The 57,444-nt window shown below is 64.7% G+C and carries 51 protein-coding genes (1 of these 51 cut by a window edge); 25 read left to right on the forward strand and 26 right to left on the reverse strand.

Annotated features, from left to right (window positions below):
• Positions 1-13: 13 nt before the first annotated feature.
• Positions 14-937 carry a Bax inhibitor-1/YccA family protein gene (locus tag ACIPV6_RS08735; protein WP_400270489.1) on the forward strand — a complete coding sequence of 308 codons (924 nt, stop codon included), beginning with the start codon at positions 14-16 and terminating at the stop codon, positions 935-937.
• Between the two features lie 66 nt (positions 938-1,003).
• Here ACIPV6_RS08735 and ACIPV6_RS08740 read toward each other — a convergent pair whose 3' ends face one another.
• From ACIPV6_RS08740 to galT, 3 genes are read right to left on the reverse strand one after another with little or no spacing between them, the layout of a single operon-like run.
• The gene (locus tag ACIPV6_RS08740; RefSeq protein WP_400270490.1) at positions 1,004-2,242 is read right to left on the reverse strand and encodes an acetyl-CoA C-acetyltransferase; all 1,239 of its coding nucleotides are present in this window, start codon (positions 2,240-2,242) and stop codon (positions 1,004-1,006) included.
• A gap of 53 nt (positions 2,243-2,295) precedes the next feature.
• Positions 2,296-3,456 (reverse strand): galactokinase, encoded by a 1,161-nt coding sequence (gene galK, locus ACIPV6_RS08745; RefSeq protein ID WP_400270491.1) that lies wholly within the window; start codon positions 3,454-3,456, stop codon positions 2,296-2,298.
• Positions 3,453-4,595, reverse strand: a complete 1,143-nt coding sequence (gene galT / locus ACIPV6_RS08750) for a galactose-1-phosphate uridylyltransferase (protein ID WP_400270492.1) — start codon at positions 4,593-4,595, stop codon at positions 3,453-3,455. The genes galK and galT overlap by 4 nt, the downstream gene beginning before the upstream one ends.
• Before the next feature lie 99 nt (positions 4,596-4,694).
• On the opposite strand from galT, the gene ACIPV6_RS08755 reads away from it, so the two are divergent.
• The 4 genes from ACIPV6_RS08755 to ACIPV6_RS08770 are packed head-to-tail and all read left to right on the forward strand — an operon-like array spanning position 4,695 to position 8,856.
• Positions 4,695-5,645 (forward strand): aldose 1-epimerase family protein, encoded by a 951-nt coding sequence (locus tag ACIPV6_RS08755; protein ID WP_400270493.1) that lies wholly within the window; start codon positions 4,695-4,697, stop codon positions 5,643-5,645.
• A 58-nt stretch (positions 5,646-5,703) separates the two neighbouring features.
• Positions 5,704-6,984 (forward strand): AI-2E family transporter, encoded by a 1,281-nt coding sequence (locus ACIPV6_RS08760; RefSeq protein WP_400270494.1) that lies wholly within the window; start codon positions 5,704-5,706, stop codon positions 6,982-6,984.
• A 3-nt stretch (positions 6,985-6,987) separates the two neighbouring features.
• The gene (gene ilvA / locus ACIPV6_RS08765; protein WP_400270495.1) at positions 6,988-8,226 is read left to right on the forward strand and encodes a threonine ammonia-lyase; all 1,239 of its coding nucleotides are present in this window, start codon (positions 6,988-6,990) and stop codon (positions 8,224-8,226) included.
• 12 nt (positions 8,227-8,238) lie between these two features.
• A complete protein-coding gene (locus tag ACIPV6_RS08770; RefSeq protein WP_400270496.1) occupies positions 8,239-8,856 on the forward strand; it encodes a rhomboid family intramembrane serine protease in 618 nt (205 codons plus the stop codon).
• 134 nt (positions 8,857-8,990) lie between these two features.
• Here the strand turns inward: ACIPV6_RS08770 and greA are convergent, their stop codons facing one another.
• Together greA and ACIPV6_RS08780 are read right to left on the reverse strand one after the other, a co-directional pair.
• Entirely contained in the window at positions 8,991-9,485 is a 495-nt protein-coding gene (gene greA, locus ACIPV6_RS08775) for a transcription elongation factor GreA (RefSeq protein ID WP_400270497.1), read from the reverse strand.
• 153 nt (positions 9,486-9,638) lie between these two features.
• A complete protein-coding gene (locus ACIPV6_RS08780; RefSeq protein ID WP_397324732.1) occupies positions 9,639-10,097 on the reverse strand; it encodes a DUF4307 domain-containing protein in 459 nt (152 codons plus the stop codon).
• Positions 10,098-10,163: 66 nt separating this feature from the next.
• Here ACIPV6_RS08780 and mca point away from each other — a divergent pair, with 66 nt between their 5' ends.
• The 3 genes from mca to ACIPV6_RS08795 all read left to right on the forward strand — a co-directional run bounded on the left by mca (position 10,164) and on the right by ACIPV6_RS08795 (position 13,585).
• Positions 10,164-11,066 carry a mycothiol conjugate amidase Mca gene (mca, locus tag ACIPV6_RS08785; RefSeq protein ID WP_400270498.1) on the forward strand — a complete coding sequence of 301 codons (903 nt, stop codon included), beginning with the start codon at positions 10,164-10,166 and terminating at the stop codon, positions 11,064-11,066.
• 100 nt (positions 11,067-11,166) lie between these two features.
• Positions 11,167-11,448, forward strand: a complete 282-nt coding sequence (locus ACIPV6_RS08790; RefSeq protein ID WP_397324735.1) for a hypothetical protein — start codon at positions 11,167-11,169, stop codon at positions 11,446-11,448.
• Positions 11,426-13,585: a thioredoxin domain-containing protein gene (locus ACIPV6_RS08795; protein ID WP_400270499.1), complete on the forward strand. Its 2,160-nt coding sequence runs from the start codon at positions 11,426-11,428 to the stop codon at positions 13,583-13,585. Before ACIPV6_RS08790 ends, ACIPV6_RS08795 begins: the two co-directional genes overlap by 23 nt.
• 10 nt (positions 13,586-13,595) lie before the next feature.
• On the opposite strand, the gene ACIPV6_RS08800 is transcribed toward ACIPV6_RS08795, so the two are convergent.
• On the reverse strand, positions 13,596-14,237 hold the full coding sequence (locus ACIPV6_RS08800) for a hemolysin III family protein (protein WP_400270500.1): 642 nt from the start codon (positions 14,235-14,237) through the stop codon (positions 13,596-13,598).
• Between the two features lie 158 nt (positions 14,238-14,395).
• On the opposite strand from ACIPV6_RS08800, the gene ACIPV6_RS08805 reads away from it, so the two are divergent.
• Positions 14,396-15,157: an isoprenyl transferase gene (locus ACIPV6_RS08805; protein WP_397324740.1), complete on the forward strand. Its 762-nt coding sequence runs from the start codon at positions 14,396-14,398 to the stop codon at positions 15,155-15,157.
• A gap of 274 nt (positions 15,158-15,431) precedes the next feature.
• Entirely contained in the window at positions 15,432-16,826 is a 1,395-nt protein-coding gene (locus tag ACIPV6_RS08810) for a PhoH family protein (RefSeq protein ID WP_400270501.1), read from the forward strand.
• A 180-nt stretch (positions 16,827-17,006) separates the two neighbouring features.
• Here the strand turns inward: ACIPV6_RS08810 and ACIPV6_RS08815 are convergent, their stop codons facing one another.
• The gene (locus ACIPV6_RS08815) at positions 17,007-17,651 is read right to left on the reverse strand and encodes a GNAT family N-acetyltransferase (RefSeq protein WP_400270502.1); all 645 of its coding nucleotides are present in this window, start codon (positions 17,649-17,651) and stop codon (positions 17,007-17,009) included.
• 66 nt (positions 17,652-17,717) lie between these two features.
• Positions 17,718-18,524, reverse strand: a complete 807-nt coding sequence (locus tag ACIPV6_RS08820; RefSeq protein ID WP_400270503.1) for a hypothetical protein — start codon at positions 18,522-18,524, stop codon at positions 17,718-17,720.
• A 61-nt stretch (positions 18,525-18,585) separates the two neighbouring features.
• On the opposite strand from ACIPV6_RS08820, the gene ACIPV6_RS08825 reads away from it, so the two are divergent.
• A complete protein-coding gene (locus ACIPV6_RS08825; RefSeq protein ID WP_400270504.1) occupies positions 18,586-19,116 on the forward strand; it encodes a prepilin peptidase in 531 nt (176 codons plus the stop codon).
• Positions 19,117-19,133: 17 nt separating this feature from the next.
• Complete coding sequence (locus ACIPV6_RS08830; protein ID WP_400270505.1) at positions 19,134-19,607, forward strand: NUDIX hydrolase; 474 nt, start codon at positions 19,134-19,136, stop codon at positions 19,605-19,607.
• A gap of 5 nt (positions 19,608-19,612) precedes the next feature.
• Here ACIPV6_RS08830 and ACIPV6_RS08835 read toward each other — a convergent pair whose 3' ends face one another.
• The 5 genes from ACIPV6_RS08835 to ACIPV6_RS08855 all read right to left on the reverse strand — a co-directional run bounded on the left by ACIPV6_RS08835 (position 19,613) and on the right by ACIPV6_RS08855 (position 24,875).
• Positions 19,613-21,208: an MDR family MFS transporter gene (locus ACIPV6_RS08835; RefSeq protein WP_400270506.1), complete on the reverse strand. Its 1,596-nt coding sequence runs from the start codon at positions 21,206-21,208 to the stop codon at positions 19,613-19,615.
• Entirely contained in the window at positions 21,205-21,873 is a 669-nt protein-coding gene (locus ACIPV6_RS08840) for a TetR/AcrR family transcriptional regulator (protein WP_400270507.1), read from the reverse strand. Before ACIPV6_RS08840 ends, ACIPV6_RS08835 begins: the two co-directional genes overlap by 4 nt.
• Before the next feature lie 155 nt (positions 21,874-22,028).
• A complete protein-coding gene (locus ACIPV6_RS08845; RefSeq protein WP_400270508.1) occupies positions 22,029-23,456 on the reverse strand; it encodes a class II fumarate hydratase in 1,428 nt (475 codons plus the stop codon).
• An 87-nt stretch (positions 23,457-23,543) separates the two neighbouring features.
• Entirely contained in the window at positions 23,544-24,158 is a 615-nt protein-coding gene (locus ACIPV6_RS08850; RefSeq protein ID WP_400270509.1) for a carbonic anhydrase, read from the reverse strand.
• Positions 24,159-24,167: 9 nt separating this feature from the next.
• Positions 24,168-24,875 (reverse strand): DUF4245 domain-containing protein, encoded by a 708-nt coding sequence (locus tag ACIPV6_RS08855; RefSeq protein ID WP_400270510.1) that lies wholly within the window; start codon positions 24,873-24,875, stop codon positions 24,168-24,170.
• 199 nt (positions 24,876-25,074) lie between these two features.
• Between ACIPV6_RS08855 and glpX the strand changes: the two genes are divergently transcribed.
• Positions 25,075-26,097: a class II fructose-bisphosphatase gene (glpX, locus tag ACIPV6_RS08860; RefSeq protein ID WP_387433369.1), complete on the forward strand. Its 1,023-nt coding sequence runs from the start codon at positions 25,075-25,077 to the stop codon at positions 26,095-26,097.
• A gap of 52 nt (positions 26,098-26,149) precedes the next feature.
• On the opposite strand, the gene ACIPV6_RS08865 is transcribed toward glpX, so the two are convergent.
• Genes ACIPV6_RS08865 through ACIPV6_RS08885 form a run of 5 tightly spaced genes read right to left on the reverse strand, consistent with a single transcriptional unit; the run spans position 26,150 to position 31,801 of the window.
• On the reverse strand, positions 26,150-27,085 hold the full coding sequence (locus ACIPV6_RS08865; RefSeq protein WP_400270511.1) for a lipid II:glycine glycyltransferase FemX: 936 nt from the start codon (positions 27,083-27,085) through the stop codon (positions 26,150-26,152).
• Between the two features lie 2 nt (positions 27,086-27,087).
• A complete protein-coding gene (gene manA, locus ACIPV6_RS08870) occupies positions 27,088-28,353 on the reverse strand; it encodes a mannose-6-phosphate isomerase, class I (RefSeq protein WP_400270512.1) in 1,266 nt (421 codons plus the stop codon).
• A 48-nt stretch (positions 28,354-28,401) separates the two neighbouring features.
• Positions 28,402-30,042, reverse strand: a complete 1,641-nt coding sequence (locus ACIPV6_RS08875) for an LCP family protein (RefSeq protein ID WP_400270513.1) — start codon at positions 30,040-30,042, stop codon at positions 28,402-28,404.
• An 11-nt stretch (positions 30,043-30,053) separates the two neighbouring features.
• Positions 30,054-30,617 carry a 5-(carboxyamino)imidazole ribonucleotide mutase gene (purE, locus tag ACIPV6_RS08880; RefSeq protein ID WP_400270514.1) on the reverse strand — a complete coding sequence of 188 codons (564 nt, stop codon included), beginning with the start codon at positions 30,615-30,617 and terminating at the stop codon, positions 30,054-30,056.
• On the reverse strand, positions 30,614-31,801 hold the full coding sequence (locus tag ACIPV6_RS08885; RefSeq protein ID WP_400270515.1) for a 5-(carboxyamino)imidazole ribonucleotide synthase: 1,188 nt from the start codon (positions 31,799-31,801) through the stop codon (positions 30,614-30,616). Before ACIPV6_RS08885 ends, purE begins: the two co-directional genes overlap by 4 nt.
• A gap of 192 nt (positions 31,802-31,993) precedes the next feature.
• Between ACIPV6_RS08885 and ACIPV6_RS08890 the strand changes: the two genes are divergently transcribed.
• Positions 31,994-32,566 (forward strand): GtrA family protein, encoded by a 573-nt coding sequence (locus ACIPV6_RS08890; RefSeq protein WP_400270516.1) that lies wholly within the window; start codon positions 31,994-31,996, stop codon positions 32,564-32,566.
• Here the strand turns inward: ACIPV6_RS08890 and ACIPV6_RS08895 are convergent.
• Positions 32,553-33,248 carry a TIGR03089 family protein gene (locus ACIPV6_RS08895; RefSeq protein WP_400270517.1) on the reverse strand — a complete coding sequence of 232 codons (696 nt, stop codon included), beginning with the start codon at positions 33,246-33,248 and terminating at the stop codon, positions 32,553-32,555. The two genes, ACIPV6_RS08890 and ACIPV6_RS08895, sit on opposite strands and share 14 nt — an antisense overlap.
• Positions 33,249-33,614: 366 nt before the next feature.
• On the opposite strand from ACIPV6_RS08895, the gene ACIPV6_RS08900 reads away from it, so the two are divergent.
• From ACIPV6_RS08900 to ACIPV6_RS08910, 3 genes are read left to right on the forward strand one after another with little or no spacing between them, the layout of a single operon-like run.
• A complete protein-coding gene (locus ACIPV6_RS08900; RefSeq protein ID WP_397324774.1) occupies positions 33,615-34,160 on the forward strand; it encodes a WhiB family transcriptional regulator in 546 nt (181 codons plus the stop codon).
• 29 nt (positions 34,161-34,189) lie between these two features.
• Positions 34,190-37,513, forward strand: coding sequence for a glycosyltransferase (locus ACIPV6_RS08905; protein WP_400270518.1), 3,324 nt, complete (start codon positions 34,190-34,192; stop codon positions 37,511-37,513).
• Positions 37,506-39,188 carry a DUF5719 family protein gene (locus tag ACIPV6_RS08910; protein WP_400270519.1) on the forward strand — a complete coding sequence of 561 codons (1,683 nt, stop codon included), beginning with the start codon at positions 37,506-37,508 and terminating at the stop codon, positions 39,186-39,188. Before ACIPV6_RS08905 ends, ACIPV6_RS08910 begins: the two co-directional genes overlap by 8 nt.
• 22 nt (positions 39,189-39,210) lie before the next feature.
• On the opposite strand, the gene ACIPV6_RS08915 is transcribed toward ACIPV6_RS08910, so the two are convergent.
• Complete coding sequence (locus tag ACIPV6_RS08915; RefSeq protein WP_400270520.1) at positions 39,211-39,729, reverse strand: metallopeptidase family protein; 519 nt, start codon at positions 39,727-39,729, stop codon at positions 39,211-39,213.
• Between the two features lie 121 nt (positions 39,730-39,850).
• Here ACIPV6_RS08915 and ACIPV6_RS08920 point away from each other — a divergent pair, with 121 nt between their 5' ends.
• From ACIPV6_RS08920 to ACIPV6_RS08935, 4 genes are all read left to right on the forward strand, one after another.
• Entirely contained in the window at positions 39,851-40,258 is a 408-nt protein-coding gene (locus ACIPV6_RS08920; protein WP_400270521.1) for a DUF3499 domain-containing protein, read from the forward strand.
• Between the two features lie 113 nt (positions 40,259-40,371).
• Entirely contained in the window at positions 40,372-40,560 is a 189-nt protein-coding gene (locus tag ACIPV6_RS08925; RefSeq protein WP_397324783.1) for a Trm112 family protein, read from the forward strand.
• 45 nt (positions 40,561-40,605) lie between these two features.
• On the forward strand, positions 40,606-42,084 hold the full coding sequence (gene ahcY / locus ACIPV6_RS08930; RefSeq protein ID WP_400270522.1) for an adenosylhomocysteinase: 1,479 nt from the start codon (positions 40,606-40,608) through the stop codon (positions 42,082-42,084).
• Positions 42,085-42,197: 113 nt separating this feature from the next.
• Positions 42,198-43,418, forward strand: a complete 1,221-nt coding sequence (locus ACIPV6_RS08935; protein WP_400270523.1) for an Ig-like domain-containing protein — start codon at positions 42,198-42,200, stop codon at positions 43,416-43,418.
• 76 nt (positions 43,419-43,494) lie between these two features.
• Here the strand turns inward: ACIPV6_RS08935 and ACIPV6_RS08940 are convergent, their stop codons facing one another.
• Positions 43,495-44,298, reverse strand: coding sequence for an RDD family protein (locus ACIPV6_RS08940; RefSeq protein WP_400270524.1), 804 nt, complete (start codon positions 44,296-44,298; stop codon positions 43,495-43,497).
• A gap of 118 nt (positions 44,299-44,416) precedes the next feature.
• Here ACIPV6_RS08940 and ACIPV6_RS08945 point away from each other — a divergent pair, with 118 nt between their 5' ends.
• Both ACIPV6_RS08945 and ACIPV6_RS08950 read left to right on the forward strand, forming a co-directional pair.
• Complete coding sequence (locus tag ACIPV6_RS08945) at positions 44,417-45,412, forward strand: stage II sporulation protein M (protein WP_400270525.1); 996 nt, start codon at positions 44,417-44,419, stop codon at positions 45,410-45,412.
• A 139-nt stretch (positions 45,413-45,551) separates the two neighbouring features.
• The gene (locus tag ACIPV6_RS08950) at positions 45,552-46,718 is read left to right on the forward strand and encodes a TIGR01906 family membrane protein (protein WP_400270526.1); all 1,167 of its coding nucleotides are present in this window, start codon (positions 45,552-45,554) and stop codon (positions 46,716-46,718) included.
• Between the two features lie 25 nt (positions 46,719-46,743).
• Here the strand turns inward: ACIPV6_RS08950 and ACIPV6_RS08955 are convergent, their stop codons facing one another.
• Together ACIPV6_RS08955 and ACIPV6_RS08960 are read right to left on the reverse strand one after the other, a co-directional pair.
• Entirely contained in the window at positions 46,744-48,576 is a 1,833-nt protein-coding gene (locus tag ACIPV6_RS08955; RefSeq protein ID WP_400270527.1) for an AMP-dependent synthetase/ligase, read from the reverse strand.
• 81 nt (positions 48,577-48,657) lie between these two features.
• Entirely contained in the window at positions 48,658-50,457 is a 1,800-nt protein-coding gene (locus tag ACIPV6_RS08960; RefSeq protein ID WP_400270528.1) for a dolichyl-phosphate-mannose--protein mannosyltransferase, read from the reverse strand.
• Positions 50,458-50,569: 112 nt separating this feature from the next.
• Here ACIPV6_RS08960 and rsmI point away from each other — a divergent pair, with 112 nt between their 5' ends.
• Complete coding sequence (rsmI, locus tag ACIPV6_RS08965) at positions 50,570-51,460, forward strand: 16S rRNA (cytidine(1402)-2'-O)-methyltransferase (protein ID WP_400270575.1); 891 nt, start codon at positions 50,570-50,572, stop codon at positions 51,458-51,460.
• A 162-nt stretch (positions 51,461-51,622) separates the two neighbouring features.
• Positions 51,623-53,104, forward strand: a complete 1,482-nt coding sequence (locus ACIPV6_RS08970) for an NAD-dependent succinate-semialdehyde dehydrogenase (protein WP_400270529.1) — start codon at positions 51,623-51,625, stop codon at positions 53,102-53,104.
• 111 nt (positions 53,105-53,215) lie between these two features.
• Here ACIPV6_RS08970 and ACIPV6_RS08975 read toward each other — a convergent pair whose 3' ends face one another.
• The 3 genes from ACIPV6_RS08975 to ACIPV6_RS08985 form a co-directional block, all read right to left on the reverse strand.
• Complete coding sequence (locus ACIPV6_RS08975; protein ID WP_400270530.1) at positions 53,216-55,588, reverse strand: DUF3488 and DUF4129 domain-containing transglutaminase family protein; 2,373 nt, start codon at positions 55,586-55,588, stop codon at positions 53,216-53,218.
• A gap of 113 nt (positions 55,589-55,701) precedes the next feature.
• Entirely contained in the window at positions 55,702-57,174 is a 1,473-nt protein-coding gene (locus tag ACIPV6_RS08980) for a DUF58 domain-containing protein (protein WP_400270531.1), read from the reverse strand.
• 25 nt (positions 57,175-57,199) lie between these two features.
• Positions 57,200-57,444 carry the final stretch of an AAA family ATPase gene (locus tag ACIPV6_RS08985; RefSeq protein WP_400270532.1) on the reverse strand. The gene runs 841 nt beyond the window's last position, so 245 of the gene's 1,086 nt are visible here — the last part of the coding sequence; the start codon falls outside the window, past its right edge; its stop codon occupies positions 57,200-57,202.

Raw genomic sequence — 57,444 nt, forward strand, 5'->3', positions numbered from 1 at the left:
GAGGACACCCGCAATGGCACTTGGCGGAAACCCGATCTTCAACGGAAAGAATTTCCGTGGAGCCAAACAGGCACCGTCTGTACCGCAAAATCCGTATGGCAACCCCTACGGCCAGCAGTTTAACCAGGTACCCGGACGTGCCCCCAGCCAGGTCATGGATGGCCAGGCAGCATGGTCTGCCCAGCAGCAGAGCATGACCAACGAACAACTGCAGCAGATGTACAACCAGCCTGCCGCAGGTCCGGCCGATACCGGCCGCATGACGTACGACGACGTCATCATGAAGACCGTCATGTGCCTCGTCGTCCTGGTCCTTGGCGCCGGCGTCACCCTCTTTGTCGCCCCGACATTGGCCACCACGCTCATGATTGTGGGCGCGTTGGGCGGCTTCGTGCTCGCCCTCGTGAACACCTTCAAGAAGCAGCCGTCACCTGCGCTGATCCTTGCTTACGCCGGACTCGAGGGCCTGTTCCTTGGCGGCCTCACCCGGATTCTTGACGGAATGTTCCCCGGCGTCGGCCTCCAGGCAGTCATCGGTACCTTGGCAGTCTTCGGCGTCACGCTCCTGCTCTTCAAGAGCGGCAAGGTCCGTGCCACGCCCAAGATGATCCGCTTCTTCATGATCGCCACCATCGGTTACGCAGTGTTCGCGCTGATCAACCTGGTGATGATGTGGACCGGTGCCGTGCAGGAGCCCTTCGGCCTGCGCACCAGCGTCACCATCGCCGGCATTCCGCTGGGTGTTTTCATCGGCATCCTCGCGATCGGCCTCGCCGCCTTCTCCTTGATCATGGACTTCACCAGCATTGAGGAAGGCGTCCGTGCCGGCGCTCCGGAACGCTATTCCTGGGTTGCCGCGTTCGGCCTGACGGTCACCCTGGTTTGGCTCTACGTTGAAATCATCCGCCTCCTCGCCATATTGCGCGGCGACGACTAAGGACGACTCAGCGAGCTACACGGAAAATGCCCCCGAATATTTCGGGGGCATTTTCCGTTTAAACATTCAGCTCAGGCGTTCGAAGACCATGGCCATTCCTTGGCCGCCGCCCACGCACAGGGTGGCCAACCCCAGTGTCCCGTCGCGTTCTTTGAGCCCGTGGATCAGGGTGGTGGTCATCCGTGCTCCCGTCATGCCGAAGGGGTGGCCCAGAGCGATGGCACCGCCATGGACGTTCAGCTTGTCCGGGTTGATGCCCAACTCCCTGGCGCTCGCGATCACCTGGACGGCAAACGCCTCGTTAAGTTCCACCAGGTCCACGTCATCGATGGTGAGCCCGGCCAGGGCCAGTGCCCGCCGGGTCGATTCCACCGGACCCATTCCCATGAGTTCGGGCGAGAGTGCGCTGACACCGGTGGAGACCACCCGCGCCAAGGGCTCAAGGCCCAGGTGCCGTGCCCGGATGTCGCTCATGACCACCAGCGCCGCGGCGCCGTCGTTGAGCGGACAGGCGTTCCCTGCGGTGACGGTTCCCTCGGCTCGGAAGACAGGCTGGAGCGCGGAAACGCCTTCCAATGTGACGCCGGAACGGGGGGAGTCGTCGGCGCTGACCACCGAGCCGTCCTTACGCGTATACGGGGTGATTTCCCGCGCGTAGAAGCCCGAGGCAATGGCATCTTCTGCCCGGTTTTGGCTCAGCACGCCCCATTCGTCCTGCTCGGCCCGGGTGATCCCGTAGTTGGTGGCCACGTTTTCCGCGGTCTGTCCCATGGCGATGTAGATGTCCGGGAGCCGGCCGCCCAGCCGTGGATCGGTCCAGGGAATGTTGGACGCCGCACGCGCTGCCGTCCTTTGGGCAGCGGCTTCAAAGCGGGGGTTGTGGTTGGCGGCGTCCGTTTCGCCGGCACCCTTCCAGTTCTGGTACCGGGAGACACTTTCGACGCCGGCGGCCACCACTGCGTGCGCCTCGCCGGCCTTGATGGCGTGGAAGGCCATGCGCAAGGTTTGCAGGCTCGAGGCGCAGAACCGGTTGACGGTGGCTGCCGGCACGTTATCCAGTCCGGCCAGGACGGCAACCACCCTGGCCATGTTGGAGCCGGCCTCGCCGCTGGGTTCGGCACAGCCAAGCAGGATGTCGTCCAAGCCGTCACCGTTGAGCGCAGCGGCGTCAAAACCTGGGATTCTGGCCAAGGCGGCCTGCACCATGGCTGTAGCAAGATCGTCGGGGCGTTCGTCCTTGAGGGAGCCTTTGAAGGCCCGGCCGATTGGACTTCTGGCAGTGGAAACAATGACGGCCTCAGTCATGGCCCCAGCTTACGCCCGGTATTCTTACGCAAGCTGGGGACCAGCACAGCCTTTCACGCCAAGCGAAGCGCTCCCGGCGCCGGAGTCACGGTGAAGATGTCCGGTTCGGTGAAGCCGGCCTGGGCAAAAGCACGTTCGACGGCGTCACGCACCTGCCGCTCCTGGCCCACCGGAGTAAGGGCGATGGCTGAGCCGCCGAAGCCGCCGCCGGTCATCCGGGCTCCGATGGCGCCGTTGGTCCTGGAGGCCTCGACGGCCAGGTCCAGTTCCGGGCAGGAAATCTCGAAGTCATCCCGCATCGAAGCATGGCTGGCGTCGAGCAGGGCGCCGATGCTCGCTGGGCCTTGGCTGCCCAGCAGTTCCACTGTCTGCAGCACACGGTCGTTTTCCGTCACCACGTGGCGGACGCGGCGCAGCGTGGTTTCATCCAGGACACCGGAAGCCTCTTCAAGGTCTTCCACACCCACATCGCGCAGGGCTGTGACGCCCAGGACCTCTGCACCCAACTCGCAGGACGCCCGGCGCGAGGCGTACCCGCCGTCGGCGTGGGAGTGGGAAACCTTGGTGTCGATAACCAGCAGCACCAGCCCCGCGGATTCTGCATCGAAAGGGACCAAGTCCACACGCTGGTCCCGGCAGTCAAGGAACACTGCATGGCCCTTGGCGCCTCGGAGGGAGGCCGACTGGTCCATGATTCCCGTCGGGGCGCCAACAAAGATGTTCTCGGCGCGCTGCGTTTCCAGGACCAGTTCTTCGGCACCCAAACCAGCGTCCGTGAGCTCGTTCAGTGCCGTGATCACTGCACACTCAATGGCGTGCGAGGAGGACAGCCCGGCGCCCAGGGGCACGTCGGAATCCAGCAGGAGGTCGAAGCCAGGCACCGTGATTCCGCGTTCCTTCAGGGCCCAGGCCACGCCCAGGGGGTAGCGGGACCACCCTTGGCCTGAGCCGGGCTCCAGGCCCTCCAGTGAGGTTTCCAACAGCCCGTGCCCACCGAAGGTGGAGAGGAGGCGAACGGTGGAGTCGTCGCGGAGCTTGAGGGCAACTTTGGCGGTCTTGTCGATCGCGAACGGCAGCACGAAGCCTTCGTTGTAATCGGTGTGCTCTCCGATGAGGTTCACCCGTCCCGGTGCCTGCCACACGCCGTCGGGGGCTGTTCCGAACGTCTCCTGGAAGCGTTCGGCCAGGGCGCTGGTGTCTGTGGTGGTGGTCATGCGGGGGAGCCTTCCAGGGTCTTGAGGGAGGGGTTGCCGGCGACGCTGCGCAGGCGTTCGGCCACGGCCTCCGGAGTGGTGTCGTTGATGAACGCACCCATAGCCGCCTCCGAGCCGGCCAGGTATTTCAGCTTATCCGCGGCGCGCCGGGGTGAGGTGAGCTGAAGGTGCAATTGGCCGGCGGGCCGGAGTGAAGAATCCAGCGGAGCTTGATGCCAGGCCGAGATGTAGGGCATGGGCGTTGGATACAGCGCGTCCAGGCGCTGGAGCAGATCCAGGTACACGTGGGCCAGTTCGTCCCGCTCCTCCCCGGTCAGGGCTGCGAGATCGGGAACGTGCCGGTGTGGAACCAAATGGATCTCCAATGGCCAGCGGGCAGCGAAGGGAACGTAGGCGCTGAAATGGCGTGCTTCCAGCACCATGCGGCTCCCGTCTTCCCGTTCGGCCCTGAGCAACGACGCCCCGAGCGTTTCCTTCGCGGCGACGTCGTCGTAATACTTCCGGGCAACCGCGCCCAGGCTGGCCGCGCGCGGTGTTACGTAGGGGTAGGCGTAAATCTGGCCGTGCGGGTGGTGCAGCGTTACTCCAATGTCCGCGCCGCGGTTCTCGAAGGGGAACACCTGCTTGATGCCGGGCAGGGCGCTCAAAGCTTCGGTGCGTTGGGCCCACGCTTCGATGACCGTGCGGGCGCGGGTCTCACCCAGCTCCGCGAAGGAGCCGGTGTGCTGCGGAGTGAAGGCCACTACCTCGCAACGGCCGAACGCGGCTCCCTTGATCCCGTGTCCTCCGCTGGCAGGGGCCTGTGGGATATCGCCCAGCACAGGACCCAACGAGGGGAAGCGGTTCTCGAAGACCACCACGTCGTAGTCGGGAGCAGGTATCTCCGACGGGTTGGCTGCCGTGGTGGGGCAGATGGGGCACTGCTCAGCCGGTGGAAGGTGGGTGCGGCTCTGGCGGTGGGCAGCCACGGCAACCCACTCTCCGGACAAAGCGTCGTACCGCACCTCTCCGGGTTCCCCACGGGCCGGAAGGTCCCGGTGGTCCACCAAGGACCCGGGTGTCCGTTCGGGAGTCCCGGGGTCGTCGAAGTAGATCAGCTCGCGGCTGTCGGCAAGGCGGGAACTGGTGATGCGACTCATGAGCCCATCATTCCATAAGCAATCAAAAACGCATAGTTTCTAACAAAAATTAACATCGCTCTGATCGGGCCAAGCGCGGGCGTGCAGTACGGTATTCCCATGCCTGACTCTTCCCCTATCCCAGAAGCAGAAACCCGGTCCGACGCGCGCCGCTTTGCCACGGGCCGCCAATTCGAACTGCGCCGCAGTGATGCGCTCGCAGTCGTCACCGAACTGGCTGCCGGTCTCCGCCTCTACTCGCGCAGCGGTGTCCAGCTGACCGAAAGCTACGGGGACGCCGATATTCCGCCGGGTGCCACGGGAATCACCCTGGCGCCGTGGGCCAACCGCGTGGAAGACGGTGTGTGGCACATCGAGGGCAAGAAGCAGCAACTCGACGTCACCGAGGTGTCCCGCAACAACGCCAGCCACGGCCTGCTCAGGAACGCCGGGTACGCGCTGGTGGATGAATCCGAGTTCTCCGTGACCCTGGAGGCCACGGTCTTCCCGCAGCACGGCTACCCCTTCCTGGTCCGCCACCGGGTCCGCTATGAAATTGACGCCAAGCTGGACCTGCACGTTGAGCAAACCCTGCTGAACGATTCGGATGCCCAGGCCCCCTTCGTTCTCGGGGCCCATCCTTACCTGCGCCTCGGTGACGTCGCTCCGGAAGACCTGATGTTGAGCGTCAAGGCGGGAACCCGGCTGGTTGCCGACGAACGCTTGATTCCACGGAGCACCGCCCCCGTGGAAGGCGATTTCGACTTGTCCGGGGGTCGCTCCGTAGGCAGCCTGGACATAGACGTCGCCTTCACCGATTTGGCGTACGACGGCGGTACTGCCCGCCACACGCTGAGCGCACCGGATGGGCGCAGCGTGAGCCTGGTGCAGGACCGGAACTGCCAGTATGTCCACGTGTTCGTGACTGACACGTTCCCGGGCCGGAGCAAAGCCGTGGCGCTGGAACCCATGACGGGTCCGGCCAACGCCTTCAACAGCGGAGACGGCCTGCGTTGGCTGGCACCCGGTGAGTCCTTCACCATGACCTGGGGTATCAGCGCTTCGCTTTAGCCGGTCTGGTGGGTGGTGCCGGTTTCCCATACGGGCCGGGCTGCGGAATTATGGGTTCATGACGCCAACACCGGACGCCAAAACCCGTTCAGACCGCCAGATCGCCGAGGACATACCGTACGGTGTGCGCATAGCGGCCGCATGGTCCTGGCGGGCCGGCCTGATTCTTGTGATGATCGGCATCCTCGTCTGGCTGCTTGGCAAGGTCAGCTTCCTCATCATCCCGGTCATGGTTGCCGCCCTGCTTGCAGGCCTGCTCTACCCCGTGGTCGTTTGGCTGCGCAACCTCAAGGTTCCCAATGGACTGGCTGTAGCCATCACGGTGCTGGCCTTCATTGGAGTGATCGCCGGGGCCCTGGCGCTGGTGGGACGTCAACTCGTCCAGGGCTTTGGCGAGCTTTGGCAGGAAGCGCTGGCAGGTATCCAGCAGATCCAGACCTGGTTGGCCGACGGCCCTTTGCACCTGACTGCCGATCAAATCGACAAGTACATCGCCGACGCAGCAAACGCCCTGCAGAACAACAGCAGCAGCATCCTGAGCGGAGCGCTGTCCTTCGGCAGCACGGCAGGCCACTTTGCGGCCGGACTGGTGCTGGCACTCTTCATCCTTATCTTCTTCCTGCTGGAGGGGAGCCGGATCTGGGCCTTCCTGGTCCGGTTGCTCCCCAAGAAAGCCCGGCGGGCCACGGATGGGGCCGGCCGCCGCGGGTGGACCTCCATGGTCAACTATGTGCGGATCCAGATGTTCGTCGCTTTCGTGGATGCCGTGGGCATCGGTGTCGGAGCCGCAATCATCCAGGTCCCCTTGGCGTTGCCCCTGGCTGTACTGGTGTTCATCGGCTCGTTCATTCCCGTGGTGGGTGCTCTGGTGACCGGTGCCATCGCTGTCCTGCTGGCCCTGGTAGCCAACGGGCCGGTCAACGCGTTGATCATGTTGGCGATCGTGCTGTTGGTCCAGCAACTCGAGAGCCACATCCTGCAGCCACTCGTCATGGGCAAGGCAGTCGCGCTGCATCCGGTGGCCGTGATCCTCACCGTGGCCGCCGGTTCCTACCTCGCAGGCATCCCGGGAGCGCTCTTTGCCGTTCCAATCCTCGCCGTAGTAAACACGGCCGTTCGCTACATTGCCGGGCGGACGTGGGAACATGATGGGGGACTGGGCGCGGCAGGCGCCGCAACCGCCGAAGGTTCACCGGGGCCTGACGGCGACTCCAATTTCAAGGACGTCGCCCTTCCCGCCGGTCGTACCCGCGGCGGCGCCAGTTCCGACAGCAAGGCCAAGGCCTCAGGAGGCGTCCCCACGGAGCCGACTGACGCCGACACCAACAAAGGAGAATAGCCCGTGAATACCCTCGAAACCCTGCCCGTCACGCTGGACGATGTCCTCAAGGCGCAGGAGTTGCTCGAGGGCATTATTACCAAGACTCCAGTGGAGTCGTCACGGGCACTCGGCACCCTTGTTGGCGGCAACGTCTTCTTCAAATGCGAGAACCTGCAGCGCGCCGGCTCGTTCAAGGTCCGCGGTGCCTACGTCCGCATGGCCCGCCTCTCCGAGGACGAAAAGAAGCGTGGCGTCGTAGCGGCCTCCGCCGGTAACCACGCCCAAGGTGTAGCAGTCGCCGCGAAGAGCCTGGGCATCAACGCCCGTATCTACATGCCGCTCGGCGTGGCACTTCCCAAACTTGCCGCTACCCGCAGCCACGGCGCCGAGGTGGTCCTGCACGGCCACAATGTAGATGAAGCCCTGGCCGAGGCGCAGCGTTACGCCAACGAGACCGGTGCGGTCTTCGTCCACCCGTTCGACAACGTGGACGTGGTGGCAGGGCAGGGAACCATCGGGCTCGAAATCCTGGACCAGATCCCGCACGTGGATACCATCCTCATGGGCGTTGGTGGTGGCGGCCTGCTGGCCGGTGTGGCCGTGGCCATCAAGGCCAAGGCCAAGGAACTGGGACGCGACATCCGTGTCATCGGCGTGCAAGCGGAAAACGCTGCCGCCTACCCGCCGTCGTTGGCTGCTGACGCCCTGGTGCCCCTCAAGAAGGTCTCCACCATGGCAGACGGTATCGCCGTAGGCAGGCCGGGACAGCTCCCGTTCAGCATCATCCGCGAACTGGTGGATGACGTCGTAACAGTCAGCGAAGACTCCCTGGCACGGGCGCTGATCTTCCTGCTGGAGCGGGCCAAGATGGTGGTGGAACCGGCCGGCGCGGTGGGAGTGGCCGCACTGATGGACGGCAAGATCGAAAACCCGGGGAACACCGCCGTCGTGCTTTCCGGCGGCAACATCGATCCGATGCTCATGCTGAAGGTCATCCAGCGCGGTCTCTCCGCAGCCGGGCGGTTCATGACCGTCCGGATGATGCTGGACGACCGCCCCGGTTCCCTGGCCACAATCGCCCGCATCATCGCGGAAAACGACGCCAACGTCACCGGGCTGGACCACACACGCCTGGGCGGCTCCATCAGCATGGGCGACGTATCCATCACCATCAACCTGGAAACCAAGGGCCACGAACACGGGGAACAAGTGCTGGGCGCGCTCCGCGCCGAGGGCTTCCAGCCGATCGTGGTGCACTGACGGGAGGTTGGCATGGTGCTCGAAACGCCCGATGGTTCAAAGGCCGAGGCCCGCGATTCGCTCGCGGGAAGGGCCAAGGGCGGGCTGCTCTTCATGGGCTGCTTCGTGGTGTTGCTCTACGTCATTGAGTTCCTGAATACGCTCATGATGCACGGGCTCAACCGCACGTTCGGCTTGCGTTCGCGCTCCTTCGACGGCGTCCTGGATATCCTGACCTTCCCCCTGCTCCACGCCAACCTCAACCACTTGCTCTCCAATACGCTGCCGCTGTTGATCTTCGGCTTCCTGGTGTTCCTGGCCGGGCTGAGGGTGTTCATCACGGCACTGGCGTTCAGTTGGCTGGGATCCGGCCTGACCGTCTGGCTCATCGGCGGGGGAGGAGTCACCGTTGGCGCCTCCGGACTGGTGTTTGGATTCTTTGCCTTCCTGCTGGTCAGGGGATTCTTCAACCGCAGTTGGTGGCAGATCCTGTTGTCCGTGGTGCTCTTCATGGCCTACGGCAGCATCCTGTTCGGCGTGCTGCCCACCGTGATGGGGTACATCTCGTGGCAGGCGCATCTGGGCGGCGCGATCGGCGGCATCGTTGCGGCGATCCTCCTGCGCCCCAAACCCATGGCCACCACCCCGTAGGTCCAACTAGGGGACAGCTCCTGCTCTACCCAAGCCCCGTAGCGACATTTGCTGTCCCCCAGTTGGGTGAGCCGGGGACAAAAAACGCCGGCCTCCCGCGAAGGGAGGGCCGGCGTTCTTCGTTGGGTGAAGTGTTAGCCTGCGTATGGCTTGGCAGAAACGATCTCCACGGAGATTTCCTTGCCGTTGGGGGCGGTGTAGCTGAGCTTGTCGCCCTCCTTGTGGCCAATGATCGCGGCACCGAGCGGGGACTTCTCCGAGAAGACGTCGATGTCCGAGTCGCCGGCGATCTCGCGGGAACCAAGGAGGAACTTTTCCTCGTCTCCGGCGATCTTGGCAATGACCAGCATCCCGGGCTCAACAATTCCGTCGTCGGCGGGGGCTTCGCCAACCTGGGCATCGCGCAGGAGCACGGTGAGCTGGCGGATACGGGCCTCGATCTTGCCCTGCTCCTCCTTGGCTGCGTGGTAGCCGCCGTTTTCCTTGAGGTCGCCTTCCTGGCGCGCGGCTTCGATCTTCTGGACGATATCCGCCCGGCCGGCGCCGGAAAGGTGGTCCAGCTCAGCCTTCAAGCGGTCGAAAGCTTCCTGGGTAAGCCAAGCTGCTGTGGCGCTGTTGGTGGTAGACACGGATTTCTCCTCTTGATCTGACAAAACAAAAGACCCCGCCGAGGTGGCCACTCGTGAAACTCAGTAACCAACTAAACGGGGGTGAAGGTTCTATCCATTGTAGTAAATCCTTTGGATGAACCCAAACCGGTTGAGTGCTGCGTCACACGATTGTTATTTGCCGCTGTCCGTGATCCAGCAATTGTCAACCACGCCGGACACTGCCGCGGATTCGGTGATGAGGACCGTCCGCTGGGCGGTGGTCCGCCCGCCGTCGGCATCCTGTTGGGGGTCATTCGGCCCGATCTCCACCACTTTCCACCCCACTACGGCGAACTTGGAGTCCATGGCCTTAATGGCGCATTTCGCCGTGGCTGAGGGGGACTTAGTGACCTGGTAATCCACCTCGGCCTGGGTGTCATCCACGGTGCTGTAGCCGATGTCCTTGAAGGTGACGGGAGCCGTGGCGGAACCGGTGGCGACGTAGGCGGCGAAACCGATGCCCACCACGAGGGCTCCGATGATGATGTTCCTCTTGGACTTCCGGGTCAATCCGCGCTTTTGGCCACCGTAGCGATTGGCTAGGCTGTTGTCTGCCGGAAGTTTGGTGGCCGATGCGTCCTCTGAAGTCACCCATCCAGTTTAGTGCGGATCCCGGCAGTCCCTAATTTGCACCAGCCATGAAAGAGGAGCCGTCCCGTGACTGCGTCCACCGAGACAGAGCAGCTTCGCCTGCTTGCCGTCCATGCCCACCCGGATGACGAGTCCAGCAAGGGTGCAGCAACCATGGCAATGTATGCCGCGGCCGGAGTCGAGGTCATGGTGGCTACGTGCACTGACGGATCACGCGGAGACATCCAGAACCCTGCCATGGAGGATGCTCCGCACCCCAAGCGGGACATGGCGGGTGCACGCAGGTTGGAGATGGCGAACGCTGCGGCAGTCCTCGGCATCCAGCAGAGGTGGCTGGGATTCGTGGATTCGGGGCTTCCGGAGGGTGTTCCGCTGCCTGCGTTGCCCGCAGGTTGCTTCGCCCTGCAGCCCTTGGAGCGTGCCGCTGCGCCACTGGTACGTTTGGTGCGCGACTTCAAGCCGCACGTGATCATCAGCTACGACGAAAACGGCGGCTATCCGCACCCGGACCACATCATGGCCCACAAAGTGGCCGTGGCAGCGTTCGAGGCAGCCGGAGACCCGGAGCGGTATCCGGGCATCGGCGAACCGTGGGCGCCCAGCAAGCTTTACTACGACCGCGCCTTTAGTCCCGAACGTTTCCGTGCCCTGCATTTCGCGCTGGAAGAAGCCGGTTTGCAGTCACCGTACGCCGAGCGGCTTGCAGCCTGGCTCGAAGCGGACGCCGAGGGCCACACACCGCCTGTGCCGGCACACCAGACCACCACGCAGATTGATTGCGGTGACTTCTTCGAGGCGAGGGATGATGCCCTCAGGGCGCACCGGACCCAGATCGACCCGGTAGGTTTCTTCTTCGCCGTGTCCCCGGACCTGCAGCGCACGGCATGGCCTTGGGAGGACTACACGCTGGTCCAGTCCAAGGTCACGTCCGAGCTGCCGGAAAAGGACCTCTTCGCAGGGATAAGATAGGTAAGTACCGGGTTTCTATCGCTCGTAGAATTCTCCCCGGGACCAACCAGTTCCCAGCCCGCTGGACCGGCATGCATCAGCTCCCATAGAAGGTTTGAACGTGCACCACTTGATCCTCGCCCTGACCGTCAGCCCGTCGCCCGACCCCACCGGCACGCTGCGTCCGGGCCTGTCCGAGGATCAGGTGACGCCGGGTACGTGGGGCTTTGTCCTGACCGCCTTCATCGTGATCCTTACCACTTTCCTCATTGTGGACATGGTCCGGCGCATCCGACGCGTCCGGTACCGCGCACAAGTGGAGGAAGCGCGACTGGCCGCCGAGTCAGGATCGGCTGACGCTCCGACGGATGAGAACGGCGATGCCGCTCCCGGGCCCCGCTGACCCGCAGGAAAACACGTGGCCCGGGGCTTCCAATGCCCTGGGCTTGGAGCCGAGCGCCTATTTGCGCCAGCATGCCGCCAATCCGGTGTTCTGGCGACCTTTCGGCGATGAAGCCTTTGCCTTTGCGGTGGAACGCGACGTTCCGGTCTTCCTCTCGATCGGCTACGCGGCCTGCCATTGGTGCCACGTCATGGCCCATGAGTCCTTCGAGGACCAGGCCACAGCCGACTACTTGAACGCACACTTCGTGCCCGTCAAGGTGGACCGTGAGGAGCGCCCGGACGTCGATTCGGTGTACATGGCAGCCACCCAGGCCATCAGCGGCGAGGGTGGCTGGCCGATGTCCGTCTTCCTGACTCCGGACGGGCTCGCCTTCCATGCAGGTACGTACTTCCCGCCCACACCCTTGCCCGGCAGGCCATCCTTCCTCAACGTCCTTGAAGCGGTCCACGAAGCCTGGGTGGAGCGGCGCGAAGCCGTTGAGCAAAACGCCCGCGGTTTGGCCTCGAACATGGCCAACGCCCAGATGTCCGCGGCGGTACGGCTTGATGGTCCGCCCGAGGTCATTGATGCCGGGTTGCTGTCCGACGCAGTTGGCCTGTTGGCGCGGTCGGAGGACGTGGCCGCCGGTGGCTTTGGCGCCGCCCCCAAGTTCCCGCCGTCGGCCGTTGTGGAATTCCTGATCCGGCACGCGGCGGCACCCTCCGAAACCGCCGAAGCGGCGAGGGACATGGCAGGCCGGACCCTGGCCGGCATGGCTCGCTCCGCCGTGCGGGACCAGCTCGACGGCGGGTTCGCCCGGTATTCGGTGACGGCGGACTGGTCCGTTCCCCATTTCGAAAAGATGCTCTACGACAATGCCCAGCTCCTGCGTGCCTATACGCACTGGGTCCGGCTGGGCGGAAATGCGGTGTTCCCCGTTGAGGAAGCCGCCACCGTTGCCTCGGCCTGCGCCAACTGGATGGTGTCTGCCCTTGCCGTGGAAGGGGGCGCCCTGGCATCCTCCCTCGACGCCGATACCGTGGTGGACGGCGCCCATCACGAGGGCGCGGCCTACCTGTGGACGCCTGACTCGCTGCAGGAAGTCCTGGGTACCGGCGACGCCGAGGCCGTTGCACGGATCATGAACGTGGGCACGGAGGGCACCGTTTCAGCCCTTGGCTCGCCGCTGCATCCCGGGAAGCTGCTGACCGGCCCCGAAGCCAGGGTGTGGGAACGCGTGCGCCCGGCGCTTCTGGCCGCGAGGGACAAGCGCAACCAGCCCGCGCGGGACAACAAGGTGGTGGCCGGGTGGAACGGCCTGGCGGTAGCGGCCCTGGCGGAAGCCGGAGCTGTCCTGGAGCGGCCGGGACTGGTCGCGGCTGCCGAGGGCATCGCCGACTACCTGGAGCGTGTCCACTGGAATTCCGGCGAAAGCCTGCTGACGCGCGTCTCGCACGATGCCGCGCCGAGGGGGATCGGCGGACTCTTGGAGGACTACGCCTTCTGCGCCGAGGGCTTCTTTGCGCTCTACGCCGTGACGGGGCAGAAACGCTGGTACGGCCTGGGCGAAAGCCTTGTCCTGGCCGCGAGCGAACGGTTCGTGGCAAACGGCCAGCTCGCTGACTCGGCCGGTGAATCTGCCCAGGTCTTCAACGCCCAAGGGCAACATGCCGCGCTGGATCCTTTCGACAACGCCACTCCCAGTGGTGCTGCCGCGTTCGCTGGTGCGTTGCTGACCTACTCGGCCTACTCGGGATCCCACGATCACCGCCTCATGGCCGGCAACATCCTGGGCTTGCTTCCCCCGATCGCCAGCCGCGCGCCCCGGGTGGCTGGCTGGCTCCTGGCCACGGCGCAGGCCGCCCTTGCAGGGCCGCTGGAGGCCGCCGTCGCCGGTCCGGACACGCCGCTGCGGCGCGAACTCCACCGGGCGCTGCTGGCTTCGGCCAGCCCGGGCCTGGTGGTCGCCATTCAAACCGCGGACGACGGCGGGTCCCCGGCAGCCGCCGTCGAGGTTCCGTTGCTGCTTCACCGCTCAGGCCGCCCTGACGGCTCGCCGCAGGTGTACTTGTGCCGCGGGATGGTGTGCGAACGCCCTGTGGGGACACTGGCCGAGGTGGAAGCCAGGCTGGCCGCGATGGTTTCCGGAGACTGAGCCGCGGGTCCTAGCTCAGGACGGCGATCATGATGGCGACGAAGTGCGCCGCGAAAGCGAACACCGTGAAGGCGTGGAAGAGTTCATGGAAACCGAAGTGCGTAGCGCTGAAATTCGGCCTCTTGATGCCGTAGAACACGGCTCCCGCGATATAGAGGGCACCGCCAACGCAGATGAGCACGGCGGAGGCCACATTGGCGGCGAAGAACTGCGGCAGGTAGAACAAGGCACCGCAGCCGAGGGCAACGTAGATGGGCACGTACAGCCACCGCGGTGCGTGGGTCCAAAGCACGCGGAACAGCACTCCGGCGATGGCTGCGGACCAGATGGTCCACAGGAGCGTGACTGCCGCGGGCCTGTCCAGGAGTGACCAGGCAAGCGGCGTGTAGCTGCCTGCTATGACCAGCATGATGTTGGTGTGGTCCAACCGCTTGAGCACTATCCGGACCCTGTCATTCCAGTTGCCGCGGTGGTACAGGGCACTGACTCCGAAAAGCATGACTCCCGTCAGGGCGTAGATGGCCGAGGTGATTTTACGGTCCGCGGTGGGTGCCAGCGTCACCAGGACAATCCCGGCGGCAAGTGCAAATGGTGTTGCCACAGCGTGAATCCAGCCGCGCCACAGGGGCTTGATGATGAGCGTGTCAGCCATTGTTAAAGAGTAACCTACGGTCCGGTAAGTTACTTGTGGGTAAGGTTGCTCCGCCCCGTTCCTGGGCAGCTGCTGCACCAGCCTGCCAGCTCGGGCAGGTAGCCTTGGATGTGCGCGTCGTTCGATTGATCAGAGCAAGGAAGTCAGGTGAGAGTCCGGTGGAGCTGCCCGGTTTCCTCTACGGCTTCTACGAACGCCGGCTCCTCAGATCGCTCGACCACCAGAAGATTCCGCGCCACGTCGGCGTCATGGTGGACGGCAACCGCCGGTGGGCGCGCCAGTTCAACGCACCCACCAGCGAAGGGCACCAAGCGGGAGCGGACAAGATCCACGAGTTCCTGGGATGGTGCCAGGAACTGGGCGTCAAAGTAGTGACGCTCTACATGCTCTCCACGGACAACATGAGCCGCTCCGGCGAGGAACTGGACCTGCTCATGGGCATCATTGCCAACACCATGGACCGCCTGGATGAGAACGAGGATATTTCCGTCCATGCCATGGGGGCGCCGGAACTCCTTCCCGACTACCTTGCCGAGCGGCTCAACAAGCTCACTGCCCGGACGCCGGTCCACGAGAAGATCCACGTCAACGTGGCCGTGGGCTACGGTGGGCGACGGGAAATCGTGGATGCCGTCCGGGAACTCCTCCAGGACGCCGCTGCCAAAGGCCGTAACATGTCCGAGGTTGCAGATGAACTCTCGGTGGACGACATTTCACGTTTCCTCTACACCAGGGGCCAGCCCGATCCCGACCTGGTCATCCGCACCTCCGGTGAACAGCGGCTCTCCGGCTTCCTCATGTGGCAGAGCGCCTATAGTGAGTTCTACTTCTGCGAAGCCCTGTGGCCTGCTTTCCGCAAAGTCGACTTCCTGCGGGCCTTGCGCGACTACGCAGGCCGGCAGCGCAGGTTTGGCTCCTGAGGGGCCCGATTCCTCATGGTCATTGCAACCACCGTTGGGTGAACTTCCGTTAATCCCGAATTCACGCTGGGACTGACGACTTGCCGACGCCACAAAGAGGAATTTCCTGTGGCTGGGATTACGTTAAACCCATCAGCAGGCAAAACCGCCCGCTGATCGGGGAGGCCAGTAGATGGAGCGGATCATCGCACCAGTTACAGGGGAGGCCACGCCCGGCCTTCCGGCCGAGCCGCTTCACCATAAGGCCGGGCGAACGCCCGGGGCTGGAGTCGATGTGGCTATTTCAGAGCAACTGCCCGCAATGGTTTCCGACGGGGAAAGTGCAGCTACCTCTCGCGCCAAGCGCGCCACCAAAGGGACAAAGAAAACGGCGGCTCCCGCAGGCCGGAGCTACGTCATAGATACCTCCGTCCTGCTCTCCGATCCGCACGCACTGCTGCGCTTCGCCGAGCACGAGGTCATCGTTCCGATCGTGGTCATCAGCGAACTCGAGGGCAAACGCCACGATCCGGAACTGGGCTATTTTGCCCGGAAGGCCTTGCGGCTCATGGACGACCTGCGGATAGAGCATGGCGGCCTGGACCACCCTATTCCCTTGGGAAACGATGGTGGCCTGCTCAGGGTGGAAATGAACCACATTTCGCCGGACGTCCTCCCGGCGGGCTTCCGCGGCGGCGACAACGACAGCCGGATCCTGGCCGTCGCGAAGAACCTGGCCAACGAGGGCCACAACGTCACCGTGGTCTCCAAGGACCTTCCCATGCGCGTCAAGGCTTCGGCCATGGGCTTGCACGCGGATGAGTACCGCAACGAACTGGTCAAGGACTCGGGCTGGACCGGCCTGGCCGAAATCGAAGCCAGCGAACAGGAAGTCAGCACCCTCTACGGCCACGAACCGGTCTTCATCCCGGCCGCGGCCGAACTGCCCGTGAATACCGGCCTGGTGGTCCTCTCCAACCGCGGCTCGGCACTGGGCCGGGTTGGTTCGGACAAGCAGGTCCGATTGGTCAAGGGAGACCGGGATGTCTTCGGCCTCCACGGCCGCTCGGCAGAACAGCGGCTAGCGATCGACCTTCTCATGGACCCGTCCGTGGGCATCGTTTCCATCGGCGGGCGCGCCGGCACGGGCAAGTCCGCGCTGGCCCTCTGTGCGGGCCTCGAAGCCGTCCTCGAACGCCGCGAGCACCGCAAGGTAGTGGTCTTCCGTCCCCTGTACGCAGTAGGTGGACAGGAACTCGGCTACCTGCCCGGCTCCGAATCCGAGAAAATGAACCCGTGGGCGCAAGCGGTGTTCGATACCCTCGGTGCGCTGGTCAGCCAGGAAGTTGTGGAAGAAGTCATGGACCGCGGAATGCTGGAGGTCCTGCCGCTCACGCACATCCGCGGCCGCTCCCTGCACGACGCATTCGTGATCGTGGACGAAGCACAGTCATTGGAGAAGAACGTCCTCCTGACGGTCATGAGCCGGATCGGACAGAACTCCAAGATTGTCCTCACCCACGACGTCGCCCAGCGTGACAACCTCCGCGTGGGCCGGCACGACGGCGTCGCAGCCGTCGTCGAAACCCTCAAGGGACACCCGCTGTTCGGCCACATCACGCTGACGCGGTCCGAGCGGTCGCCGATCGCGGCCCTCGTGACGGAGCTGCTTGAAGGGGCAGAAATCTAGAGTTCTGGTGCCCAAGGGCCGTGGCCGGGGTCGCCGGGCCACGGCCCTTCGCCGTCGCTTAGACACAACGCATAAGGCCCCCTTCGGTCGCTGGGCGACCTTGCCGGGCCCGACGCGTCGCGATGCGCTCCTCTGCGAAGGACCGCAGCACGGCTGTCGCGCTAGTGCCGTCGGCGCCGGTCAGAGTCCAAGGTAGGTGGAAAGTCCTTCGTGGCCTTGGACGTTGAGGGTCCAGTCGGGGCGTTTGAAGGATTCCGGCGTGAGGCGGACTTTTTGGACGTCCTCCACCTCGGTGCCCCACGTGGTGCGCGTGAGGCCGTTGGGTTCGTAGCCGAGGCTGGTGGAGACGCCCAGGGATTGCTGGTTCCAGACAGCGGCCTCGGACTCGGCCACTTCCGCTTTCAGGTAATCGAAGGCGTAGCTGACGACGGCGGCGCGCATCTCCTTGCCGACGCCGCGGCCTTGCGCGGCTTGCTTGAGCCACGATCCTGTATGCACCGTTCGGAGGACCGCGAACTTCGCGGCCGCCAGGTCCTGGACTCCGAGGAAATCGTCGCCTTGCCAGACGCCCAGGAGCAGGGTCCACTCATCCGGGGTGAATCCGGCCCGGCAGCGCCAGTACCACTGGGCCATGTTGGGGGCCAGCTGATCGTCCGGAAGCTCGGCCCACGGTGTGCTGAACGGGCTCTTGCCGGGCTCGTGGATTCCGGACCGGGCAGCAGCCACGGCGGCGGGGATGTCGGCGTCGAGAATGGGACGCAGGACGAGGCGGGGAGTGGTGAGCGTGAGTCCGAACGGGGGCCAGATGTTTGCCAGCGAGGTCATCGCCGCAGTCTAGCGTGGCTGGAGCGGGGCTTGAGGTCACGCGGCTTCCTGCAGGGCCGCGCAGCGTCAGGCCGCCGGGCCGATGTCCCAGGAGATGTGCCGCCGGACATCGGTCAAGTTCATCGACTCGGCAAGGAAGAGATCATCCAGCATGTACTCGTCCACGGCCAGGATCTTGAGCCAGTGGCCTTTGCCGGAGGATTCGCCATCCAGCGACTGGCTGGCGACGCAGACTCCCGTGGCAGCGTCAACACGGACCAGCGTCCGTCCCGGGTGCGCCAACGGTTCGGCGGGATCCGAAGGCTTGTACGTCCGCCCCCGGGTGACGACCACCTCCAGTGCCGGGCGCCCCTCGTGGTCCACTTGGCGGGGTTCATCGAAGGACACCGGGTTGGTGTCCGGGAACTCCAAGGGTACTGGTGCGTTGCCGGCGAGCTCGATGGGATCGAGGGCGGCGGCGAGCCGGCCGTTTCCGAACGACGGCTCACCGTAGGCGGCTTCCGGACGGCGCCGCACCAGGCCGCCGTCGTCGTAAACAGGTGTCACCAGATGCGGCGGAAGCAGCCACGAGCGGCGCGTGGCGCTGACATAGAACTCATCCCTGGAGTCGTTGATCCCCGTGGTGCTGTAAAGGAGCTGGCCATCCGGGGTCTCCAAACGGAGCGCTCCGGGACGCCTGAGCCAGGCCCGCACGATGTTGGCGCCCGTCCCAGGCCGCTCAAGGTATTCGAACCGGAGGCTGGTCCACTTCCAGGGCGATGAACGGCACAGGTTCCGGAATGTGGAGGACAAGTCGGAATGATCCCCTGAATGCCCGTTTGAGGGTCCAAATCCCGGCGGCAGGCCGGGTCCATCTGCACTGTAGCGCCCCATATCCACAGTGTACCCAGAGGTTCAATCCGGTCCCGGGGGCAATCCGGGATAGCATCCGAGGGTGATCCGACGACTCGCCGAACTCTGGGACGCCGCCCCTTTAGCCTTCTGGCTGGTGCTGTTGGCGTCCCTCTATTTCGTGGTCATTGCGGTGCGGCTCGCGGTGATCGACGTTCGAAGCCATTTGCTGCCCAACCGCATCGTCTTCCCGTCGTACGGGGTTGCGGGAGCCCTGCTCCTGGCTGCGGCGCTGCTCTCTGGCTCACGCATGGACGGCGCAATGGCAGGGATTCCAGGGCTCGCGGTGCTTGCCGGCGCTGCCGCCCTGTGGGTCCTCTACTTCCTGCTCCGGCTCGTCTATCCACCCGGTATGGGATTTGGCGACGTGAAGCTGGCCGGAGTGTTGGGCTTGTACCTCGGCTACCTGGGCTGGGCCCACGTAATCGCCGGAACGTTCCTGGCGTTCCTCCTGGGCGGGCTGTGGGGGCTGGTCATCGTTTTGACCAGGAGGGGCAGCCTCGCCTCGGCGATTCCCTTCGGACCGTTCATGCTGGCAGGGGCGGCCGCAGCCATGGTTGTCCTGCCTGCATGACGCCGTAAGCTGGCTGCATGGGTGCACCTGAGTTTGTGCTGAAGCTGCGGGAAAAAATCGGGAATGACCCGTTGTGGCTGCCTGCGGTCCGGGGAATCGTGTTGGATGACGAAGACAGGGTGCTCCTGTGCCAACGATCGGATAACGGACACTGGACGCCGATTACGGGCATCCTGGAGCCGGGGGAGCACCCGGCCCCGGGACTGGTCCGGGAAATCTTCGAGGAAACGGCGGTGGTAGCCGAGACCGAACGGATCATCGGCGTCGGAGTAGTAGGTCCGGTGACCTTTCCGAACGGCGACGAATGCGATTTCCTCGATATCACGTTCCGCTGCAGGTATGTCTCCGGCGAAGCCCGGGTCAACGACGACGAGTCCCTGGATGTCCAGTGGTTCCAGCTGGACGATCTCCCCGAAATGAGCCACGGACACCTTCAGGCCATACGGCTCGCCACGGAGCCCGAGGGCCCCGTGGCGTACCAGACGGAGTAGCAGGATTAGCGGCGGGCTGCTTCGAGCTCCTCGGCCTCGGCGCCGCCGATCGCCTCGCCACGGGCAACCATCCCGGCCGTGTCCGAGAGCGGGATCTGCTTCAGGGTGATGGCCAGGATCAGTGCGATGGCGATGAACGGCACGAGGTACCAGAACACGGGTGCCAGGGAATCGGCGTAGGCGTTCACGATCGCGTCCCGAAGCTGTTCCGGCAGTTGCGCCAGGGCCTGCGGATCCAGGGTGCTGGTGGACTGCGAGGCCTGCTCGGATGAGGCCCCGGCGCCGGTGAAAGCCTTGGTCAAGGACTCAGCGAGGCGGTTGGTGAAGATCGAGCCGAAGACCGCTACGCCCAAGGACGCACCTACTTCGCGGAAGTAGTTGTTGGTGCTGGTTGCGGTACCGATCTGGTCCGCAGGGACCGAGTTCTGGACCACCAGGACAATGACCTGCATGATCAATCCCAGCCCGGCGCCGAAAATGAAGAGTTGTACGCAAATCATCCAGATGGGCGTCTCGGCGGTCAGGGTGGTCAGCCAGAGCATGGCAAGGATGGTCAGGGCCGCACCCAGGATGGGGTAGAGCTTGTACTTGCCCGTCTTGGAAATCCTGATGCCGGAGAAGATGGACGTGCCCATGAGGCCCACCATCATGGGGAGCATGAGCAGGCCGGACTCGGCCGCTGAGGTTCCGGAGGACATCTGCAGGAACGTTGGCACGAAGGCGATTGCAGCGAACATGCCCAGGCCCAGCGTGAAGCCGATGGCCGTGGCGTTGATGAAGATCGGGTTGCGGAACAGGCTCAGCGGAATGATGGGATCCTCGGCGCGGCGTTCGGCCATGACAAAGGCGAATGCGGCCAGCACCATACCGGCGCCAAAAGCCCACGTCAACGGCGAGTCCCAGCCCTCGTCCTTCTTGCCGCCAAAGTCGGTGAAGAAGATGAGGCAGGTGGTGGCAGCGGAGAGGAAGATGACACCGAGGATGTCGATCTTCTTTTCGGCCTTCTTGTTGGGCAGGGTCAGGGTGAACCAGGCCGTGATGAAGGCGGCGATGCCGATGGGGATGTTGATGTAGAAAGCCCATTCCCAGGTCAGGTGGTCAACGAAGAAACCACCCAGTAGCGGACCGGCGACGGCGGACAGGCCGAAGATGGCGCCCAACGGACCCATGTACTTTCCGCGTTCCTTCGCGGGCACGATATCCGCGATGATGGCCTGCGAGAGGATCATGAGGCCACCGCCGCCCAGGCCCTGGATGGCGCGGAACACCACGAAGCCCCAGAACTCCGTTGCGAAGGCACAACCGACCGAAGCCAGGGTGAACAGGGCGATTGCGACCAGGAACAGGTTCCGCCGGCCGAGGATGTCACCGAACTTGCCGTAGATCGGCATGACGATGGTGGTGGCCAGAAGGTAGGCCGTGGTGATCCAGGCCTGGTGTTCCACGCCGCCGAGCTTTCCCACGATGGTGGGCATGGCCGTGGAGACGATCGTTTGGTCCAGGCTGGACAAGAGCATGCCCGCGATCAGGGCAGAAAAGATGATCCAGATTCTCTTCTGGGTCAAGAGCAGCGGCTCGGCTGCCTTGGAGAGTGTACTCATGCGGGGTCCTTCGGTGTCTGTGCGGGGGTGGTGTCCAGCGGTTGCGAAAAGAGCTTCCGGGCCGCGGCGAGGTTCTGGTCAAGAAGCTCGCGGTAGGGCCGGGTGTTGTCCTCCGAGAAGAACTGATGGGAGGTCTTCTTGGAAACGGCTCCGAACACGGCCGAGGCCATGACGATTTCCGGGTGCACGGGGGAGAGGCCTTCGCGGGCGGCGATGAGTTCCATGAACTGACGTTCCCGCGCCTCGCCCTCCAAGGTCATGCGGCCAAGGAGCTGGGGCTCGGCCTTGATGGCGGCGATGAGTTGGTGGACCTCGGTGCGGCTGATGGTGGATCGCTCCACAATGTCCACGGTGAGGTGGTAGAGGGCTGCCAGCAGAGTGTCCGAGATACCGTCGGGGCGACGTTCGGGATCGCGGTTGAAGCCATCCAGCGCATCCTGGGGCAGGTCGTCGGAGAAGGCCCCGATCACGGCGTCTTCCTTGGAATGGAAGTAGTTGAAGAACGTACGCCGCGAAATGCCCGCCTCTTCACACACCTCTTCAACGGTGTAGCCGTTCAGCCCCCGTTCGGCGGTCAGGGTGCGGGCGACGGCGGTGATGGCCAGCCGCGTGGCGGCCCGTTTGCGCTCGCGGAGGCCGCCGTCGATATTTGCACTATTACTCACAGAGTAAAGTTTTGCACTTGAGATCTAATAGTGCAAAAAGAAGGTGGAGTGTCTTTCCTCACATGGTTCGGGTGGCGAAAGGGCCGCGTACGACGACGGCCGGTACCTTCCGTGCGGAAGGTACCGGCCGTCGTCGTACTTGGGGGTTGGTGCGCCTAAGCCTTGTGGGCCGGGGCTGTCATGGTGGTGACGTCGAGGGCCTTGTCCAAGTCGGCCTCGGAAACCTTGCCTTCGCCCTCGCCGACGAAGCCGAGCTTCTCGGTGGCCTGGCGGATGGTCAGGCCTTCCTTGACGGCGATCTTGGCGATCTTGGCCGCGTTCTCGTAGCCGATGTACTTGTTCAGGGGCGTCACGATGGACGGGGAAGCCTCGGCCAGGAAGCGGGCGCGCTCCACGTTGGCGGTGATGCCATCGATCATCTTGTCGGCCATGACGCGGCTGGTGTTGGCCAGCAGGCGGATGGACTCCAGCAGGTTGGCGGCCATGACCGGGATGCCGACGTTGAGCTCGAAAGCACCGTTGGTACCGGACCAGGCGATGGCGGTGTCATTGCCGATGACCTGGGCGCACACCATGATGGAGGCTTCGCAGATCACCGGGTTGACCTTGCCCGGCATGATGGAGGAGCCCGGCTGCAGGTCAGGGATGGCAATTTCGCCGAGGCCCGTGTTGGGGCCGGAACCCATCCAACGGAGGTCGTTGTTGATTTTCATGAAGGAGATCGCGATGTTGCGGAGCTGGCTGGAGCCCTCGATCAGGCCGTCGCGATTGGCCTGGGCCTCGAAGTGGTCCCGGGCTTCGGTCAGCGGCAGGCCGGTGTCTGCGGCGAGCAGTTCGATCACGCGCTCCGGGAAGCCTGCTGGCGTGTTGATACCGGTGCCCACTGCGGTGCCGCCGAGGGGAACTTCGGCGACGCGGGGGAGTGCGGCATTGATGCGCTCGATGCCGTAGCGGACCTGAGCGGCGTAGCCGCCGAACTCCTGGCCCAGCGTGACGGGGGTGGCGTCCATGAGGTGGGTACGGCCGGACTTGACGACGTCCTTGAACTCCGCGGCCTTGCGGTCCAGGGATGCAGCCAGGTACTCCAGGGCCGGGATCAGGTCGTTGATCAGGGCTGAGGTGGCTGCAACGTGGACGGACGTCGGGAAAACGTCGTTGGAGGACTGGGAAGCGTTTACGTGGTCGTTGGGGTGGACCACCTTGTCGCTGCCGGCAGCAGAGAGGGCACGCGAAGCCAGCTCGGCGATGACCTCGTTCGTGTTCATGTTCGAGGAGGTGCCGGAGCCGGTCTGGAAAACGTCGATCGGGAAGTCGCCGTCGTACTTGCCGGCCGCAACCTCGTCGGCTGCGGAAGCGATGGCCTTGGCGAGCTCTTCATCGAGCACTCCCAGTTCGGCGTTCGCAAGTGCAGCGGCCTTCTTGACGCGTGCAAGTGCTTCGATGTGCGTGCGCTCCAGCGTCTTGCCGGAGATGGGGAAGTTCTCCACAGCACGCTGCGTCTGGGCGCGGTACAGGGCGTTCACGGGGACGCGAACTTCGCCCATCGTGTCATGTTCAATACGGAACTCAGTGGTGGAAGTCATGGGGCTAGCTTAGGGCGATTGCGGGCTCCACCGAAAACCCGGAAGGCAGTGCTACGTGCCCCGGCCGAGGGGCCGGGGCACGTTGTCCTAGACCTGCCCGATCGCGGAAACAAGGGCCGCTTGGCCCTCACCGAGCTTGTAGGAGAGACCGATCACGGCCACACGGCCGTCCTCAATGGCGTCGGAAATCACACGCGAGCTGTCCGCAAGGCGATCCGCGGTCTGCTTGACGTGTTCCACCACCATGTCGTTGACGTCTTCCTGGCCGTTGCGCTTGGCGGTCAGCACCGACGGAGTGATGCGTTCCACGAGGTCGCGGATGAATCCCGGTGGCATTTCACCCGTTTCCACGGCTCCCTTGGTGGCTGTCACGGCGCCGCAACTGTCGTGGCCCAGGATGGCGATCAGGGGTACCTTGAGTTCGCTGATGCTGTATTCCAGGGAGCCGAGGACTGCGTCATCGATCACCTGGCCGGCCGTGCGGACCACGAAGGCATCGCCCAGGCCAAGGTCGAAGATGATCTCGGCCGCGAGGCGCGAGTCGGCGCAGCCAAAAATGACGGCAAAGGGATTCTGTCCCTCGAGGAGGGAGGAGCGGCGGGAAGCATCCTGGTTGGGATGCTGGGATTCGCCGGAGACAAAACGTTCGTTACCCTCGCGGAGGCGTTGCCAGGCCAGGGCCGGAGTCAGATTAGTAGGCACCTGATCACTTTACGGCGCGGGCGTGGCAGGCTGCGAAAGTGTTGCGCCGGGTTGTGGGGAAGTGGAACCAGCCGCAGGGGCCTGGTCGGCGGACTTGACGACGGCGGCGGCCAGGGTGGCGAACTCGTCGAGGTTCGCGGTGCCGCTCAGGATGATGGTGGTTCCTTTGTATTGAAGCGTCATGCTGCGCTTGTCCTTTCCGGAATCGCGCAGCTCCCAGTCCTGGCCTCCGGCGTTCCGGGTGCCTGTGACCGGGAGGTTCCCGGATTGCTGCAACACCCAGGTGGGGTTGGCCTGCCGCGTCTGGGTCAGGCCGATGAACGCCTCTTTGGGCGTCAGGTAGCCCACCTCCCACGTGGGGACGCCGGTGGCGGTGCCGGTTTCCCACCGGGCGTAGTTTGGTGTGAATGTGTCGCCGGTATCCGGGGTGACGGGTGTGAATCCCGCCACATCGGTGGCGTTCCGGGCGATGCCTGCGACATCCACGGCTGGCCGGAAGTTCTCTCCCTTGGGTGCGGGGTTCATGAGAACAACGGGAAGGAAAGCCAGGACACACAACACCAGCGCGATGATCATGCCAATGACCGAGGCGTTGGCCCGTTTGGCGGCTTTCGCCGGAATGACGGGCTTGAACGGGGCGTCCGGGGTACTGGTGGGGCTGGCCTCGTTGGCGTTGGGGCCATTGCCGGCCGCGGGCTTGTCCTGCGTTTCACTCACCCTTCCATAGTCCCTTATCGGTGCTGTGAACACACAACCGGGAACCTCACCAGGCCCAACGGATGCGGTGGTCATCAACCGCCCGGCAGGAGCTCCGGCGACTATGATCAATGGAGAGGGACCACAGGTGGCCTCGTGCAACCGTGTCCGGTCCCGTGAATCGTCACTCGAAGAAGAGGTTCAAGTGTCTCCTGCACCAATGACCCAGCAGTTTTCCACGATTTCGCCGTCGCTCGCCGTCGGGATCGACGAGCCTGACCGTAACCTCGCACTGGAACTCGTCCGTGTCACCGAAGCCGCAGCCATTGCCGGCGGCCACTGGGTTGGCTTCGGCGACAAGAACAAGGCCGACGGTGCCGCCGTCGACGCCATGCGCTCATTCCTCCACACCGTCCACTTCAACGGCGTCGTAGTCATCGGCGAAGGCGAAAAGGACGAGGCCCCCATGCTGTTCAACGGCGAACAGGTTGGCGACGGTACCGGACCGGAGTGCGATGTTGCCGTAGACCCCATTGATGGAACACGCCTGACTGCCTTGGGCATCAACAACGCCCTTGCCGTCCTGGCCGTGGCCGAACGCGGTTCCATGTTCGATCCTTCCGCCGTGTTCTACATGGAGAAGCTCGTCACCGGTCCCGAGGCTGCCGACATGGTGGACCTCCGCCTTCCGGTCAAGCAGAACCTGCACCTGATCGCCAAGGCCAAGGGCGTCAAGGTCAGCCAGCTCAACGTCATGATCCTTGACCGCGACCGCCACCGCCCCCTCGTGGAGGAAATCCGTGAAGCCGGCGCGCGCACCAAGTTCATCATGGACGGTGACGTGGCAGGCGCCATCGCCGCGGCCCGCAGCGGTACCGGCGTGGACGCCCTCATGGGCATCGGCGGCACCCCGGAAGGCATCGTTGCTGCCTGTGCCATCAAGTCCCTCGGCGGCGTGATCCAGGGCCGCCTGTGGCCCACCTCCGACGATGAGAAGCAGAAGGCCATCGACGCCGGACACGACCTTGACCGCGTCCTGTCCACCAATGACCTCGTCACCTCGGACAACTGCTACTTCGCAGCAACCGGCATCACCGACGGCGACCTCCTCCGCGGCGTGCGCTACCAGAAGGACCGAGTGCTGACGCAGTCGATCGTGATGCGTTCGAAGTCCGGTACGGTGCGCTTCGTCGACGCCGAGCACCACGCATCCAAGTGGGAGACCTACGCACGCAAGGCGTAGCCTACGCAAGCTGACAGAAGGACGGCGGGCATCGCTCGCCGTCCTTCCCGCTTTAACGGAGTTTGTCGCGGACTTTGCGTGCCAGTTGGTACGCGCCGTAGCGGAGTTTATTGACCGGGAGGTCCCAGGTGCCGGGGTAGGAGACCTCACGGCCGCCGAAGGATTTCTTGAAGGCCGTGAAGCCTGCCCATTTGTGGTCCGGCTGGTCTTCGGGTGCCACGCCCCACAGATCCACGTGCTTGAGGCCCTTCTCCTTGGCGTCGGCCATGAGCGTGACAAGCAGCGGGATGCCGGCACTTAACTTGCGGTGGGTGTCATCCAGGGCGGCGTGGGCGTAGACGCGTGTGTCCGCGGAGTCGTACGCAAAGGCCGCCGCGATCGGTTCTCCTTCGAGCTCTGCGATGAAGAGGGTTCCGGCGCCTGCGGGGAGCAGGGACTGGGCCACACTGGTGAGGTACTCGTCGCTTTGCGGCTTGAAGCCGTTCCGCGCTGCTGTGAGGTGCAGGAAGTGCAGCAGCACGGAAATGTCCGCGGGGTCCTGTGACGCCCGGAAAGTGACGCCCTTTTTGTGGATGTTGCGGTACAGGTTTCGGTTGGTGGGCTTCATGCCCGCCAGGACGTCCTTGAAGTCGCCCTCAAGATCCACGATCCAACTCAGCTCGGGCTGCTGGTTCGCCGGCGCCGGCCGCAAGCCGCGGGCACCAAGGAGCGTGGCGGCGTCGGACGCACTGAACCCGGCGGAGACGGGTTCCATGCGGACGAAAACGGCACGTTCCTTCTTCGCCAAAGTCACCAAGGCGGCAACAGCGGCGTCGAAAGCTTCGACGGAGTCCGCCACGGGCCCGTAGGGTGCATAGATCACTTTTCCGGCGGGGTTCTTTTCCTCGATGGCCAGGAAGCTCCAGCCGGGACCGGACTGCTCGTGGACGCGGCGGCCCAGGGATCGTTGCACATCGGCCCAAGCGGAAGTCTGGAGGAAGTGGTCCACGGTTAGTTCCCTTTCGCCCAGGATGACAGTCCCGTGGTGACCGCGAAGGCCACGCTGGTTTCGGCGGCTCCCTGGACGGGATGGACGTTCACGGGGTTCTCCACCTCGGGGATGAACGCGGCGGCGCCGCGTTCCAGGCGGAGATCGCTCTTGGGGGAGTCGAGGACCACGGAACCGGACACGACCACGATGACGGCGGGCCCGGTTTGCGCCAAGGGCACGGGCTCGGCGGTGGGGTCCAGTTCGATGCGTTGGAGCTGGAATTCCTTGAAGGGCGGGCGGTACAGTTCCTGCCCGAACTCGGTGCCTTCGGCCACCACATGGGGAACCCCGAGGGCCTCGAAACGCACGGTTTTCAGCAGTTCGGGGACATCGACGTGCTTGGGCGTCAGGCCGCCGCGCAGCACGTTGTCCGAGGTGGCCATGACTTCCACGCCCAGGCCGTGGATGTAGGCGTGCACGTTTCCTGCAGGCAAGTACACGGCATCGCCGGGCTCGAGGGTCAAGTGGTTCAGGAGCAGGGAAATGAGGACTCCGGGATCGCCGGGGAAGGCTTCGTTGATGCCCAGCATCGCGGTCAGTGCCTCTTCGTGCGGTTCGCGTGGGGCACCAGAGCGGAGCACCGATTCGACTTCCACCACGGCCTCGGACACTTCACGTCCGCCCTCGATCAGCCGCGTGAAGGCCGCCTTCAGGGCCGCGGATTCCCCTTCCAGGCCGAGGTCGTCGATGACGCCGGTGATGATGGCTGGCACGCGCGTGGCCGCGGAGTCCATCACCGTTGCCAGGTGTTCAAAGATGCTCCGGGACTGCGCCGCAGGCCGGAATCCGCACAGTGCCCTGAATGGGGTGAGGGCGTAGATCATTTCCGGCTTGTGGTTGTCGTCCTTGTAGTTGCGTTCGGCGGAACCGGCCGCGAGCCCGGCGGCGTTCTCCCGTGCCCACCCCTCCCGCGCTTGTTCCAGGCTGGGGTGGACCTGCAGCGACAACGGCTGTTCGGCGGCGAGGAGCTTGGTCAGGAAAGGCAGCCGGGGCCCGAATTCCGCCACGCTCTCCGCGCCCAGGAAATGCTCGGGGTCGGAGGCAATGAGTTCATCCAGGGCCTGCGTTACACCGTTCGGGTGGACCGCCGTCGAGGGAGAATCAGGGTGCGCCCCGATCCACAGCTCTGCTTCCGGACCGCCCGACGCGGTCCGGCCCAGCAACTCCGCGATCGCCGTCGTCGAGCCCCAAACGTAGGGCCGCAAAACATTCTCAATCTGGTACACGAAGGAAAGTCCTTTAGGTTGCGTGAACGTGGGCGGGATGCTGCGTTGCTATAGCGGGGCGCACTGGCCGTTGGTGGCCACAAGGTCACGGATGCCTTGTTCGTTGCCTTGCGCTTTGAGCCCGTTGAGCAGTTCCTCGGTAATGGGTGTTCCATCGGGCGTGGTGGTCACCGGCGTGAAGTCCGACGACGACGGCGACGGCTGCTGGCCGGCTGGCCGGACCCTGGACTGTTGGGCAGGAACCGCGCCGGCGGCACTAACGGTGCCTGCTCCCGGCTTGGTGCTGGGCACCATGGCATCGTCCGCTTTGGGGCTGCTCTGCGAGGCCAGCAGTTGCTGCACCCTGGAATGGATGAGGTCGAAGTCCGGAACCGTGGAGAACGAGGCCTCGAAGTCCGGCGGACCGATGGTGAGCCGCTTGACGGGCTGGCCCTTGGACTTCAGTGCCAGGTCCACGAAGCTGCCCAACTGGGAGGACGAGATGTTGGAGTCCACCACCTTGGTGCCGGCGTTGGCGATGTCCTCGAACTTGGTCAGCAACGTAGCCGGATCGAGTTGTTTCAACATGGCTTGCTGGACGCATTGCTGGCGTGCAATCCGGGCATAGTCGTCCACGAATTCGCGCGATCGGCCGTACCACAGGGCGTGGAAGCCATCGAGGTGGACATCACCCGCGGGGATCCAGCCATCGGGCATGCCATGGATTCCGTTGGCCTCGTCGGTGACGGGACCGCTGATGGGAACCCAGCCACCTGCCTTGACACGGATGCCGCCCATGGCATCGATCAGCTTGGCGAAGCCGTCCATGTCCACTAGGACGTAGGCCTGGACGGTGATGCCCAGTGTCCCGGACACGGCTTCCAGAGTCGCCTGCGCTCCGGGATCGGCAACCCCGGGGTAGAGGTTCTGGTAGTTGTTGGTGACCTCGGTGTTGACGGCGTTGATAAGGCACTCGTCGCCACAGTTGTAGCCGTCCGGGTAGATCTTCCGCATGGGCGAACCTTCGCTGAACTGCGCGTTCTGGAGGTTGCGGGGTACGGAAATAATGGCGCTTTCGCCGGTTTTGGCGTCAACGCTGATCACGGAAAGGCTGTCCGGGCGGCGACCTGTCCGGTCATCCCCGGCGTCGCCGCCCATCATCAGGAAGTTGTAGCGGCCGTCCACCGGGTCGATGGCCGGACCGGCGTCGAAGATGCTGCCGATCGCATTGCGGCTGACATTCAGCACGTACGCGAGGTAGCCCAGGGAGCCACTCGCCAGGACAGTAGCGGCCACCAGGACTACGGCAATGATGGGTCGCATTCCGGGGGCGAGCAAGGTGGGACGGATGATCCGCAGCGTGTTGATGAACAGGAACGCCCAGCCGAGGGCCAACGCCACCAGGACCACAATGAGCAGCAGCGAGCCCACGGGATGCGTGGCGATGCCCAGCAGGACGCTGCGGTTGACGAGCGCAAGCACCAAGGTCAGCAGCAGCAAGGCCCAGACGACCAGGGTGACGCGGAGGGCGATCCGACCCAGTTTGCGGTCGCCTGCGACAATCTGCGCGCTGCCCGGGATGAAAAGGGTGAGCAGGACCAGCACGAAAGCGCGTTTGGTCCGTACCGGGGCGCTGGCCCCGGACGGATAGCGGACAGGATCAGTCAGCGTTGCCCCTGACTGAAACGTATTCTTTTGCATGCTGGTCATCCGCTGCCTTCCTAGCGGGTGCTCCGTGCGGAATCGCCTGCCGGTGCGAAGACCTCTTCGACTTTCCGCCGGAGGTTCTGGCCCTTCTTGGTGGCAACGTCGTTGAGTTCCTGCGCGAAGTTCAGGAGGTCTTCGCGGAGGCGGCCGGCGAGTTCGTCCGTGCCGGAGGCCAGCATCCGGACAGCAAGGAGGCCCGCGTTGCGTGCACCTGCGATGGATACCGTCGCCACGGGAACGCCTGCAGGCATCTGCACGATCGAGAGCAGGGAATCCATGCCGTCGAGGGTCTTCAGGGGAACCGGGACACCAATGACGGGCAGGGGAGTGACCGAGGCGAGCATGCCCGGAAGGTGGGCTGCCCCGCCGGCGCCGGCAATGATGACGCGAAGGCCGCGCTCATGGGCCGTTTGGCCGTACCGGATCATTTCGGTGGGCATCCGGTGGGCGGAGACCACATCAGCCTCGAAGGGGATGCCGAATTCGGCCAGGGCGTCGGCGGCAGCCTCCATCACGGGCCAGTCGGAGTCCGAACCCATGACGAGCCCAACAAGGGGAGCGGTGTTTTCAGAAGTCATGCGGTCTCCTCGGAGGTGGACTGTGCCGGCAGGCGGCCGTCGCGGATGGTATTGGCTACGGCCGTGGCCCGCTCGCGCACGGAGTCGACGTCGGAAGCGGAGGTGCCCACCAGGTTGACGTGCCCGATCTTGCGGCCCGGACGGACGGATTTTCCATAGCAGTGAACCTTGGCAGCGGGTTCGAAAGCGAGGGCCATGGGGAAGGCCTCGAACAGGTTCTGGTTCTCGCCGCCGAGGAAGTTCTTCATGACCGTGACCGGAGCCAGGGCATCGGTGGCACCGAGCGGAAGGTCCAGGACGGCCCGCAGGTGCTGTTCGAACTGGCTGGTGATGGAGCCGTCCTGCGTCCAGTGCCCGGTGTTGTGCGGGCGCATGGCGAGTTCGTTGATCAGGAATCCGGCGCCCACGCCTGGGGTTTCAAAGAGCTCTGCCGCCATGACTCCGGTGACGCCGAGTTCGTTGGCAATGCGCAGCGCCGCTTCTTCGGCTGCCGCGGCGACCTCCAGGGAGATGTTTTGTGCCGGAGCAATGACTTCGTCGCACACGCCGTCCACCTGGATGGTGTGAACCACGGGCCAGGCGCGCGATTCCCCACTGGGGGTGCGGGCCACCAAGGCCGAGAGTTCGCGGCTGAAGTTCACCTTGGCTTCGGCGAGCAGCGGGCTCATGGTCTGGAACCAGTCGGCGGTCTCCTTGGCCTCCTCTGCGGAGTCCACGATGCGTACGCCCTTGCCGTCATAGCCGCCGCGCGGGGTCTTCAGCACCACGGGCCAACCGATCTTGTCGCCAAAGGAGACGAGTTCGTCCACCGAGTGAACTGCCGACCATTCCGGGTTGGGCAGGCCAAGGCGGTCGATGGCTGCACGCATAACCAGCTTGTCCTGGGCGTTGACCAGGGCATCCGGACCGGGCTGGACGTTAACACCGGCGTCCAGGAGAGCGCGGAGGTGTTGCGTGGGGACATGCTCATGGTCGAACGTGAGGACGTCCACATCCTTGGAGAACTCCAGGAGGGCGTCGAGGTCCTTGTAGTCTCCGATCGGTGCGGTGGCCACTGCGGCAACGGCCGAAACGTCCTCACCTTCAGCCAAAACGCGGAGTTCGAATCCCATAGCGGTAGCGGGCGGGGCCATCATGCGTGCGAGTTGGCCGCCGCCAACAACGCCAATAACAGGAAAAGTCACAAGGTTCAGCCTACCGAACCAGTGGCAGGATCACTGATTCTGCGGCTTTTCGTACCAACTTTTCCGCCTTTAACGTGGCGTGGGGCACAGGGGTATAGGCGTTCTCACAGCCGGCTCCCGGGCAGCCCTTGGAATTCGGCGCTAAAATGGATGAGGCCCATCGGCCCCACTTTTCAACGGCCTTGGAGGGTCATGATCACCACACTTGCAGATCGCATCCGCGGACTTGCCTCGCTCTTCTGGCGCGAAGTAGCCAAGTTCGGCGCCGTTGGCGGCGTTGCGTTCGTCATCGACTCGGCCGTCTATATCTGGCTTTTCTCGGGTCCGATGCACGGCAGTGAAGTGTGGGCCAAGGCGATCGCGACGATCGTTGCAAGTGTCTTCTCCTGGGTTGCCAACCGGTTCTGGACGTTCCGCCACCGTAAGCAGGCGAACGTGGTCCGGGAAGCCGTGCTTTTTGCTGTGATGAACTTCGTGGGCCTGTTGATTGCCTCCGGATGTGTTTGGTTCGCGAAGTACATCCTGGACCTCAACGACAAACCGTCCCTCTTCATCGCGGGCAGCGTGGTGGGCCTGATCCTGGGGACGATCTTCCGATTCTTCGCCTACCGTTTCTGGGTCTTCAATGAAGAACTCGACGCCGAGCCCGCCTACTCCCACGACCACGAGCTCATCGAGGTCCACCACAAGGCAAAGGCCGGAGTCGCCGAGTCGGGCAGCGCCGGTCCGCCGACGGACGAGGTGCCGTCCGTCAAGAACGGCTGACGCGCTCGTTATCCAGCAAGTGCTGCGTGACGTCCACCTTCGGGTGAACCAGGACAATTGAACCGTCCTGGTTCCAGGCGCCCAAGGCGGACGCAAGGCCGGGCTCCAAGCCGTCGGCAGCGCGAACCAGCAGGCGTACGCCGGGCTCCTGCGCGGCGGCGAAGCCATCCATCAAGGCCTCGTGGGCATACGGCGAAGTGCCGCGCACTGCGGGATCGCCGGCCGACCCCTCGTTGTGCGCCATGAAAACGTCCCCATGGGAGCGGACTTCCGCCGCGTAGTCCACGACGCCGGCCGGCAACTCGCCAGGCCAGCGCATGGCGAGTGCGGCGAGCGGTACGGCGACCACCGCATCGAAGCCGGCGCCAGCGCCGCCGTCGGGCTCGTTGGTCACCAAAAGGTGGGCGTCCGAACCGTCCAGCACCACTTCCATGCCCAGCTGCCAGGCGGCCAGCGCCCATACGAACGACTTCCAATGGGCCGGCAGGTCCAGGCGCACAGCCATGCCGGGTTCGGCGTCCAACTCGTCCTGCAGGAGGTTGCTGGTCTTGGCCACCCAGTTGTCCAGAACCCGGCCCGAGAGTTCCACGCGTTCGGCGTCGGGGCCGTACCACGTGAGCCTGGGGGAGGTGGCGTGGCCGGATCGCAGGGTGGTCATCAGGTTCGCTGCCGGGATGCTCATGGCTCAATCTTGTCACGGCCTGCGGACGGCGTCCCGGGGGTATGTGAATTGCGACACACGCGATTTGTCAGGTTCCTGTGCATCTTGTAGCGCAGATGCGGATTTCCGCGTAAGTTCGGCTGATGTTCACGTGAAGTGATTCGGTGCTTCCGATTTCCCGGACCCGCGTTGTCGCGGCGGTGGAAAACGTTGGGCGTGGCGCATCCCACTTTTCTACAGATTCTTGATTATTATCCCGGCGCGGCTTGACTGGCGGGTAGTTACACACGTGTAATTAGTAATCAAACGCCGCTGCACAGATGACCGGGCACATGATCGGGAATCGGAAAACATCCAGGCAGCAGCTGCAAAATCAGGAGGGACGCCATGGGGCAAGCGTTGCGTATCCAGGAAGATGCAGTCGTCGCAGAACAAGCGTCGGTGAAGTACCGTTCGCGGGACGTGCCAGGGGACTGGTATGTGGATCCCGCGGACCCGGAAGCGGCAGAGAGATACAACCAAAACGTGCAGCAGACCTTGGAGGATCAGGCAACAGCCCTCCTCGCAGCACACGAAGCATTGATCGGCGATGTACCCGAGGGTCCGGACGATGACGTGGACGATCCTCCCATGGAGCTTCGCCGTCCGCTCGAAAACCCCGCGCAGCCGGTATGGATAGGACTTCCCAGCCAGGCGGACTTCGATGATGAAGGCGAACTTGGCTGGCAGACGGACGCCCTGTGCGCCCAGACGGACCCCGAGGCCTTCTTCCCAGAAAAGGGCGGCTCCACCAGGGACGCCAAGAAAGTCTGCGGTGCATGCAATGTCCGCTCCCAGTGCTTGGAATACGCCCTGGCGAATGATGAACGGTTTGGTATCTGGGGCGGGCTCTCCGAGCGCGAACGCCGTCGGCTGAGGAAGCGAGCAGTCTAATTCTTAAGGAAGTACACGTCACCGCCGTCGTGGTAGCCCACGACGGCGGGACCTATCTCCCCAGGACTTTGGCGGCACTGTCGAACCAGACGCGTTCGGCAGATGCCGCCATTGGCGTTGATACAGGATCCACGGACTTCTCAGCGGAGCTGCTCCGGGATGCGCTCGGCGATTCGAACGTGGTGGAACACCACCAGCCCAAGTCAGGCTTCGGTGCGGCTGTCCAAGCCGGCCTGCACCAGTTGGCTCCCGCAGGAGCGCACGGCAATGCGGACGTGGTGGAGTGGATCTGGCTCCTCCATGACGATGCCGCTCCTGCCCCCGATGCCTTGGCCGAGTTGTTGCTTGCTGTGGAGCGCACTACCTCGGTAACCATTGCCGGGTGCAAGCAGCTCGACTGGAACGACGAGCGCCGCCTGGTGGACGTGGGACTTTCCACGAGCCGCTGGGCCGAGCGGTTGACGCTGATCGATGCCGATGAAGTTGACCAAGGCCAATACGATCCGCGTTCGGATACGCTCGCCGTGAACTCCGCGGGCATGCTGATCCGGCGCGATGTGTGGGAACTCCTCGGAGGGTTCGATCCTGCGCTTCCCGGCAGCGGCGACGATGTTGACCTGTGCTGGCGCAACTGGCTGGCCGGCAACCGCGTGGTGGTGGTGCCCAGCGCACGGATGTTCCATGTCGAGAACAGGCCGAACGCCTTGGGCACGTCATCGGCAGCACGCAAGGCCCAGATCCATTTGCGGCTCAAGCACACACCATGGTGGAACGTCCCGTTCCAGGCCGTAGGCGCCCTGTTCGGCGCACTGGTCCGGCTGGTCCTGAGTATCCTGCTCAAGGAACCCGGCTATGGCTTCACCCAGTTCACCGCCACCCTTGCCGCGCTTGCACGGCCCGTGGCTGTAGCCCGTGCCCGTCGTTCAGCGGCCAGGACGCGCTGCCGGCAGCGGTCTTTGGTTCGCGGCCTGCAGAAGTCCTCGCGGGAGGTGCGTGCGCACAGGAGGTCGCTCCTTGAGGCCATCCGCCCGGCTGACGATCGCCAGGATACCTCCGACCTCCTGGCCGCCGAGCCCAGCGGCGACGCCGTTGACGACTTTGCCGCCTTGGCCACCAATGAACGCGGCTGGGTAGGGACCGGTGCCGCAGCAGCAGCGCTGACTGCCTTGGCAGCCGGCTTGATTGGCTTGCTTGGTCTGTTGCGCACCGGCGTAGTTGCCGGTGGCGGCCTACTACCCGTTTCTGAATCACTTGGCGACATGTGGGACAACGCCTCGGGCTGGTGGATCTCCTTGGGCGCCGGACTGCCCGGGCACGGGGACCCGTTCGGCTACGTCCTGTGGCTCCTCTCGCTGTTCGGCTGGGGCGATGGCAATTCAGCCATCACCTGGCTCCTGGTCCTGGCCATGCCCTTGTCCGCTGTGGGCGCCTGGTTTGCCGTGGGCGCGCTCACCAAGCGCCGCAGGTTCAGGACAGTTGCTGCCCTGGCCTGGGGCGGTGCACCGGCGCTGTTGATAGCCATCAACCAGGGCAGGTTGGGGGCCCTGCTGGCCCATCTGGTGATGCCTCTCCTTCTGCTGGCGCTGCTTCGGGCAACAGGGACGGCCATCGGCGGCACTGCCAGCCAGGCACCGTTCAGCCGGAGGCCGACGCCGGTCCGCGGGAAGCCGGGCATTAACGGGACACCATCGTGGACTGCTGCTGCAGCCGCCGGGCTCGCCATGGCTGTTGTGACCGCTGCGGCTCCATCGCTCCTGGCTCCCATTGCCGTGGCAATCGTTCTTGCTGCCGTCGTGCTCGGATCCCGTGGGAAAACGCTCTGGTGGTCGCTGCTACCCAGCCTGGTACTTTTTGTCCCTTACGCCGTCTCGGCGTTGGACCGTCCCCGCTCGCTGCTGGCCGATCCCGGCCTGCCGCTGGACTTCGCAGCCGCACCGCTGTGGCAGCAGATCCTGGGCCAGCCCCTTGCGTTCAAGCCCGACGGCGGCCTCACCGGACTTGCGCTGTTTGGGTCCGGTCCCGTGCCCTGGGCACTCTTGCTTGCCCTGCTGGTCAGTGCTCCAACGCTTCTGCTCGCAGTGGCGGCCCTCTTCCTGCCAGGAAAGCGTACGGCCCTGGCCCGCGTGTTCTGGCTGGTTGCTTTGGCCACCCTGGCCAGCAGCTGGTTGGTAGGACACGTGGCAACGGGCGTCAACGGCACCGCCCTGGTGGGTCCCTTCACCGGTCCGGCGGTGTCCGCCGCAGGAATGCTGTTCCTGGGAGCGGCGATGATCGGCGCGGACAGGATTTTCCTGGCGCCGCGATCCGCTCCGGACCCAACGCGCTGGAGATTTCCGTTGCGAGGCCTCGCGTCTGCCGTGACGGTGGCACTGTTGGTGGCTGGTCCGTTGGCGGCGATGGCTGCCTGGACAGCGCAGAACATCCTGCAGCCTTCCTCTGAAACCGGCGGTACGCCGGTGGCGGCCCCAGCAAACGGTTCCCTTGGCGCCAGCCGGTTGGTGGGCGCGGTGACCAGCGATACTTTGCCGGCCACCGCCGTCGACCGCGGTACGGGACCCGAGCGGACGCGAACGCTGGTAATCACCAGTGGTGAGCAGGGCTCGTTCACTTCGTCCCTCATGCGGGGTTCCGGAACCACGCTGGACAGTTTGTCCACCATCGCCTCAGCACGGACGATTATCGGGGCGCCGGGCCGCGAGGAGATTGTGACCGACGATTCCGCCACCGCTTCAGTGCGCCGCGCCGTGGCCACGATCGTGGCGAGCACCGGAGTTGATCCCCGTGCGGACCTGGAACAGTTAGGCGCCGGTTTTGTGGTCCTCAAGGCAGCGGACAGTGCGGCCCAATTGACGGCCAGCCGGATCGACGCCGTTCCCGGCCTGGTGGCCGTGGGACAAACGGACGCCGGATGGCTGTGGAGGGTGACTCCGCGGAACACCGGTGGCTCCACCGCTCCGGACACCATGAACCGGATCCGGATTGTTGACGCCAACGGGGCTGTGGTGGGCGCCTTGCCATCGGGCGATGTGGCCGTGGATGCCCAGGTGCCCGCCGGTAAAGAGGGCAGGAAAGTGGTGCTGGCCGAGCGCTCAGACCAAGGTTGGAGCGCCTCGCTGGACGGCCGGGCGTTGACATCAACGTCGTCCGGCTGGGCCCAGGCCTTCGAGCTCCCTGCCACTGGTGGAACGCTGGAAATTCGCTACACGGCTCCGTGGGCGCTGTGGTTCGGAATCCTCCAGGCCGTTGTCTTCGGCCTCACGGCGCTGCTTGCGGTTCCCGTCCCCGCCCGCCGTTCGCGCACCGGCATGTCGAGGGATGAAGTTTCCCTCCGTAAGGAGTACAGCAGTGTCTGACGACCAGAAAAACGGCGTCGAAAGAGCTACGGAGCACGGAAAGCCACGGGCGGAAACCGCCAAAGCTCCCAAGCCGCCCAAGGAGCGTGCTGGAAGCCGGCGGAGTTCCAACAAGGGAATCGTCACGGGCGTGTTGTCCGCCGTCGTCATCCTGGCCGCCTGTGGCGGCGCGGTGGCGGCCGCAGGCATGGTTCCAGGACCATCCGGCGGGACCAACCTCGAAGCCCGCCAGGCAGACGTCCCTGCGGGCCGCTCCCTGGGCGTTTGCCCCGAGCCGGCGCGGCTGGTCACGGGCACGGAGGTAGGAACGGACGCGCAGTTCAGCCCGGTCTCCACTACTGCAACCAGCGCCCTGAATGCCGTGGTCCTCAGCAACCCGGCCGGAACCGTCCCCGGCAGCAGCATCACGGCACTGGGCGGGAAGAAGGTGGCCCAGATTGCCAAAGCCCCCACCAGCACGCCATCGCCCACGCCTGGACCGCCTGTGCTGGCCGCAGCGGCGGCATCTGTCAGCCCGGTGGATTCGCCAACGGTGGTAGGCGCCGACCCCATAGGCAACGAAAAGGCCTCGCTGTCGGCGAACCTTAGTTACTCCGCCACGGACGGCGACCTCCGGGGATTGGCCGCTGCGCAGTGCCAACAGCCCGGCAACGATGCCTGGCTCCTGGGCTCAAACACCTCCTTGGGCCGAACCGCAGTCCTGAACCTGAGCAACGCCTCCGAGACTCCGGCCACCGTCAACCTGGACCTCTTTGGTCACCAGGGGCAGATCCAGGCGCCCGGCGCCCGAGGGCTCCTGATTGCCCCGGGAACAACCCGCTCGGTCAACCTCGCAGGCCTCGCGCCGAACGAATCCGATTTGGCGGTCCACCTGCGCAGCACCGGCGGCCCCGTGGCCGGAACCATCCAACAAAGCGTCCTGCGTGGGCTGGTTCCCGGTGGCGTCGACTTCCTGTCGCCAGGAGCCGCACCATCCAACCTCCAGGTGATGACCGGCGTCGATATCCAGGACGCGACGGCGCTGAAGGCGCTGGGCGGCAAATCGGGCTTCAGCGACGCGGTCCCGGCCCTGCAGATTGCCGTTCCGGGGTCCACGGATGCTGTGGTCCAAGTGAAGCTTTACGGGGCCAATGGCGAGCGGCAGCTTCCCAACGGGGGAGTGGTCACCGTCAAGGGTGGCACCGTCGCCAGCCTGGACCTGGACGGAGTGCCCGCGGGAAGCTACACCGTGACCGCAAGTTCCGATGTTTCCTTCGTGGCCTCCACACGTATTGCACGCGGAGCCAAGGCCGAGTCACCCACCGACTTTGCCTGGTCGCCGTCGTCCGCTCGGCTGGGCAGCCAGCATCTGGTGGCGGTTCCCCGCTCGGGCCAGCGCTTCTTCAGCTTCGGCGTTCCGGAGGGGCGGGCAAGCGTCAGTTACGCACCTGTCACCGCCGATGGGAAAGTGGGGAAGTCCATGGACATCGACATCTCCGGAGGAACCACCTCGCTGATTGAACTCCCCGTAACCGCGGACGGTGGCACAGTGGCGGGCTTTGTTGTTTCGGCATCCGGCGATCCCGTCTACGGAGCCATGCTGCTGGGCACCAAGGACCGTGCCGACGTTTCCCTGCTGGCTATCCAGGACGCTGCTGCCGGACTGGAGAAAGTTCCGGTCACGGTGGGCTATTGAGCCCAGGCGTGCTGGTGATGGCTTACTGGTAACGCCGCCGGTATACGGGATCCAGCGTCTCCGGCGGCACTCCGAGCATTTCGGCGGTGTACTCCACCACGACGTCATGGACCAGGTCCTGGAGTTCTTCCTTGGTTCCGGCGGTTTGTTCAACCACGCGCCGGTACACGGTGATCATGGGAGCTTCACCCCGGACACCGGGAGTGTAGGCTCCCATCGGTGCCGGCGTTGCGGAGGCCACCAGTTCTTCGAGGTTTGGCGGTATTTCATCCACGGCGAAGAGCACACCGTCCAATTGCTTGCCCCACATGTCCTGCAGGCGTTCCGCGGAATCCAGCACAAGGTCATCGAAGCGTTCGGAGCGCGAGCGGAAACCGGGCAGGTTGGGAAGCATGAGGTCCCCTCGCAGCCCCCGACCGTGACGGTTGCGCCGGCGCGTCCTGAAGCCCTTGGCCTTAGCCGCGGCATGGTCCGGTTGACCGGCGGCTTCGGCGTCTGTCCACCTGATGGAGAAGCCAGGAACATGTGGCTGTGACTGCATATATCGACTGTAGTCCCGGGAATCCGCCAGCGCGACATCACGGGCAGCACCGCGCCGGCCGTGGAACCGCAGGGCAGAATCCATGCGGCCACACGCTGTCAATGCAGGGTCCAGGGGCCACATGCGGCTAATCTGGGATGTTGTGGGTGCTATTCGCCAGTGTTCCAGATCCGCTTGCCGCCAGTCCGCGGTAGCTACCTTGACGTACGTGTACGCCGAGTCGACCGCCGTGCTCGGTCCTTTGGCGACCTACGCAGAACCCCACGCCTACGACCTGTGTGCGCAGCACGCCGAAACCCTGACGGTTCCCCGCGGTTGGGAAGTCCTGCGGCTGGCCATGCCCAGCTCGCCTCCCGAGCCGGGACCCGACGACCTCCTGGCGCTTGCCAACGCCGTTCGCGAGGCTGCCTCCAATGCCAATTCCGTTCCGGATACGTCCACGCGGCAGCACCGCCAGCCCGTGGAACCACCCGCTGCGGTTGAGGGAACGCGACGCGGGCATTTGCGGGTTCTCCGCGAGCCTTCCTGACCGGACGCAAAACGTCGCCGGCTCCGAAGGGCCTGCCCCGGCGCGGTAGGCTGGAGGCTGCAGATAAGTCCGCCAGCGGCGCCATGCCCGGCGCCACCCAGGGAGCATCATCCATGCCAAAGGTCAGTCCTGAATTGTTGTCCATCCTGCGTTGCCCGGTGACTGGTTCACCGCTGGTCCAGGAGGGTGAGGAACTCGTGTCCACCGAGGCTGCTGACACTGGAGAAAAGCTGCGCTACGCGATCGAGGACGGCATCCCGCTCCTCTTGCCTCCGGACCTTCTTGCCGCCGCGAACGCCTGACAGCGCCCCAGACACCAAACGCACACGGTCTACCTAAGGACACCCATGACTTTCGACTACAAAGTGGCTGACATTTCGCTTGCCGAGGCCGGCCGACACCAGATCCGCCTGGCCGAACATGAAATGCCGGGCCTCATGTCCCTGCGCGCCGAGTTCGGCGCCTCGCAGCCGCTCAAGGGCGCCCGCATCGCCGGTTCGCTGCACATGACGGTCCAGACGGCAGTGCTGATCGAGACCCTCACGGCGCTCGGTGCTGAGGTCCGCTGGGCTTCGTGCAACATCTTCTCCACCCAGGACGAGGCAGCTGCCGCCGTCGTGGTTGGCAAGGGCACAGCCGAAGACCCGCAGGGTGTCCCGGTGTTCGCTTGGAAGGGCGAAACCCTGGAGGAGTACTGGTGGACTGCCGAACAGATCCTCACCTGGCCTGGCGCAGACGCCAACCCCGAATTGGGTCCGAACATGATTCTCGACGACGGCGGTGACGCGACGCTGCTGCTGCACAAGGGCGTGGAGTTCGAGGCTGCAGGCGCTGTTCCTGGGGCCACGGAAGACGACCCCGAGGAATACCACCTCATCCTTGACCTGCTCCGCCGCGCCCTCGCCGATGACCCGCAGAAGTGGACGCGTATTGCTGCACGGATCGAGGGCGTCACCGAGGAGACCACCACGGGCGTGCACCGCCTGTACCAGTTGGCAGAGCAGGGCAAGCTCCTCTTCCCGGCCATCAACGTCAACGACTCCGTCACCAAGAGCAAGTTCGACAACAAGTACGGCATCCGCCACTCACTGCCCGACGGCATCAACCGCGCCACGGATGTCCTCATGGGCGGCAAGGTCGCCGTCGTTTGTGGCTATGGCGACGTCGGCAAGGGTGCTGCGGAAGCGCTGCGTGGCCAGGGTTCCCGCGTGGTGGTGACCGAGATCGACCCCATCTGTGCGCTGCAGGCCGCCATGGACGGCTACCAGGTTGCCAAGCTGGAATCCGTGCTGGCCCAGGGCGACATCTTCATCACCACCACCGGCAACAAGGACGTGATCCTTGCAGAGCACATGGTTGGCATGAAGAACAAGGCGATCGTGGGCAACATCGGCCACTTCGACAACGAGATCGACATTGCCGGCCTCGCCAAGGTTGAGGGCGTCAAGAAGGTGGAGATCAAGCCCCAGGTCCACGAGTGGGTCTTCGACTCCGGAACCACCAACGAGCGCTCCATCATTGTCCTGTCCGAGGGCCGCCTGCTGAACCTGGGCAATGCCACGGGCCACCCGTCGTTCGTGATGAGCAACTCCTTCGCCAACCAGACCATCGCGCAGATCGAGCTCTGGACCAAGAGGGACCAGCCCGAGGGTGAGCGCGAGTACGAAAAGCAGGTCTACGTCCTTCCCAAGATCCTCGACGAGAAGGTGGCGCGCCTGCACCTGGACGCCTTGGGCGTGGAGCTCACTGAACTGAGCAAGGAACAAGCCGCCTACCTTGACCTGGACGTTGCCGGACCGTACAAGCCGGAGCACTACCGCTACTAGGGCGAAAACCCCTTCGACGGAAGCGAAAGGCCGGACGCGTACCGTGCGTGTCCGGCCTTTCGGCTAAAATTGGGTGTTCAGTATTGCTTGCCGGGGGACAGGAAGACAGGGCCATGACGGAAGTCGCCAAGCGGAAGACTGGCAAGATCCTTGCCATCGTGGGGATCTGCGCTGCCATTGCCGCGGGCGGAATCGGAGTTGCAACCGTTCCGGGCCTGTTGGCCGGTTCCGGGCAAAACCAGGCGGGAACCGCTCCGTCGACTCCGGCTCCCGAGGCCAAGCCCGTGGAATTGGGGGTCACGCCGCTGGATGGCGCGGTTGAGTGGAACCCTGTGGTTGGTCCGCAAGTGAAGGCTGTCAACGGCAAGGTCAAGGATGTGGTCCTCGCTCCTGTTGGCGGTGGCATGCCTGTTCCCGGCAAGACCAGCGCCGACGGCAGCACGTGGACCACCCTGGAAGTCCTGAAGTTCAAGACGCAGTACAACTACTCCTTCACCGTAGTGGACACCGCGGGCAAGGAGACGAAGAAGACCCAGACCTTCACCACGGTATCCGCCGCCTACGAAGCCGATGCTTCCATCTATCCACGGAACGGTTCGGTGGCGGGATCGGGCCAGCCCATCGAGATCAACTTCAGCGAGCCGGTGCTGGACAAAGCCGCAATGGAGAAGCGGGTGGGCATTACCGTATCCTCCGGGCAGCCCGTGGCGTGGCACTGGTACTCGGACAAAAAGGTCCGCATCCGGCCCGAGGCTTTCTGGGCATCGGGAAGTACTGTCACTGTGGACATGAAGCTACTGGGGGTGGACTTCGGCAACGGCATGATCGGCAACGGGAATGTCACTTCCACCTTCACCACCGGACCCCAGCGCATTGCGGTGGTGGATGACACCACCAAGACCATGAATGTGTACATCAACGGACAGTTGGAGCACACTGCCCCTGTCTCGCTCGGCGGGGAGGACTGGCTCTCGCCCACGGGCTATGCAGTAATCATGGAGCAGGAACGCCACTCGAACTTCAACGCTGGAACCATCGGCCTCAAGCCCGGCGACAAAGGGTACTACCCGCCTCTGGTTGTGGAGTACGCCAACCGCCTGACCTGGTCCGGAGTGTATGTCCACCAGGCGCTGGAAGCTGCGTGGGGGGCCATTGGCAGGGTCAACGTGTCCCACGGATGCGTTGGTTTGCTGCCCGAGGACGCCGCGTGGTTCTTCAACACCATGAAGACCGGCGATGTAGTGCAGATCCTGAATACCGGCGCACCGCCGGTTGAACCCCTTGAAGGCTTCGGGGACTGGAACATTCCCTGGGCGAGCTACGCGCAGCGCTAGCAGGTCAACGCCGCGGACGGAACGGTGCCACGCTCATCCCGGCGCGGCTTGAACGGCCCGGGCATTGGGGTGACCGTCAGCGTTCCGTGAACGGAAGCTTTCGCAGTCTTTCGCCAACGGCAACGTTGTGTTGCTCCGCTTGCCGCAGCCGGACAAACTCGCGGTTCCTCCGCTCGCCGAGGACTGCCCCGATGTAATCCGCGGGGTTGGTTCCGGGTGGCGGGGGAGGAGCGACGTAGCGCGACAACTCGGACGCCAAAGCGATGGCCATGTTGTTCCGCGAAACGGGGGCCATCCGGTATGCGTGCTGGACGAAAGTGCCGGCTCTGCGGGCCGTGGCGTCCGGGACGCGGCCAATGTCAGCCATGGCCACCCAGCCCTGGAGGTACGGAGGGGCCGTGGCCAGGATGTGCGGTTCGGCAGGGACGCGGAGACGCAACGAGTAGGTTCCGGCGACAATATCGCCCAGTCGCTTGGACTTCTCGTTGAACAAGGCCACGCCGATTGCCAGGCCACCAAAGGTCAGGTAGATCTCCAGGAATCCGAGCAGCCCCCGGATCACTGCGTGCCTGAACCGGATGGCGCCGCCGTCGTCGCGGACGATCCTCAAGCCAGCAGCAAGCTTGCCCAGGGAGCGCCCCCGGGTGAGGGTCTCCACGGTCACCGGAACAATGACGAAAGTAAAGACCACAGCTGCCAGGATCATGGCCCGCATGGCGGCCTCATCAACATCGCTGGCGGCCGCTCCAAGGAGGACTATCAGGAGGATCAGCAGGAGGATGTGCGCGACGACATCGATGATCAGTCCCAAGGCACGTGCGGCGAACGAGGCTGGGCGCAACTCAAGGACAACGGCCTCGCCTGTGATGATCGAACTCAAGCCGTCCCCCGGTCCATAGTGCTGACAGGCACTCCTGCGGCGGGCCAAGAACACCCACTTCACCGAGTCTAGCGGCGCTCCTGCCTCCACGGGCCATGTCACGGGCTAGGGTGGTGCCGTGGACATCGATGCCTTCTCAGCCGTCAACCAGGACAAATGGTCACGGCTGACGTACCTGGCCCAGAAGCGGCGGCTTTCCGGAACCGAAGCCGATGAGCTGCTGCGCCTCTACCAGACGGTATCCGCCCACCTGTCCCTGATTCGTTCCGTGGCGCCGGAGACGGCCTTGTCGTCGTCGTTGTCGGCGGCGCTTGCGCAGGCCCGCACAAGGTTCACCGGTGCGCGGTCCAATTTCATGGAGGACCTGGCCCGCTTTTTCGTCATCTCGCTCCCAGCCGCCTTCTACCGGGTCCGCTGGCTCACCGTGTGGTGCGGGGTTTTCTTTGTCCTGGTTGGCGGTGCCTACGCCTGGTGGATCGGCACCTCGCACGAGGCTTTGCGCGCGGTTTACGGAAGCGATGCGAGCATCCGCCAGTACGTCGAGGACGACTTCATCGATTACTACTCCGAGAACCCCGCCGCCTCCTTTGCCGGAGCGGTGTGGACCAACAACGCCTGGATATCCGCCCAGGCCGTGGCATTTGGCGTCACCGGATTCTGGGTGCCGATGATCCTGTTCCTCAACGCCCAGGGGGTGGGCGTGGCCGCGGGCGTGTTTGCCGCGTCCGGCAAGCTGGACGTCTTCTTCAGCTACATCCTCCCGCACGGCCTGATGGAACTCACAGCGGTCTTCATCGCCTGCGCCGCCGGACTGAAGATTTTCTGGGCGATGGTCCAGCCGGGACCGCGAACGCGCTTGCAGGCCGTAGCCGATGAGGGGCGTTCGCTGGTGACCGTCGCGCTGGGGCTGGTCCTGGTGCTGCTGGTTTCCGGCGTCGTGGAGGCGTTCGTGACACCGAGTCCGCTTCCTGTCTGGGCGAAGATCGCCATCGGTGCCCTGGTCCTTGCCGGCTATTGGGTCTACACGCTCCTTCTGGGCGGCCGGGCTGCCCGCGCCGGAGAGACCGGCGACCTGGACGCCAACGACGCCGGATACCGCGGCATTTCGGCGTAGCACCTTACAGTTACGTTTCAATCCGGCCACAGGCGGGGTGGCTCCTGTCTCGGTGCATGGGCGGACTGTAGGCTCGAAAGCAGACAAGAATGCCGGCAGACCCCAACCGCCGGTGGATGCCTACGGAAGTGAAACCGCTGTGAGCGACAAGAGCCCGAAACCACAAGAACCGGACACGGACGTCCATGACGATCCCGATGAGCCGGCTTTCGACTGGATGAAGCCCAAAGCCTCCGGTGGCGCGTCTCCAGCCGCCGGGTCCGCCGCTGCTTCCGCTTCCAAGGCTTCTGCTGCTCCCGCGACCTCCACGGGCGGACAGCCACGCACAGCGGCTGTCAGCCAGCCATCGACGCCGGCCGCTGGCCAGCCCGGGAGCCGTGCCGACCGGAAGGCGGCAGAAGCTGCCGACGCCGAGCCGGAGCCGCCACTTTTCGCGGACACCGTTGCGGGCCGCCCCTCGCACTATTCGGAACCGTTGCCGACGTCGGCCCTTTCCGTCCGTCCTCCCGAGGAGGAAGTGGCGCGGCGGAATGCCGAGCGCGAGCAGGCCGCAAAGGTGAAGCCGATCGGTCCTCGGGTTTTCCAGGTCCTGCTGGCGGTGTTCTACCCTGTGATCCTGCTGGTCCTCGCCGTCCGGGCCGTGACCAGCCCACTGTTCCTTTGGGTGGAGTACAACCGCCCGGGATTCCCCGGTGACGGCTACGGCTTCAGCACCGACGACCGCATGACTTACGGATCCTACGCCGTGGACTACCTCAGCAACTGGGCCGGGCCACGGTACCTCGGCGGTTTGGTCAACCAGGACGGCGCCAAACTGTTCAAGGATTCCGAAGTCTCGCATATGGCCGATGTCAAAGTGGTCATGCTGTCCTCGTTCGGTGCTGGCCTGCTGCTCATCATCCTCAGCATCATCGCCATCATCTACCTCCGGAAGCGGAGCGCCGGCGGTGTGCGCCGGGGGCTGTTTGCCGGATCCATCGTGACGCTCGTGATCATCATCGGCCTGGCGGTGCTGGCCGTGCTTAGCTGGCAGCAGTTCTTCACGGAGTTCCACCGGATATTCTTCGCCAACGGCACCTGGACGTTCTCACTGGAAGACACCCTGATCCGCTTGTTCCCGGGACAGTTCTGGTCGGACGCCGGAATAGTAATCGGGGGGCTGGTCTTCCTGGCCGCGACGCTGACGTTCATCTTCACGTGGCCAACCCGCCGGCGTCGTGGCGTGGCCACCGAGCCCGCGGCCGACGCTGATGCCGCGGAGCAGGACGAAGAGCCGGCATCCCAGGAAGAGGTTGTCCGCCGCTAAGCCGATTGCCTTCCAGGTGGTGGCTTTACTTCGCGTAGAGCCTGTCCACCAAGGGTGAGAAGTCGTTGACCACAGCCGCTCGCTTCAGCTTCAGCGAGGGCGTGAGGTGGCCCGATTCGATGCTGAGCCCGGCATTGATGAACTCGAACTTCCGGATCGACTCGGCTGCCGAGACCAGCTTGTTGGCCTCGTCGACGGCGGACTGCACGGCCGCCCGCACGCGTGCGTCAGCAGCGGCCTCCTGGAGGGACAGGGCTCCGGTTTTGTTCTCGGCGCACCAGTCGGCAAGCCCCTCAGGGTCCAGGGACACGAGGGCTGCGACAAAGGGACGACCGTCGCCGACCACCACGGCCTGGCCTACGAGTTGGTGTTCGCGGAGCTTTTCCTCCAAGGGCGCCGGCGCTATGTTCTTCCCTCCGGCCGTTACCAGGAGGTCCTTCTTGCGGCCCGTAATGGTAAGGAAACCGTCCTGGTCCAGCTCACCGAGGTCTCCGGTGCGGAAGAACCCGTCAACGAACGCCTCTTCGGTCGCAGCTGGATTGGCGTGGTATCCCTTGAATACTCCGATGCCTTTGACCAGCACTTCGCCATCGCTGGCCACACGGATGGTGGTGCCGGGCAGGGGGATTCCTACAGTGCCGATGCGGGACATGGTGGGCGTGTTCACGGTGCAGGGCGCAGTGGTTTCCGTGAGGCCGTACCCTTCCAGGACGGGAACGCCCGCGCCGTGGAAGAAGTGGTTTTCCCGAAGGCTCAGGGGGCTGGCACCGGAGACGGTGTAACCGACCTCCCCACCGAACACCTCGCGGACCTTCGGGTAGAGGAGTCTGTTGAACACGGCGTGCTTCATCCGCAGAAGCAGCCCCGGGCCCTTTCCCTGCCCACGCGAGGCGAGATCCACCGCCGTCGAATACTCAACAGCGGTGGCCGAAGCGGCTGAGAAAAGTGCCGACTTGCCGCTCATGGCCGCCTTGTGGCCGGCGCCGGCGTACACCTTCTCGAAGATACGTGGCACGGCCAGGAGGAAGGTGGGCTTGAACGCGCCGAGGTCCGCCATGAGGCCGCTGGCACCGGCACTGTGGCCCAGGGTGACACCGGCTGAGAGGCACACCACCTGCACGGCACGGGCCAACACATGGGCCAGGGGCAGAAACATCAAGGTACGGGCGTCCTGCTGCATGAGCAGCTGCGGAAGGAAAGGGATGACGTTCCTGGCCACCAGCACAAAATTTCCGTGCGTGATTTCGCACCCCTTGGGTTTGCCCGTGGTCCCGGAGGTATAGACGATGGACGCGACGTCGGCCAGGGTTGCGGCGCTGCGTTGCCGTTCCAGCTCCGTGTCCGTAATACCGCTTCCGACGGCGGCCAGGCTGGTCAGGTTGGGCACCTCGCCTTCGTGCTCCATCCGGATGATGGTCACGGGATCGTCGCCCAGGGCGGCCGACTTGTCCACGACGCTGCGGACCAATTCAGCCTTGCCGGTGTCCTCGACGAAGATTCGGCGGGCGCCGGAGTCCACCAGAATCCACTCGATCTGGCTCGGCGAGGATGTCTCATAGATGGGCACGGTGACACCGCCCGCCATCCAGATGGCGAAGTCCACCATGGTCCACTCAAAGCTTGAGTGGGAGAGGACGGCTACGGGATCACCGGCGTTGAGGCCACCGGCAATCAGTCCTTTGGCCAGAGCGTTGACGTCGGCCTGGAAACGGGAGGCATTGACGTTCAACCAGCCATTGGCGGTCTTGTGCGCGTAGAGCGTCCCGAACGGGTCCTTGGAACACCGTTCCAACAGGAGGTCCGTGACATTGCTGTTCTCATCGGCCTCGACCAGAAGCTCCGTGCTTGCTTCCCTCACGACCCTCCTCATTTCCTTGCCTTTGCTGCGCACTGCGGGGGCCTTCCGGCCGGCCCTGGTGAATTCCCTCCATGGATCAGCCTAGATCCACGAAGGCATCCACATCCGCATCCGCCAGTCCTGGTAGCTGATCACTTCGGCCGTCAATACCGGGTAGAAGAAGGCAGTGGCAATGACGGCCAGCACCACGATGAGCGCCACGATGTAGAGGCCGGATCTGCGCCGCCAAGGTGGATCGCTGCTCCGGCCAAGCGCCAAGCCCAGTACGTACGTCAAGCCCAGCACCAGGAAGGGTTCAAAGGACACCGCGTAGAAAATGAACATGGTGCGTTCGGGGTACATGAACCACGGAAGGTAGCCGGCAGCAACGCCGGCCAGGATGGCACCGGCCCGCCAATCCCTGCGCCCGGCCCACCAGAACAACAGGATCACCAGGGCGATGGTTCCGCCCCACCACACCACGGGGTTGCCGACCGGAAGGATAGCCGAGGAACAGGTCTCCACCACGCATCCGGCTGTTCCCTGTTTGGGCGACTGGTAGTAGAACGACGTTGGCCGGCCCATGATGAGCCACGTCCAAGGGCTGGATTCGTAGGGGTGGTCCGAGGACAGGCCCTGGTGGAACTTGTAGGCCTCCAGGTGGTAGTGCGCCAAGGAACGGACGGGGTTGGGCAGCCAGTCCCAGCCGGGGGCCGGGTTGGTGGCGGCCCACTGCCTGTAGTACGCGTCCTTGGACAGGAACCAACCCGTCCAAGTGGCGACATACGTGGCGCACATGATGGGAATGATGGTGACGAACGCCGCGAGCCCGTCCTTGATGATGGAAGCGCTTGGCCAGCTTCGGATCCCGGCAACGCGGCGGGCGTTCATGTCCCAGAAAACGGTCATGAGGCCGAAGGCAACCACGAAGAAGAGGGCCGACCATTTGGTCCCGACGGCAAGCCCCAGGCATATCCCGGCCACGAGCCGCCACCAGCGCATGCCCAGCCATGGGCCGGAGAGCAGTTGGACGGGGGAGGGCCGGCCATCTCGTGAAGCAGCCGCTTGCGCGGCAAGCCGGGAAGCAAGACGACGGCGGCCGTCGTCGCGGTCCAACAGCAGGGCACCAAAAGCCGCGAAAATCCAGAAAGCAAGGAAGATGTCCAACAAGGAGGTCCGCGACAACACCAGATGGTGGCCATCGACGGCAAGGAGGAGCCCGGCGACCAGGCCGAGTATGTGGGAACGGAACAGCTTCAGCGCGATGAGCGAGATCAGGAAGACCGTGAGTGTTCCGGTCAGGGCAGCCCCGAACCGCCAGCCGAAGGGGTTGTCCGAACCGAACAGCCACATGCCGAAGGCGATCATCCACTTGCCCACTGGCGGGTGCACCACGTACTCGGGAGTGTTCAGGAGGACGTCCGGATTGCCGATGTTGAACGAATCGTTGGCTTTGGCCGGCCAACTGCGTTCATAGCCGCTCACCAGGTAGGAGTAGGCGTCCTTGACGTAATACGTCTCGTCGAAGACCAGGCTGTGGGGTGCGTCCAGCCGGTAGAAGCGAAGGATGCCCCCGAGTGCCGCCGTCAGGGTGGGGATCAGCCAGAACCACAGGCGCAACGACGGCGGGTAGTCCCGCCAACTCTGGATGCTGCCAATGAGCCGGGACCGCAAGGCCTCCGCGGTGAACGCCTCAGCCGGACGCTCAATCCAGCGGTGGCCTTCCAAGCCACGCCTTTGTCCACGATCGCCGGGGCTGCGCCGCCCAGGGGGCCGCCAAGCGGTCAGTTTACTTACCGTTTGTCCGCCAGCAGCACCCTGTGCCGTCTCTTCGGTCTCTGCAGGCGAGGACGGCATCCCGGGAGTTCCGGAAGCTGTTGCTGGGACGGGCGACTGGTTCACCCGCCCATGCTACCTTTCGATGCTTGGTGCGAAGCCGGAATGCCTCGCGGGACGGCCCGGGCATTAGGCTTGGCAGGTGGACGAAGAACGCAGTGTGCCGGCCGAAGCCCCCTTGGATGACGACTTTCCCGACGAGGAGCTCAAGGTGCCGGTCCCCGGCGGGACCTCCGGAATCGGAAGGATCGTCCTGGCCGCTACCCCCATTGGCAACGTGGGCGACGCTTCCTCCCGTTTGATCGAGCTCCTGGGCACCTCGGACATCATCGCGGCCGAGGATACCCGGCGCCTGCATCGTTTGGTTCAGGCGCTTGGGGTCCAGGTCACCGGCAGGGTCATCAGCTACCACGAACACAATGAGGTGGCGAAGACCGGCGACCTGTTGGAACAGGTCCGCGCGGGCAAGAACATCCTCATGGTCAGCGATGCGGGAATGCCTGCGGTCTCCGACCCCGGGTTCCGGTTGGTTGAAGGCGCTGTGGCGGCCGGGCTGACGGTGACGGCAGTGCCCGGGCCTTCGGCTGTGCTGACCGCCCTGGCGTTGTCCGGGCTGCCAACAGACCGTTTCTGCTTCGAGGGCTTCCTGCCCCGTAAATCCGGGGAGCGCAGTTCCCGGCTGGGGGAGTTGGCTGACGAGCGTCGCACCATGGTGTTCTTCGAAGCTCCCCACCGGCTGGAAGCCATGCTGCGTGCCTTGCACGAACGTTTTGGGCCGGACCGCCCTGGAGCCGTCTGCCGGGAACTGACCAAGACCTACGAAGAAGTGATTCGTGGATCTATGCGGGAACTCTTGGAGTGGGCGGAGGCCAACGAGGTCCGGGGCGAGATCGCCGTGGTGGTCGGTGGTGCACCTGAACAGGCGCCTGCCAAGCCTGAGGACCATGTTGCTGCCGTCAATGAGCTGGTTTCCCAGGGTATCCGCCTGAAGGAGGCCGTTGCGGCGGTGGCCGACGATGCGCGCATCAGCAAGCGGGAACTGTACGCGGCGGTACTCGCAGCGCGCTGACGCACTCCTGTGCAGTTGCACAAATTGGAAGGCTCAGGGCAGTGCGCGAAGGCGTAGACACTCCTTCCGGCCGGGCAGTACCGTGGCAGTAATTCAAGCCACTTCTGGCAAGGAACCCTAGTGGTGCAACACTCCAAAAGCACCCAAGACGAAGGAGTCGCCATGACTGTCACGGTTGAGCGCGAAAGCGAACTGCTGGCTTCCGTCCCTACTGGCCTGCTGATCAACGGTCAGTGGCGTCCGGCGGGATCCGGGAAGACCTTTGATGTTGAGGACCCGGCTACGGGCAAGGTCCTGCTCAGCATCTCCGACGCCGGAGCTGAAGACGGCGCTGCGGCCCTGGATGCTGCCGCTGCTGCGCAGGCTGATTGGGCCCGCACTGCCCCGCGCGAACGCGGCGAAATCCTGCGCCGCGCGTTCGAGCTCGTTACCGAGCGCGCCGAAGACTTCGCCCTGCTGATGACCCTTGAAATGGGCAAGCCCCTGGCCGAAGCCCGCGGCGAAGTCACTTACGGTGCCGAGTTCCTGCGCTGGTTCTCCGAAGAAGCCGTCCGCGTGTCGGGCCGCTACTCCGCAGCCCCGGACGGCAAGAACCGCCTCCTGGTGCAGAAGAAGCCCGTTGGCCCTTGCCTGCTGATCACGCCGTGGAACTTCCCGCTGGCCATGGCCACCCGCAAGATCGCCCCGGCCGTCGCCGCAGGTTGCACCATGGTCCTCAAGCCAGCCAACCTGACCCCGCTGACCAGCCTGCTGTTCGCCCAGGTCATGCAGGAAGCCGGCCTGCCCGCAGGTGTCCTGAACGTCATCCAGACCTCCACCGCAGGGGCTGTGACCGGTCCGCTGATCAAGGACGACCGTCTCCGCAAGATCTCCTTCACCGGCTCCACCCCCGTGGGCCAGGCCCTCATCCGGGAAGCAGCGGACAAGGTCCTGCGCACGTCCATGGAACTGGGCGGCAACGCACCGTTCGTCGTGTTCGAGGACGCGGACCTGGACAAAGCCGTCGAAGGCGCCATTGCGGCCAAGATGCGCAACATGGGCGAGGCCTGCACCGCAGCCAACCGCTTCATCGTCCAGGAATCCATCGCGGATGAGTTCGCGGAGAAGTTCGCCGCGAAGATCGCCTCCCTCACCACGGCCCGCGGTACCGAGCCCGAATCCAAGGTCGGACCGCTCATCGACGGCAAGGCTCGCGACGGCGTCCACGCCCTGGTAGCCGACGCCGTCGCAGGTGGCGCCGAGGCAGTCACCGGTGGTGCCGCCGTCGACGGTCCCGGGTACTTCTACCAGCCCACCGTGCTCAAGAACGTCGCCGAAGACGCCCGCATCCTGCAGGAAGAAATCTTCGGACCCGTAGCCCCGATCGTCACGTTCTCCACCGAGGACGACGCGATCCGCCTGGCCAACAACACCGAGTACGGCCTGGTGGCCTACGTCTTCACCAAGGACCTCAACCGTGGCCTGCGCGTCAGCGAACGCCTGGAGACCGGCATGCTCGGCCTGAACGCGGGCGTCATCTCCAACGCCGCTGCCCCGTTCGGTGGCGTCAAGCAGTCCGGCCTGGGCCGCGAAGGCGGCTCCGAAGGCATCGAAGAGTACCTCTACACCCAGTACGTAGGCATCGCAGACCCCTACGCCGACTAGGCCTGCTCTCCAACAAGGAGCCGCATGCACCGCTCTCGCAACAAGAATGGTGCGGCGTAAGCGAAGGGCGCGGCCTGGAACCACAAGTTCCAGGCCGGGCCCTTCGCTGTCCTAGCGGCGTTGGGGGAGCAGTCCCCGCACGGAACGCCACGCCCTCGCGATTCCGTAGCCGATGTGCCGGAAGAGGGTCGCTATGCCCCGGAACGGCGCCCCGAGTGCACGGAACCACCGGCGCATCAACGACGGCGGCAGCCAGGTTGCGCGGAAGCGGACCCACCAGCTGGAGTTGTTCCGCAACGATTCACGGACGACGGCGATCCTCGCCGCGGCTGCCCTGCTCGCCTCAGTGGGCCTTCCGTAGCGTTGCCGTTCGAAATCCGCGGTCAGCGAAGAGACGGCGCTGTGGGCGGCGTCGTCGAGTCCACCCACCTCACCCAGGGCGGTGCTGGAACGAAGCCGGGAGGAGAAGTGTCGGGGTGTTTCGCTCGGGGTGGAAGGCACCCCATAATCTGCGGAGAGGTCCAATAGCTCCGCCCACGCATGGGCGGCCGAAGGGTCCTGGTACCCGGGTGGCCGCTCGTCCTCCGGGGGCGGCCTGCGGTTCAGGCGACGGCGGCGCAACAGGGTGCGGCTCAGCCATGGCGATCCGAGGAAGGCCGCGAGGACCACGGCAGCGGCCGCAATGAGGCCGATGGTCGGGAACGGGTTGCTCTCCACGGGCCCCGTGGCGGGGGTTTCCGCTCCCGGCAGCGGCAACGGGGTGGGTGCCGGCGTGGCCGGTGTGGTGGGGACGTCCTTTTCATCGGCGTTGGTGCTCAGGTTGCCGGTGACCGAGGAGTCAGTTGCGTAATCGGGAACAACACCACGGGAGGGAGTTGGTTCGAAGGGAACCCAGCCGAGGCCCTCGAAGTACAGCTCGGGCCAGGCATGGGCATCACGCGCATCCACCTCGTATTCGGGGAACGACCCCTGGCCCACCAAAGCCACCGACTCACCCGTCAGCCGGCCGGGAGCGTAACCCACGGCTATACGGCTCGGGATGCCTTCCACACGGGCCATGACTGCCATGGCCGAGGAAAAGTGGACGCAGTAGCCGGCTTTGACGGAAAGGAAGTCCGCAAGCACCGAAAGGCCGTTGCCGTCATATCCGTTCTGCACCGGCGCCTGGAGGGAATAGCTGAACTCTCCCGAACGCAGGAACTTCTGGATGGCCAGGGCCTTGGCGTAGTTGTTCCCGGAGGACGCCGTCACCTTGTCCGCTGTCTCGCGGACAATCCCCGGAAGGTTGCCCGGAATACGAAGGAAGTCATCCGAAATGGAGCGGGGGGCCGCATTGGCTTGCGAAAGCGTCTGGGCCGTCACTTTGGGGGCGGCAGAAAACACCACGAAGCGCTGGGCCAGGGTGCTCGTTTCCGTGCTCATGATGCTGAGCGTGTTGGGGTCCCACGTCCAGCGTCCGTTGAGGCCGTTGACGGACACGGGTGCGAACGGGGCTGGAAGGTACGGGCTGGTGAACAGGCCGGCATTGATGGATGTCACGGCATTCACCACGTCGCCTTGGACTGCGTACCCCGTTTCGATCTTGTCCGCCCCGGCGCGGCGCGTGGCGGTGCGGTCGTCCGGAGCCCAGGTTTCGCCGTCGAAATGGTCAATGGTGACCGACCTCAGGTACAGCGGTGCGCTGGAACTCGTGGCGTACGTAATGCGTCCCGAGCCCGTGGGGCTGCGGAGGCTGTTGCCCAGGGTGATCATGGGATTCAGCCCGTTCGAGCTTCCCCAGGGGCTGAGCCGCGATCCCTGCGGAAAGGTCCCCGAGTCGAAGCCTGGGATAGCGAGTGGAACCGCCATGGCCAATCCGAGCGTCAGGACACCGGTGACCAGGGACCGCTTGAACTGGCCGGAACTTCGTGGAGCTCCGGACTGCAGCCTCGAATCGGGGGCAAACCACTGGCTGCAGCCGAGGATGAGCAGGAAGCCGACGGTTGCGCCAATGAAGCCCGGCATCCCCACGCTTTGCGGTTTGATGGTGGCCGGCACCACCATCACTGCCAGCAGGCCCACACCGCTGGCTGCGGGCATGGAGAGCGGGACCGCCAGCGCGTCGATGAGGATGACCAGCAGGCCCAGGCACGCGCAGGCGACGAACACGATTCCCGCGTTCGGGGCCACCGGAGCACTCTCCGACACCACTGTTTCACCAGCCCGCTTTATAAGCCGGCCCACGGCCGCGAATGTGCCAGGGGTAGGGATGAAGCCCAGCAGGCTGTCCGCGCGGCAGAACGTGAAGGCCAGGATGCCGGCAAGGGCGGCAAATGATCCGAGCGTGGACAGGACGGGAGGGAGGCGGAGCGAGCGCAGGATCGCCAGCGTCAAGGAAACAGCCACCACAGTGGTGATCAAGGGCAGGAGCCAGGCCCAACCACGGAACACGCCGTTCAGGGACAAGGATGCGCCAAGGACACCCACCGAGATGGCACCGGCCATGGCCCAGGGGTACAGGCCGACGCTTGGCTTGCCCGCCCGGGAACGCCCAGGCGATTTTCCAGACGGGGCGTTCCCACTCTGCGGACCCGCGCCGGGGGGCCTCGACGTCACCGTCACCGGGGCACCGCCGCTCCACGCCTGACATCCATGGCCGCCCCGGCCGCGGCGACGATGCCGCCCTCGTCGAAACCGGACCAGGCCGCTCCCAGCGGTGTCTTGGCCGTCACGGCCAGGGCCCGCCACCCACCTTGCCGCAGGATCTCCAGTACGTCGTCGTTGTTCCGGGCCTGGTCCGTAACCATCAGCGCAAAGGCGTTGGCTCCGTAGGCCGCTGCCGGAGCCAGTGACTTGGCCTCCGCCACGGTCAGCGAGCCAAGGAGAGCCAGGAGCGGCCCGCGCAGGCGGTGGGCGGCGAGCTTGTCTATGAGCCGATCGTCGAAGGCTGCGTCCAGGCCGTCCGGCCCGGGCCCTTCAGGACCCTGAGTTCCGCGGCCCGGAACTTGGCGGGTCGGTTCCTTCTGCCTGGCGTCCGCCCTTGTGTGCTCGGCCCTGTGATGCCGGGGACCGCCCAGTTCAATGGCCGCAAGGCTCTCGGCAATGGCATGCAGCCCACCGGAACCGACGAATTCCTCGTCTCCCGGGAGGGGCGCTGAGCGGGAGTGGGCGAACGCAGGGTGGCCAAAGGCATCCAGGACGCGGAGGGAATAATTCCGTTCGGAAAGGTGAGCGCTGATGGACATCGCCGCCGTCACCACCCACTCGAAATTGGGCGACGTGACAAGGTCCGAGTCTTCGTCGTGGCTCCCGAAAACCGTGCCGGTCCCCGAGGCAAACGCTGTGAACCTCTGGTCCATGACGATGGTTGCCTCCGGGGTGGTCACCGACTCTTCCTGGCGCACCATGAGCTGACCGTGCCGGGCCGTCGCCGGCCAATGCACCCGGCGCATCGGATCACCATGCCGGTACTCGCGCGTCATGATGTCGTCGTCGCTCGGATTCGCCCGGATACGGGTGGAGGTGACGCCGTCGTTGCCGCGCGCCCCGGCCAAGCCCGTCGCGGGAAGTTCGACGGCGGCCGGCGTCACGGTGAGGAGGTCGCCGTCGTCGATTGAATGGCGACGCAACGACAAACCAAAGGGGTCGCTGAACTCGGCGGTGACCGGGCCAATTCGGAACTGCCCGCGCTTTCCCGAACGCAGATGGTACTCATAGCGGCTGGTACCGCCCGAGGCGGAACGGGCAGGGAAACGGAACGCCGGCGGCTCGCCGAAACGTGGCGGCAGTTGCTCCTCCATGATCACGTGGCCCGTAGCGAACGATGTGCGGGCTACCGCCAACCGGACGGTTGTGGCCGTGGCAGTCTCCACAGTGGAGGGATTGAACTCCCGGTACACCTGGAACCGTGGTTTGAGGATGCGCACGCCGGCCAACGCAACCAGTGGCAGGAGGAGCAGGAAGACTGCCAAGGTCAGGAGGTCGCGCCTGCCCATCACTTGCGCGCAGGCCAACGAGGCCACCCCGGCAGCGAGAAGTCCCCACCCGCGGTTGGTGAACAAATGCTTGGGGAGCCGGTCCACGAGTGCCATGCGCTTCTCCTCTGCGGTTCCGGTCCTACGCGGTCTGCTTGTCCCGGCGCCAGGCGCCCGGTGGTTCCTGGGCAACAGGCAAGGAAGCGAGGATGCCCCGGATGATGGTTTGCGGCGTATCACCGGCGCTCGCGGCCTTGCGGTCCAGGATGATCCGATGGGCCAGGACGGACTCCGCCACGTCAACGACATCGTCCGGCAGCACGAAGTCACGACCGTCCAAGGCTGCAGTGGCCTTCGCGGCCCGCAGCAACTGGAGGAGGGAACGCG

It is taken from the genome of Paenarthrobacter sp. NPDC089988 (assembly GCF_044748465.1).
In the GTDB taxonomy this organism is placed as follows: domain Bacteria; phylum Actinomycetota; class Actinomycetes; order Actinomycetales; family Micrococcaceae; genus Arthrobacter.

Excerpts from the sequence above, each read along its gene's own strand:
- ahcY (WP_400270522.1), top strand. The coding sequence starts at position 40,606 with ATGACTTTCGACTACAAAGTGGCTGACATTTCGCTTGCCGAGGCCGGC.
- ACIPV6_RS08735 (WP_400270489.1), top strand. The coding sequence starts at position 14 with ATGGCACTTGGCGGAAACCCGATCTTCAACGGAAAGAATTTCCGTGGA.
- ACIPV6_RS08915 (WP_400270520.1), bottom strand. The coding sequence starts at position 39,729 with ATGCAGTCACAGCCACATGTTCCTGGCTTCTCCATCAGGTGGACAGAC.
- ACIPV6_RS08770 (WP_400270496.1), top strand. The coding sequence starts at position 8,239 with ATGGTGCTCGAAACGCCCGATGGTTCAAAGGCCGAGGCCCGCGATTCG.
- ACIPV6_RS08755 (WP_400270493.1), top strand. The coding sequence starts at position 4,695 with ATGCCTGACTCTTCCCCTATCCCAGAAGCAGAAACCCGGTCCGACGCG.
- ACIPV6_RS08835 (WP_400270506.1), bottom strand. The coding sequence starts at position 21,208 with ATGAGTACACTCTCCAAGGCAGCCGAGCCGCTGCTCTTGACCCAGAAG.
- ACIPV6_RS08895 (WP_400270517.1), bottom strand. The coding sequence starts at position 33,248 with ATGAGCATCCCGGCAGCGAACCTGATGACCACCCTGCGATCCGGCCAC.
- ACIPV6_RS08900 (WP_397324774.1), top strand. The coding sequence starts at position 33,615 with ATGGGGCAAGCGTTGCGTATCCAGGAAGATGCAGTCGTCGCAGAACAA.
- ACIPV6_RS08830 (WP_400270505.1), top strand. The coding sequence starts at position 19,134 with ATGGGTGCACCTGAGTTTGTGCTGAAGCTGCGGGAAAAAATCGGGAAT.
- ACIPV6_RS08795 (WP_400270499.1), top strand. The coding sequence starts at position 11,426 with ATGCCGCTCCCGGGCCCCGCTGACCCGCAGGAAAACACGTGGCCCGGG.
- ACIPV6_RS08920 (WP_400270521.1), top strand. The coding sequence starts at position 39,851 with ATGCGGCTAATCTGGGATGTTGTGGGTGCTATTCGCCAGTGTTCCAGA.
- ACIPV6_RS08845 (WP_400270508.1), bottom strand. The coding sequence starts at position 23,456 with ATGACTTCCACCACTGAGTTCCGTATTGAACATGACACGATGGGCGAA.
- galK (WP_400270491.1), bottom strand. The coding sequence starts at position 3,456 with ATGACCACCACCACAGACACCAGCGCCCTGGCCGAACGCTTCCAGGAG.
- ACIPV6_RS08820 (WP_400270503.1), bottom strand. The coding sequence starts at position 18,524 with ATGGGGCGCTACAGTGCAGATGGACCCGGCCTGCCGCCGGGATTTGGA.
- ACIPV6_RS08800 (WP_400270500.1), bottom strand. The coding sequence starts at position 14,237 with ATGGCTGACACGCTCATCATCAAGCCCCTGTGGCGCGGCTGGATTCAC.
- purE (WP_400270514.1), bottom strand. The coding sequence starts at position 30,617 with ATGACTTCTGAAAACACCGCTCCCCTTGTTGGGCTCGTCATGGGTTCG.
- ACIPV6_RS08760 (WP_400270494.1), top strand. The coding sequence starts at position 5,704 with ATGACGCCAACACCGGACGCCAAAACCCGTTCAGACCGCCAGATCGCC.
- ACIPV6_RS08935 (WP_400270523.1), top strand. The coding sequence starts at position 42,198 with ATGACGGAAGTCGCCAAGCGGAAGACTGGCAAGATCCTTGCCATCGTG.
- ACIPV6_RS08890 (WP_400270516.1), top strand. The coding sequence starts at position 31,994 with ATGATCACCACACTTGCAGATCGCATCCGCGGACTTGCCTCGCTCTTC.
- ACIPV6_RS08740 (WP_400270490.1), bottom strand. The coding sequence starts at position 2,242 with ATGACTGAGGCCGTCATTGTTTCCACTGCCAGAAGTCCAATCGGCCGG.
- ACIPV6_RS08980 (WP_400270531.1), bottom strand. The coding sequence starts at position 57,174 with ATGGCACTCGTGGACCGGCTCCCCAAGCATTTGTTCACCAACCGCGGG.
- galT (WP_400270492.1), bottom strand. The coding sequence starts at position 4,595 with ATGAGTCGCATCACCAGTTCCCGCCTTGCCGACAGCCGCGAGCTGATC.
- ACIPV6_RS08875 (WP_400270513.1), bottom strand. The coding sequence starts at position 30,042 with ATGACCAGCATGCAAAAGAATACGTTTCAGTCAGGGGCAACGCTGACT.
- ACIPV6_RS08925 (WP_397324783.1), top strand. The coding sequence starts at position 40,372 with ATGCCAAAGGTCAGTCCTGAATTGTTGTCCATCCTGCGTTGCCCGGTG.
- ACIPV6_RS08975 (WP_400270530.1), bottom strand. The coding sequence starts at position 55,588 with ATGGCCGGTGCCATCTCGGTGGGTGTCCTTGGCGCATCCTTGTCCCTG.
- ACIPV6_RS08970 (WP_400270529.1), top strand. The coding sequence starts at position 51,623 with ATGACTGTCACGGTTGAGCGCGAAAGCGAACTGCTGGCTTCCGTCCCT.
- ACIPV6_RS08815 (WP_400270502.1), bottom strand. The coding sequence starts at position 17,651 with ATGACCTCGCTGGCAAACATCTGGCCCCCGTTCGGACTCACGCTCACC.
- glpX (WP_387433369.1), top strand. The coding sequence starts at position 25,075 with ATGACCCAGCAGTTTTCCACGATTTCGCCGTCGCTCGCCGTCGGGATC.